The organism is Hymenobacter montanus (assembly GCF_014699115.1).
Taxonomy (GTDB): Bacteria; Bacteroidota; Bacteroidia; order Cytophagales; family Hymenobacteraceae; genus Hymenobacter; species Hymenobacter montanus.
Genome location: NZ_JACXAD010000005.1, coordinates 114,934 through 172,604, shown reverse-complemented (window position 1 = coordinate 172,604; position 57,671 = coordinate 114,934). Strand labels below are relative to the sequence as shown.

The window sequence follows — 57,671 nt, the reverse complement described above, 5'->3', positions numbered from 1 at the left end:
GACGAAGGAGCGCAGGCAAAAGGACCTGGCCCCGCAAAGGAAAGGCCGGGACCGGCAATACCCGGCCACGGCCCGGCTCGGGGAGTGCTTACTTTGCGCTTGATGCCACCCTCACCCTTCGTCTTCTTTCGTTTGGCCCGCCGCGTGGGCCAAATACGCTCCGCCTACCGGCTGCTGCTCGGCATTTTACTGGGCGCCGTGGCGTGGGCGGCGGCTCCGGCGGGGCTCGACGCCATTAGCCGTTGGGTAGCAGCCTGGGACACTTACGCTGCCGTTTCGCTGTTGCTGGTCGGCGCCGCGGTGTTCACGGCCGATGCGAGCAGCATTCGGCGGGTGGCCAACCGCGAAGACTTCAGCCGCGCCCTGGCGTTTGCCTTCGTGCTCGTAGCGGCCCTGGCCAGCCTTTTGGCCGTGGTAGCGCTCTTGGGCACCACCAAGTCGACCGCGCCCGGGCTGCGGGTCCGGCACGTGGGGTTGAGCGTTGCGGCCGTGCTCGAGTCCTGGTTGTTGGTACACACCGTGTTCACGCTGCGCTACGCCCACATCTTCTATGATTCCGACGAGAAAGGCGCCGATACCGGCGGCTTGGGCTTCCCCGGCAACGACCCGGAGCCCGACTACCTGGACTTTGCCTATTTCGCCTTTACCATTGGCATGGCCGCTCAAACCGCCGACGTCACTATTTCGAGTAAGCGGCAGCGCCGCACGGCCCTGTTGCACGCCATCATCTCGTTCGGCTTCAATACCGCCATCGTGGCCCTCAGCATCAGCGCGCTGGCCGGCCTGCTTTGAGTCTGACAATTTAGAACTTAGAACTCAGAACCTAGACCGCAGTAAAAAGCTAGATTCGAGCTACAAAAGGACAATATTCCAGGCTCTAAGTTCTAAGTTTTAGGTTCTGAGTTCTAAGCTCTAAATCAGTCGCTTAAGATATTAACCCGCGGCTTACGGCGAGCTTGATAAGGGCCGCCGTGTTCTTGGCCTGAGTTTTAGCAATGATGTTTTGGCGGTGGGTTTCAATCGTACGCTTGCTGGTGAAGAGCTTATCTGAGATCTCGCCGTTGGTCATGCCTTCGGCAATCAGTTTGAGAACTTCCAGCTCGCGGGCCGTCAGGTCGGAGCCCGTGCTGATGGCCATGCCGTCGGTGGTTATGCTCGGGCCCGTGGGGTGAGACACGGCTTTATAGAGCATGCTGAGGCCGATCTCGGTGCATAAGAATGGGTTGCCCGCCGCTACGGTGCGAATGGCGTAGGTGATTTCGCTGATGGCGGCGTTCTTAAGTACGTAGCCCAGGGCGCCGGCTTCGAGCATGCGGGCCACGTAATTCTCGTGGTCGAGCATGGTGAGCACAAGCACGCGCACTTCGGGAAAACGGCTCCGGAGCTCGGGCATGGTGGCGAAACCATCGAGCACGGGCATCTGCACGTCCATCAGAACAACGTCGGCGGGGGTCGTTTCGAGGATGGCCAACACTTCGGCCCCGTTGCTGGCTTCCCCTACCACATCCAAGTCGGCATCGGCCGAAAGCAGCGCCCGAATACCATCGCGCAAAATAGTGTGGTCGTCAGCAAGTAGGATACGGGTCATAGCAAGAAGAAAGGTTAAGACTGTCGAAACGGAGGATCTACCACAAAGTTTAGTTTGGGTGACCTAAGGGAGCCCAGCTCCGTATTTGTACCAGATTGAAAGTGGCCAAGGCCGTTTTACGAAGGGATTTATACGGCTTTTGGCCGAAAACCTCTGAATGAGCCTAGCTGAGCGTGTATTTTCGGGTTGTTTAAAATCGATGCTTCGGCCTGCTCGCCGCGAAATTGATTATTTTCTTGATTTCGGACTGCTCTTGCCCACTATGATTCGCGTGCTTTTAACCGATGGCCATCCTCCTGCCCGGGCGGCGTTGAGGACTGGGCTCGGGGCTACTACGAGCTTCGAAATAGTGAGCGAAGCCGGCACCAGTGACGAACTACTGGATCAGCTGGCCAGGGCGAGCGCGGCCGTGCTGGTGCTCGACCTAAACCTGCCGGGGCCCGACATTTTTGCCTTGTTGCCGGCACTACGCGAGCAGTATCCCCAGCTGCGCGTGCTGGCCCGGGGCGAACTCACCAACCGGCATTACGTAGCCCGCGCTTTCAACTCGGGCATCCACGGCTACCTGCTGAAGAGCTCCCTGCTCACGGAACTCATTTACGGGTTGAGCACGGTGGCGGCGGGCCGGCCGTTTCTGTGCTCGGCCGTCGGCCTGGCGTTGGCGGGCCGGTTCTACGCCGACAGCCCGGCCGACGGCGATGCCACCCGAACCACGTTGGGGTTAAGCAAGCGCGAGATGGAAGTGCTGAGCCTGGTGGCCGAGGGCCTGACCAACGCCGAAATCGCCCTGAAGCTCTTCACCAGCAAGCGCACCATCGAAACCCACCGCCAAAACATCATGGACAAAACCCGGACTCGCAACACGGCGGCCCTCATTAAGCTGGCCACGTGCCAGGGGCTGCTCCGGGAATAACCAGGCAGTGAGGATGAGACCGAGTGAGGTGTTGGCAGGCTGAGCTAAGAGAACGGTCAGGAAGAACAGGTCGGGCCGCGCGCAGCATCGCGCGGAGCACTGCCCCAGTCGTGAGGGTGAAGCGAGTGGCCACTTCCCCGGTTCGACCCGCCAGGGCTCGGCCCGACCGTTCTCCTCGCTTATCCAGCCATCTCCGCTCCTATTCCGGTCCCGACCCCATCGCTTAGCTGGGCGGCAATAATGAACTCGGCTAGCTCGCGGAAGCAGCCGTGGCCGCCGGGGGCCTGGCAAACAAAATCCGCTTCGGCGCGGGCAAAAGAGGTGGCATCGCCGGGGCAGGCCGCGAAGCCCACCAGGCGCAGAATCCCGATGTCGTTGGTATCGTCGCCGATGAAGGCTACCTCCTCGGCAGTCAGGCCGGTGCGCGCCAGAATAGCCTGTAAGCAGGCCGGCTTGTCCTTGATGCCCAAGTGCAGCTCCTCAATTTGAAGTTTGGCGGCCCGGGTGCGCACCGAAGGAGACACTTCGCCGGTAATAATACCGGTGGCAATCCCGTGTTCGCGCAAGCGCATAACGCCCATGCCGTCGCGGATGTTGAAGCGTTTCATCTCCTCGCCGCGCTCGGAGTAGTATACGCCGCCGTCGGTGAGTACTCCATCGCAATCGGTGAGTACCAGGCGGATGCGGCAGGCCCGCGCGACAAGATTAGCTAATTTCATAAAATCAAGAAAAAGTGAAGAGGGGGAAGATGACAAAAAAAGCCGTCAGGCGTTATTTTAGGCGGAACTGAGGTCCTGAAAGAAAAATAAAAACATTATTGCAATTGAAATTATTCCGGGAAGTGTATCTTAGCATAGAGAACCCTCTACCCTTGTATCTTATGAAGAACTATTTGACCGTATGGGCAATTTTGGCCTGGTCTACTCCGTTCGTCACCCATGCTCAAACCGCTCGGGAGGCCATGCTGGCTGCCGAGACTTCTTTTGCGGAAGCTGCAAAGGAAGGGACGCGAGCAGCTTTTCTCGCCAATTGTGCGCCCACTGCTTTTGTGAGCGACAACGGTGCCCTGGCCGACGCCCACCAAGTGTGGTCGGCCCGCCCCACCCAAGCGAATACCCACATGGCGTGGTATCCGGTGTTGGCTGATGTAGCCCAATCCGGCGACCTGGGCTACACGACCGGCCCGTGGGCGTCGTTCCAAAACAACCGTCCGCAAACGGAGGGTGAGTACGTGACGGTGTGGCGCAAGCAGCCCGATGGCCACTGGAAATACGTGGTGGACATGAGCGTGGAGCGCATTGGCAAGGCCGCGCCCAAAATGCCGGTCGTGCCCCAGCCGCACTTGTCGGCGGCCGTCGCCACGCCTAGCGCGGCGCCCTCCAGCGTGCTGCTCGACCTCGACGGTAAGTTCACCGAAGCCGAGCTGCTGAAGCCCGGCGCTACCTATGAGCAGTACCTCAGCACGGAGGCCCGTCTCTACCGCTCCGGGGTGTCGACGATGCAAGGCGAAACCGCCATCGCCAACATGAAAAACCTGAACGGCCGCTACTTCTTCGCGGCCACGAGCGGTTACCTGGCCGCGGCCGGCGACCTGGGCTACGTGGTCGGCACCATGCGCCGCCCCGCCGAGGGCCGGATTCCCGAGGAGCAAGGCAGCTACCTGCGTATCTGGCGGCGCGAAGCCGTCGCGGGTTGGCGCATCGTCGTGGAGGTGTTGAACTTCACGACCAAGCCAACGCCGATGGCCAACGATGGGGCCGCTACCGTGAGCCAGCCGCTTACCAGGCGCCCGCAGTAGTCGGGGCCACCTCCCTTTTGAGTAAGCAACTAAAAGCCCGTAGCCGGGCGCAATATGGTAGTGCAACTATATGCAAAAGATAGGTGGTAGGGTTACCGCCCGAAGCTAGCCGGTACTGACCGCCCCGCGTCGGGCTGCCAGTTGGTATCAGGCTCGTTAAACAATAGCTAGAGCCGTTCTCCAGTCAGGGCACCGTTTTCTAGGAATTAAAAATTAAAAATGAAGAATTAAAAATCGGCTGGTCCATTTTTTAATTCTTCATTTTTAATTTTTAATTCTTTTCCTAAAGCTGCTCTAAAAGGCTCACTACATTTTAGTAGTGAGCCTTTTTAGTGCTTAAGCATAACCCTGGTGAGAAAAACAGCTACGCGCCGGTGGGGGCCAAGCGCACGACCAGCCCGTCGGTGCGGGGCGTGAGGCGAATCTGGCAGCTTAGGCGGCTGCCTTCGTGCACTACGGGTAGGGTTTCGAGCATGTCCAGCTCGTCGTCGCCCGGCTCGGGCAGGGCGGGGCCGGCGAGCACTTCCACGTGGCAGGTAGCGCAGAGCGCCATGCCCCCGCAGGTAGCCATGATGTCGTAGCCGCTGGCTTTCAGCAGCTCCATCAAACTCAAGCCCATGTCAGTAGGAGCCTCAAGCTCCCGGCGTTGGCCGGGGGCTTCTTCAACATAGACGCGGATATCTTCTTGCATAGCAGTAGTGAGGCGGCCAGGTAAGTAATTAAGAGCCGCTGGCGTAACGGGCAACGAAGGTAGCAGGCTGAAAACGAGCTACCCGTCGCCCCGCTGCTCCAGCGCGTCATTACATCGTCGGCACCCCATTCACCGTCGTGTACTTGAGCACGTACTTTTTGTCGGGGTAAATGTACTTATAGGCCCCCTGGCACATGAGCGCGGCTTCGTGGAAGCCGCAGAGAATGAGCTTGAGCTTGCCGGGATAGGTGTTGATGTCGCCGATGGCGAAAACGCCGGGCAGCGAGGTGCTGTAGTCGACTGTATCAACCACGATGGCGTCGTCGGTCAGGTCGAGGTTCCACTCGCCGATGGGGCCGAGCTTAGGCGTCAGGCCAAAAAGGGGAATGAAGTGGTCGAGCGGCACGGTTTCGGCCGTGCCGTCGTTGCCAGTGATGGTGACTGCCGCCAGCTTGCCGTTGCCGTGCAGGTGGGTGACGTTGGAAGAGAGCACCAGCTTGATTTTGCCGGCTTCGGCCAGGCTCTTCACTTTTTCGGCCGAGTCGGCGGCCCCGCGGAAGGTAGTGCCCCGGTGCACTAGGGTTACGTCGGAGGCCACGTTGGCCAGGAAGTTGGTCCAGTCCAGGGCCGAGTCGCCCCCGCCGGCGATAACGATTTTCTGGCCCCGGAAGTGCTCGGGGTCGCGCACCATGTAATGGACGCCTTTGCCGCCTTCGAACTGCTCGAGATTTTCGACGGCGGGCTTGCGCGGCTCAAAGGAGCCCAGGCCGCCGGCAATGGCCACGGCCTTGCACAGAACTTCGGTGCCGTCGGTGGTATAGAGCTGGAAGGAGCCGTCGTCGAGCTTGGCAAACCGCTCGACCCGCTCGCCGAGCGTGAACGTGGGGTGAAAGGGCTCGATTTGCTTGAGCAGGTTGGTTACCAGGTCGCCGGCCAGGATTTCGGGAAAGCCCGGAATATCGTAAATCGGCTTTTTCGGATAAATCTCCGAGAGCTGGCCGCCGGGCTGGGGCAGGGCGTCGACTACGTGGCAACGGAGCTTGAGCAAGCCCGCTTCAAAAACCGCAAATAAGCCGACCGGGCCGGCCCCGATGATGCAGATATCGGTGGAAATGGTGTTGGGCATAATAACGAAAAGGGCCTGACGGGGCGCCGGGTGAAAACAGACCGCAACCAAAGGAGCCGCCCCGGCAAAGGTACGGCCCGCGGCCGGGGCCGCCAATCGGGCATTGTTCCTTAAACAAGCAAACCAGCCAAATCGTTGGCGCTAGCCAATTAAATGAGGATGGCCCGGCCTTCGAAAAGGTATTTATTCAGCTTCCCACAGCTTGCCAAACGCATGGACCCTTGGGAACGACTCGGCACCCAATGCCTGGCTGTTGCGGCACGTTGCGGGGCTGCCCATGGGCACGGCGGCTACCAGGCTCGTGACGTACTACCTCAATGCCTAGCGACCCGAAATGGGGGAACTTGCCTCCGGGGCTGTGGGCCGGGCCGGATTGGGGCATGAGTGCTCAAAACGAGATGGCCAAGCTGCTGGTAAGGTTGCCGTAGCTGTTGGCAGTGGGGTTGTCGGGCCGCTCAAACACGGGCGCCTGACCGCGCAGGTAGCGGCCTTCCAGCCGGAGCAGTACGTTAGTGGCGGGGGCGTAATCGAGGTTGAGCGAGCCGCCGCCGGCTTTAAAATCCGCCTCGCCGGGGCCGGGGCTGATGGTATTGATGATGACGCCCCGGTCGGCGTAGTAGTATTCGGCGCGGGCCGCGGCCACCCATTTGGCGGCCAGCTGGCAGCGCACGAAAGCCGAGGCCGCGTGCCAGGTGTCGTACCGGCCCTCGTCGGCAGCGGCCTGCTTGCCCACGTCGAAGACGCCCGCCACGCTCCAGTGCCCGGTGAGGGCATAGGTGAGGTAGAAGTTGTGGAAATAGCGCTGCCGCGCGGCGCGGCCACTGGGCTGCTCATTCCCCAAAAACGCGCTGCTGTTGACGAGCAGCTTGGGGCTAGGCTTCCACTGAACCTGGGTGCCCAACGCTTTTTGCTGATTGGTTTCGCGGATGTTCTGCCAGCCGTTCAGCCCCAGGATGGTGAGCGTGAGTTTGGGGCTGGCTTCGTAGCTGAGGCGCACGCCCGTTTCGTAGTAGGGCGAGTTTTCGGCCATGATGGAGCGGGTCAGCGTCCAGTTATCCTCGCTGACGGCCGACTCGAACCCCAGGTGGGAGGTGAAGATGCCCGCATCGAGCCAGGCTTTTTTGAAGGGGCGAAACCCGGCATAAGCCTCGTAGAGGTGCCGAAACGTGGGGGACTCCTTCGTATAGTTGGCTTCAACGTAAGAGCCCGCCTGCAACGCCAGGGTACCACGCACCTGGCCGTTGTCGTAGCGCAGGCCCACCAGGCCCTGATTCACGCTGAACTCGTTTTGGCGGTTATGCGAGTAAAGGAAGCCGGGCCGGGAGTTGGTCTCGACGTGCTTGATGTCGTAGCTGTAGTAGGCATCCAGGTAGCCGTATACCGTGAGCGGCCCGGGAGCAATGGAATCCGCAGCGGGCAATGAAGTGGTGAATTGCGCCTGGGCGGGCAAATGGGCAGTGGCAAGGAGTAAGATCAGTAATCGGTGTTTCATGTAGGGGCGTGTAGCGGCGCGCAAAGTAAACGGGCTTCTAACAGTTGAGTCTATGAGTTAAGAGATCAGTCATCACTAACCGTCTGAGACCAGTCATGCTGAACATAACCTAAACATCTGGCGTGTAGCAGTAACTTCATCTTCGAGGAGAATTAGCATCTTTCTTTGAATAGATATCTCTCACATGCTGTTTAGCATTTGCTAAAGCGTTTATTTATTCGCATCGTTTCTAACGCTGGCACGCTGCTCTAAAAATTATTTTACTTCCCGTCCTTTGCCCGCAGCTATAAGCTTTACTTTCTTTCTTTTTCCTTTAAAGAAAAACTTATGCTCCTTTTTATTCTTAGTTTTAAAGGGTTTCTCGAATAAGTCCTAATTTGTCAAAAGCTTTTCTGTAATTTTTTTGATGGTCTTAAATACGATAGCATCGTAATTGTCAATTACAATTTTGATTCTGGCCTTGTGTATCATCAGCTTCTGCTAACCGAGCAGGATTCGCGGAGCAACACACCGTAACCCTGGTATAAGGAACAATTGATGGCTTCGATGATACCTGTGTCGCCGCGGCCTGTTAGGCAGCGCGGCAGTACGCCCACCTAGGCTGGGAACAGGTCCGTAAAGCACCCAAAATGCTTGTAGTAACGGCGAGGCAAGGCCTGCCACAAGCCTGCCACAAGGCCGGGTGGTGGCTACATCGTGGCGGCCGAGTACCTACCCCACGATGCGCCTGGTCCGCTCGACGGCCAGCCAGACTTTACGCTTTTTTGGCCTATGAATGTCCACATTTGGTCGAGTTCAAGCACCTCCCATTCGCGGTGTTGCGCTTTTTTAGTCGTAGACGCGGCAAGGGCAGGCTTAGTTGCTGCGCTTTTTTTGGCTAGCTTGGCTACCGTCATGCCTGCGACACCTGCCATGCGCACAATGTGTCGTTGCAAATTGCACTCGGCCAGCAACTTTTCTACCTATGAGTAACGAATGACCCGCGCTGTTGCCGCAGGTGTAAAACGGGCCTGGGGGCCACAAGCGGTACACTGGTGCTGTGTTAAAACCATCAACGGTACTACGATTTTCACAGCTATGTAGAGCGTAGATCACCGTCTTTTCTCTTATCCGCTATTTCAATTAGGTAAGGTTTTCATCCACCAAAGCTTGTTTCTAAACTTTATACAGTCTAGGAACGATTTTCCTTTCTTTGCTTTGTTAGGTAGCTCACATACTATTCGGTAATTCTCCGGATTATAGTAAGATACATACCTGTCAATTTGAGGGGAATTAAAATCCTTCAAGGTTTACATCATTGAATAAACGAGGCAGATAATGCTTCAGTCGCGTTTTATTCTTACCGCACTTAAAAACCAGCGCTTCCTGCCAATTGAACATTCCTCTAGTCTGAGTTAATAGTTCTACGTACTCTTTTACACCGATGTTCATTTCTGTCCATCCTGCCTCATGTCCAAACAGAAATAATTTCTCAGCAAATTTCCCGTTTTCAACTTGAAAGCAAGCAATTTCCCCTGCATCAGTAAAAAAGAAATCAAATGGGCGGATTGATTGATAAAAGGCTAAATCTTCCTGATCCGTGTTTTCAAACCATATTACATCCTTCCAACCCTTAGAACGGTTGTAACCCCAAAGAGAATCAGCTAGGCTTTGTATCTTTATGTTGCCAGAAATAAAGGGGTTATCTACGTCTAGATGATCGATAAGTGCGCTATCTTTCAATCGCCATTCAAACGAAGCCTCCTCAACTTCTCCATAAAAATTTATTACTTCAAATGGTGCTTCAATCCCCCATTTTGATAGCAGGATACTTACTACTTCGGCGCCAGGACCATAAATTAATTGAGATCGGGAAACTTCAAGCAAGGCGTTTTCTTCCAATTCTGCTTTGAGTTTTTTAAAGCCGAAAAATAAGGCTGATCACTCATCAAACAATAAGTTTTAGGGTGTTAAATCAATAGCGCATCCATTAGGCATTTCAATTACTTTGCTGGGTATAATGCTTCATCTAGGCTTAGCATGGCTGCCTGGTTGATACGGATACTTTTGCACGAAGCCTTAAGAGCCCGGACAAGTCTCGTCTGCGGCCTCGGCCGGCATGGTACGGGGACCTAGAAAGAAGGCTGCCCGCTGCTGCAAGTTACAAAAGCTGGGGCGAAGGACCTGGGGCAACTTCACATCGCCGAACGTCGCTAGTCTGCCGGCTGTTGCGGGGCACTAGAGCAGCTTGGGAGTCGATGTATCGGGCGGGGCCGCAGGAATCTCACGGGACCCCGGCAGGGTGGCCTCTACCGGGTACCACCCAGCTCGCTTAAGGTGCGCAGCCCCAACAGAGGGAAGCCAAACGACACTGCACAGGAACTCCAAGACGGCTCTAAACACGGAGTGTTTTTTAACTGCTAACCCGCGGGCCGCCATTTGGTGGAGACTAAGTTTATCGCCGATAATGTTAAATGTTAGCAAGTTGCTGATAGGAAAAAGCCTAAAAAACGGCCGGCGGCAACTTCCGCAGCACTCCGGGCGAAACGGCGGCGGGATACCGCAAAAGCATTTGTACTATGGGCGGCACCCGTACGTTAGGAGGATATTAGGTTTCAATACTGGCGGTTGTTGGCGGCATAATGCCTTACTTCGCCTCGAAACCTCGCTTTTCCTGCCTATGCCATTATCTGTTTCCGTGGGGCCGCGCGTGCGGCATCTAATCTATCGTTCGGGGTTAGCTGGGGGAGTGCTGGGAATGTGGCTGTTGGGTGCGTGCGGCCCTGAGCCTACCGAAACCAAATCGGCCCACTCCGCCAAGGGCAGCCAACGTACCGCCCCCGCCACTGCCGCGCCCGAAGCGGCTCCATTGCAAGTCAACATCTTCCTCGAATATTCCGGGGGCATGAAAGGCTTCGTGCCCCGCGGGGGGGCCGATAAGCCGCCCACCGAGTTTCAGCAGCGCATTGGCGCGCTCATCACCGAAACGCAGGTCAGCTCGGCCGTGGCCCAGCGCAAGTACTACCTCTGCGAAAATGCCGCGCCCCGGGCCGTGCCGTTTCAGCAGCTGCGCGACGTAGTGCAGGGTGAGGTCAACCAGGCCGCCCTCGGCACCGAGCTGCCGCAGATGCTCGAAGGCATCCTCAGCCAGCCGCAGGCGACCCAGCAGGTGAGCGTGATTATTTCCGATTTCATCTACGGTCCGGCGCGCAAGTCCGACTTTTCGCAGCTGCCCAACCTGATTCGTACGTCCATCGCGCCCGTGAACCAGCAGCAGCTGGCGGTGGCCGTATTCGGCGAAACCTCGCATTTCTACGGCAGCTACTTCCCGGCCGTAAAAACCCCGGCGCCCAAACGCACGCTGGCGGGCGAGAAGGTGCCGTACTACGTTTGGGTAATCGGCCCGCCCGCGCTGGTGGCGCGCTACGCGGCCGAAGTGTTCAAGAATGCCCCCGCCCAGCAGGCGTTTTTCGGGTTGAAGACCACCGCGCCGGCTTTTGCGCCCCTGCTCCTCAAGCTCACCGACCCCAAGCTGAAGCCCACCGGCAGCGTGTTCGGGGAAGATAATGGCCTCACCCTGAAAGTGTCGGAAGACCCCGCTGACTTTACCGTGGGGCTTAACCTGAAAGAATTGCCGGCCGCGTGGCAAAAGCCGGCATTTCTGGCCCAGCAGCTGCGAGTGCGCCTACCCAACGGCCAGGCCAGCCTGCTGCCCAACTCCGTGCGTGTGCTCACCGAGGACGAGCAGAGCGGGCAGCCGGTGTTAGCACCCTACACCCACGTATTGCGGCTGCGGGTGAGTAAGCTGGCTGGTCCTACCAGCACACTCAGCCTGACCCTACCGGCCCCGGAAACCCCGGAATGGGTAGCAGCCTGGTCCACCACCAACGACAATACACCCGCCCCCCGCACCTTTGGCCTCGACCAAATCCTGGCCGGGGTTCGCCAATCATACCCAACCCCGCTACCACCCGTATTTACAGTTCAGCTTCCCCTCAAAAACGACAAATAGTTGGTGCTTGGAGCCTGGTGCTTGGTTGTTGGTGCTTGGGAAAAATCAGGTTAAACGTTTTCTTTCCAGCTTTCATTTGCCGAGCATCAACGACCGAGCACCAAAAACTGAGCACTAACAACCAAGCACCAGGCACCAGGCACCAAGCTCCAAGCACCAAGCACCAGGCACCAACAACCAAGCACCAAAAAAATGCAGACCTTTTTCACCAGCCTGTACTCAGCGCTGATTTCTATTTTTCAAAGCCAGCGGCCGGCCGATTATGGCTTGTATAAAACTGACTTGTTTTCGCTCGTCGGCTGGAGCACGCTGGGAGTGGCCTTGCTGCTAGTGCTGGCATTCTACTACCTGTTCAACACGGCTTTGCGCACGGGCCTGTTCCGGACCACGCATTGGGTCCTGACGTTGGCGCTGGCGGCCGGCTTGGGCACGCTGCTGGCCCACAGCCTCAGCACAGGCCACGGCGCCGAAGCCAGCAGCTACCTCGGCTATTTCATGGTCGTGAACATGGTGGTGGCCGCGCTGTGGTTCCTGCTGCTCTCGGTGCTGCTGAAGCGGTGGAGCACCTACGCGCGCACCACGCCGTTCGTAGGCCCGTTTTAACTTTCCTGCGCCTACGGGCGGGCCCTGGCTCGCGTGTTGCGCGAAGCCGGTAGGAGAGGAGCCTGAAGATTTTTTCAATAGATATAGAAGATAAAATAAAAACGAAACCGCGCCGCCGTGGCTCCCCTCTCCTGTGGCTTCGTGCCTCAAGCGAACTGGGGCCCGCCCTACCGGGTACGACCCCGCAGGGGTCACGTGAGGCTCACGCCAGAACTTAACATATGTCCAAACTATTCATTTTCGCCGTGGGCGGCACCGGGGCCCGCGTGCTGCGCTCCCTCACCATGTTGCTGGCCTCTGGGGTGCGCATCCCCAACTGCGACCTGGTGGTGCCCGTCCTCATCGACCCCGATACCCAGAACGGCGACCTGACGCGGACCGTGGCCCTGCTCAAGCGCTACGCCCGCATCCACGAGGCCTTGTACAGCGACGGCCTGAAGGAGAAAACCGGATTCTTCAGCCAGCCCATGAACACACTGGCCCACCTCAACACCGCCGGGTCGGAGGAGCTGCGCGACTCGTTCGTGTACGACTTCGGGGGCATCAGCCAGCCCTTTCGGGATTACTTGAGGTACAATGACTTCACGGTCGAAACCCAGGGCTTGGTCGACTTGCTGTTCACGCAGGACAGCCTCGCCGCCAACCTCGACGTGGGCTTCCGGGGCTCGCCCAATGTGGGCTCGGTGGTGCTGAACGCGGTGGTGCAATCCAAGGAGATGCGCTACCTCGCCCAGAGCCTGCAAGACGGCGACCGGGCGTTTTTCATCAGCTCGATATTCGGGGGCACGGGGGCGGCGGGCTTCCCGCTACTGGTGAAAAACCTGCGCGACGCCAATTCGCCCCTGGCCCACCCGGAGGTGCGCCGCCGCCTCAAGGCTGGCGCGCTGGTGATGCTGCCCTATTTCAAATTGCAGGAACCCTCGGCCGATGAAAAGGCGGCAGGTCAGGATTTTATCGACTCTAACACCTTCATTACGAAAACCAAAACGGCCCTTTCGTACTACGCCGACAACCTGCAGGGGCTCGAAGCGCTGTACTACCTCGGCGACCAGCCCGGCCAGCCCCTGGCCAACCACCCCGGCCGGGCCGAGCAGCGCAACCAGGCCCACCTGCTGGAGCTGCTGGGCGCCCTGGCGGTACCCCACTTCATGGAGGTGCCCGACAACCAGCTAGACAGCGGCCAGCCCCTGCACCACGAGTTTGGCCTGAAGGCCGACACCACCGACGTCGACTTCAGCCAGTTGCCCACCGACCTGCGCCAGGAAGCCGCCCGCCCGCTGATTCAACTGCATTACTTCGCTCGCTACTTCCTCAAGTACACGCCCGACGATGCCAAAGCCCCCTACTACGAGGCCGGGGACCTGGCCGCCCAGCTGCGCAATAACCGCGTGCTGCGCGAGCTGACCGACTTCTTCGGCGAGTACAACGAATGGATTCGCGAGCTGGGCGTGAACCAACGCCGCTACACCGCCATCCGGGCCGAGGAAATGGACTTCAACAAAATGGTGGCGGATAAAACCGTGGAAACTGGTATTTTCAGCAAAGGCATCACGCCGGGGTATTTCCGCGACGAGCTCACCAAAGCAGTCGGTAAGGCCACCTTGTCGAACCCGACCGAAAACGAGGCGCTCCGCTGGGTGGTGAAGGCTTTTGAAGAAGCCACGGGGGAGATTTTGGATAAGAAGCTCCAGTATTCTTAAGCGGCGCGGCGGGGAACCTCACCCCCGGCCCCTCTCCACGGGAGAGGGGCCGGGGGTGATAAAAATAAGGCTCAACCGGTAGCCGGGTTCGCACTTCTAATACTTCTAACATTTTAATTTTTTAATTCAATCGTCAGGCTCCCCTCTCCTGAGGAGAGGGGCCGGGGGTGAGGTCCCGGCCGCGCCTCTTTCAATACCAAATTATGGCTAAAATCCTGCGACTACACGATACCGGCTCCAGCACCCACGAGGGGTGGGGCCCCACTGGCAAAATAGGACCCCACGAAGTAGAGCGACTGCGCGACCCCCAGGGCGGGCGGGCCGCCAAGGTGGCGGTGTCCATTCCTTCGCCCTTCGCCCGGATGCACCTGGTCGAAACGGCCCTGCGTTTCGTGGGGCAGGGCGGCATCAGCCAGGACTCGGTTTACCACCAGCTCGTCAGCCATTTCTGGGATGTGTGGGAGCTGGTCTTCAACTATCACCAGCGCAAGCAGGCCACCCAGCGTCTGCAAATCCGAGCCTGGCGCAAGGATGAGGAGCTGGCCCGGCTGCGCGCCAACCCCGCCACCCGGCCGCTGGCCGACGTGCTTAGCCTGTACCTCGACGGCCGCTTCGCCAAGCTCACCGAGCTGCACCTGATTTACTTCCCCGGGGCCAACGGCGTGCCCCAACTCGTGGGCGGCACCTCGCCGCTCACCCTGTTCTTCCCCGCGCCCAACCTGCGCCCGCTGCCCGTGCAACGGCCCCAGGGCGGCGGCTACTACTTCGATAATCAGTACGTGGGGCTGGCCAACCGCGAGGCGGCTTTCCGCGACTTCGTGTACCAAGCGTTCGTGGGCGACCCGGCCCTGTCGGCCCTGGCCCCGCTGGTGCGCGACACCCTCGACCGCGGCCTGCTGCAGAAATGGGCCCTGGATGGTTCGGTCAACCTCAGCAGCTTTCCGGTGCTCACCGATGCGTCGAACAACCAGATTGACGTCGCGGGCGTGCTGCTGCGCGTGCGCTCCGACGAAGGCACGGTGCGCAGCTCCGACCTGTTCATCCGCCCCAGCCGGCCGGGAGTGGGAGGCTCGCTGCCCATTGTGCTGCGGCCCGGCCTCAAGGCCGTGGGCAAGCGCTATTTCAACGATACCCTGTTTGCCGACAGCAGCGCCGTCGTGCCCGCGGCTGATGCCCGCCCGCTCAAGGAGCGCACCCTGCCCGGCCCGGAGCTGCCTTACCCGTACCTGACGGTGAGCGACTTACTGGAAGACACCCTGCTCACGGTGCCCTACGAAGTCGACGAAAGGCTGTTCTACTGCGGCTACCTTAAGATTGCCCCGGGCTTCCGGCCCAGCAACTGGCCGCTGCTGCCGCTGCGCCCGGCGTATTTCGACTACTTCACGCCCCAGGACCTGGCCGAGCACCTGAGTGTGGAGCTGGACCCGGCCTGCGTGCGGGTGAAGCTGCGCGTGCCCGTGAGCGGCGGCGATTTCGTGGACTACGAGCGGGCCTACTACCCAAACCCCCAGGGCAACAACGTGGGCCGCCTGGTCGTGACCAACGTGGCGCTGTCGGTGTTTCCCTTCGTGAAAGTGGTCGACGCGCCGCAGTACAACGACTTCTACAAAGTCATGCTGGTCGATGCCAACAACATCGACCCGAGCATGGTGACGAAGAAGGTAGACCTGCGCTTCTGGGTCGATGGCCGCCCGCTGGCCGAAACGGGCACCGGCCAGTCGGCCACGCGCTACGAGCGCACCCCGAAAACCAGCCAGGACGAAGGCAGCACCTATTACGAGGTGCGCGGCACCCATTTCGATTACCTTGAAGTGCAGAACCCCGCACCGGCCGCGGGCTCGGCGCTGATAATTCCGCGCTGGCCCGAGGTACGGCAGGGCACCAAGGAATACCGCTTTGCCATCGACTTCGGCACCACGAACACCCACGTGGCCATGCAGGACAGCCCCGGCCAGGAGCCCAAGCCCTTCAGCTTCGGCCTGGCCGATACGCCGGTGGCGCTGCTGAAAAAGGCCACCGCCGAGCCCGACCGCAGCGCCTACGAGCGCCTGTACCGGGGCATCGACGACGACCCGGCCAACTTCGTGCAAATCAAGCGCTGGCAGCAGTACCAGGAGCGCGAGTTCGTGCCGCCCATCATCGGGGCCGACAGCTCGCCGTACGCCTTCCCGGCCCGGACGGCCACCTACGAATCGGCCAACTACGCCACCCAGGAGCTGAGCGTGCTGGGCAACATCAACGTGGCTTTTGGCATCATCACCGAAGAGCAACGCCGCCCGAACTACCGCACCAACCTGAAGTGGGACAATACCCTGAACCAGGTCAATAGTAACCGCGTGCGGGCGTTTTTTCAGGAAATGCTGCTGCTCTGCCGCGCCAAAGTTGCCCTGAACGGCGGCCACCTGGCGGCCACTCAAATTACCTGGTTTGCCCCGCTGAGCTTCTCCACCTACCAGCGCAACCTGTACCAGCGCGAGTGGGACCTGCTGTTCCAGCAGGTGTTCCACACCACGAACTCCATGCCGTGCATGGTCGAGTCGACGGCGCCGTACTACTACCTGACCCGGCGCAACATCGTGACGCTGGGCCCGGGCGAAAACGCGGCCTTTATTGACATCGGCGGTGGCACGACCGACGTATTGCTCTACGCCGACCGCAAGCCGGTGCTCAGCACCTCGTTCCGCTTTGCCGGCAACGATTTGTGGGGCGATGGCGGAGCCGAAGTGCGGGGCGCCAAAGACAATGGGCTCGTGCGGTTCGGCGTGGCCGGGGTGCAGAATGCGGTGCTCTCGCCCGCCGCGCGCCGCGCCCGCGAGTACGTGCTGGTGGCGGAGGGGACCGACAATTTCGGCTCCGAGGACGTGGCCAGCTTCCTGTTCAACTACGACCAGCTGCTGGGCTTCAGCGACCGGCTGCTGCGGGCCGAGCACCTGCGGGTGCTGTTCTACCTGCACTTCGGGGCGCTGATTTACCACGTGGCCCAGGTAGTGGTAGCCAACGGCCAGCAGCTGCCGCGCTACCTCTGCTTCACGGGCCGTGGTAGCCTCTACGTGCGGCTGCTGGCGGCCGGCGCCAACCTGCAACCGGTGGAGAAGCTGGCCCGCCTCATCATGGAAAAAGCAACCGGCCAAACCGTACCGGTCGATTTCCGCATTAAGCTGGCCGACGACCCCAAGCAAACCACCGCCAACGGGGGCGTGCTCGCCACCGGCCAGATTCCGCAGGACCCCCCCTTGGTGCGCCCCGTGGGCACCGGCACCGAAATCGACAAGGGCGAACACCACCTCGCCGCCGCCGCCGTGACCGACGAAATCAAGCAGGCCGTGCTGGCGAATGTCCGCGCCTGCCTGAAGCTGCTGCTCGAAGAGCCCGAAATGAAGCGCCTGCAAGCCGACCTGGGCGTGAAAAACGACCCCGGCCTGGTGATGGATGCGCTGGAGCGCCAGCTCGGCGATTCCTTCAACCTGTACCGGCAGCAGTACGCCGACGTGTTGCGCGACGGCGATACCATTCCCGAAACGCTGTTCTTCCTGCCGTTTAAAAACGCCCTGTATGAGCTATCCAAGGTGCTTTATGATGCCCAGCCGGTTAGCTAGCTGGGCGGGGCGCTGGGCACTGCTGCTACTGCTGCTGCTGAATGGCAGCGGCCAGCAGCTCGCGTGCGCCCAGACGGGTGCCGCAACGACCCAGGAAGCACCAATTGGGTCCGCGCCCGGCGCCGTGGCGCCGGGTACCCCGGCTTCCAATTGGTCGTGGGTGCTGGCCATGCTGGGGGGCGTCGCGTTGGGTGTACTGGGAGCCCACTGGTGGGCCCGGTCGTCGCGGCTGGCCCCCGCCCCCCCGGTCGTCGTGCCGCCCGAGCCGCCGCAACAAAAACCGGCCAACGTGGTGCGTAACCCTGCCCCTGCGTCGGCGCCCCGTCCGAGGCCCGGCAGCCAACCGGCTTCGGGCTCGCTGCCGAAACCCTCGCCTAAGCCGGCCGGGACGAGTGGGAAGCCCCGGCCCAAGGGCAATTACCCGAGTGGCCAGTCTACTGACCCGCCTACTGTCATCCCTCAACGTACCACGACGATGAACCCTCCTTCGGCCCCCGCGCCGCCTCCCGCTGCTGACCAGCCCCTGGAAACCGGCCAAACCGTAGAATGGACCGAGTCGGCATCGCCGACGCCTACGATTCAGGAATTGATTGACGCTCCCGCCGACGGAGCCCCCGCGGCCCCGGCCGCTACCGAGACTCCCGACTCCGCCCCGGATGCCGCCCCCACGGGCCCAGTGCATTATTACGCGCCGGCCCCGGACGTGCCTAGCATCGAGCACCGTAAGCTCAGCCCCAACCCGCTGCCGCAGATGCCTCTGCTCATTACCCTGCCGCACGCCGAGGCTACTACCGCGCAGTTCTCGTTCAGCCCGCAGGCCGACCAGTCGCGCATCATTGGCAATGGCGTGCGGGAGCTGAAGGAATTTTTCTCCTTTGAGCTGCCCCCGACCGAGCAGTTTACTACCATTCGGAACCTGACAACCGGCAAGCTGGAAAAACGCGACGACGCCTGGCACGTGGTGGAGAAGGCTACTATTGAGCTGAGCTAACGTCGGTCTAGATAGATCATTCAGGCATTAGCGTTTGTAGCTAATCCAAGGCGTGGAGTAGCCGCGTAGCGGTGGCAGGTTGGTAGAACGTTCAACACTAGCCCGGACAGAGCCGCGTAGCGGTGACAGATGGTGGCAGATAAGATAGTTCAGCGGTTCTGTCACCGCTACGCGGCTCTCCCCCTTCTTTCTTATTTATGCTACCAACCTGCCGCCGCTACGCGGCTGTTACTGCGCAACTGGGGGCAGCTAGTCAGAGCTACCCGTACGGTCCTGCTCATCTGGTGTCCGCTTGATTGCGGACCGATTATGTAATGATAACATGCCAAGGGCAATCTGCTACGACATGCAGGCATCACGGCTCCTTTATTTCGGAAGATTATCATTCCGCGCCCGGCGCTATTATCCGTTTCTGTCTGGTCGTTGCCACCAGCGTAATTTTGGCAATTCTTAAGACGAAGCGGTTATGCTCCTAATTGAAACCCTGTTGATTCTGGCGCTGGTGGGCTGGCAGGCCGTCGTGTTCTGGCGCAACCGCTACCTGGCCCAGCGGGTGGGCACTACGTACCCCGTGGCCGGAGCGGTGGCGGTGCAGCCCATTCCGTTTACGGCCGCCAACCCCGAGAAAGACTTCGCCATTCAGTACGATGCTCTCATCACCCGCGACGCCTCCCCGGAGTTTGGGCAAATCATCGTCGACACCAACGAGTACCTGCTGAACAACCGGGGGGCCGCCGCCGACTTCAGCATTCTGAAGGATATTTCCGAGCGCCACGCCGAGGCCCTGGACGAGGAAATCCAGGCTCAGATTGCCACGCCGCTGTATTTAGGGTTGCTGGGCACCTTTACGGGGGCCATTCTCGGGCTGGTGTCGCTGGTCGGGAACCCGTTTGCCGAAGTCTCGGAGAACCCGCACACCGATGCCTCGTTCAGCAACGGCGACGTGCAGCACTTCCTCGGCGGCGTGCTCATCGCCATGATTGGCAGCTTGTTCGGGCTGGCTTTTACGCTGGCGGGCAACCAGCTGCTCAAGCAAGCCCGGGCCCAGCGCGACCGGAACAAAAACGCCTACTACACCTTCCTGCAAAAAGCCCTGCTGCCCAAGCTCAACTCGGACATGCAGGCCGGCATGAGCAACTTAAAGTCGGTGCTCGACAGCTTCAACGCCGAGTTCTTCAGCCAGATTCAGAACGACTTTTTCAGCAAAATCCACGAGTTTACGCCGCTTATCGCCAGCATTACGGAGAACATAAGCGTGCAAAAGCGGTTCCTGGAGCAGCTGGAGAAAATTGGCTACTCCGAGCTGGCCAATGCCACCGTCAAGGTGTTCGACCGGGTGGACGAGAGCGCCCAGACGTTCGAGAAGTTCCTGGGCTATCAGCAGGCGCTGAATACCACCGTGACGCACAGCACCGAGGCGGCGCAGACCATCGGTTCCCTGCTCAACCGCCTCACCGCCCTGGAGCAGGGCCTGGCCAGTGTGCCGCAGTACCTGCAGCAGCACGATGATGCCCTGCGGCAGCAGGTGGCGTTTTTCAGCCAGCACGGCAAGCTGCTGGCCGACATCGGGGCTCAAATCCGCCAGGGCGTGAGCGAAGGCGTACACCGCATGGACGTGGAGTTGGACGGCCGCCTGCGCGAGCTGCAGCAGGAAGCTACCGAGGCGCACGAGCAGTGGCAGCGGCACTTCCGCGAGCTCAATAGCAACAACGTCTACCAGAAAATCACCGAGTACCTTAACCCTTTTACTCAGCTGCCGGCCCAGCAGCGCGACCTCAACGCGCTTCAGGAGCGGCAGGCGGGCCTGGTTGCCCAGGCCTTGCAGCGCCTGGAAGTACGCATCGCCGCCGACGCGGCCCTGCAACGCTCTTTGCTCGAACAGGTGGAGCGCACCAATACCGTGCTCGAAAAGGTTACCCAGCCCAACTGGTTTCAGCGCGCTATTCTGGGCAAGAAGTGAGGTAGTTCGGGTGGGTAGCCCCAACTTCCAGCGCCCGGCTCGCTTGCTACGCGAAGCCGAAGGCAGGAGAGGGCCTGCCGACTTTAGCGCCCACGTCAGCCAAGGGCTCAACCTGAGCAATTCGTCACACTTATTTCAATCTGTCATATGAAAGAAAGCCGGGACTTTTTCTGGCCCAGCTACGTGGACCTCATGACGGCCTTGTTTCTGACCATGCTGGTGCTGTTTGTGCTCAGCTATAAGCTCTTCAAAGACAAGCAGGGCGACAACGACAAGCTCATCTACGACCTGCGGGTGCAGGTGCAGGAAAAACGCAAGCTCGACGAAATCAAAGCCGCCCTCAAGCGCCTCGAAAGCAATTACTTCGAGTACAACCCCACGTACAAGCGCTACGAGCTGAAGTTCCCGGTTACGTTCGCCCCCAAGAGCGACGTGCTGCCCTACGAGGCCCAGGCGCCGCTCGTGCAAGCCGGCCGCTTTCTCCTCCGCCAGATGCAAACCCTGAGAAATCAGGACAACGTGCAGTACCTCATCGTGGTAGAAGGCCGGGCCGCCAAAGACCTGCGCTACCCGGCCAACGACCCGCACAACCTCGACGGCCCGGCCGTGCGCCAGCTGAGCTACAGCCGCGCCCTGGCCGTGATTCGGCTCTGGGAGCAAGCCGGCCTGCGCTTCCCCAGCAACCTGGAAGTAATAGCGGCCGGCAGCGGCTTCCGCGGAGCCGGCCGCTATACGGGGGCCCAGGAAGCACTGAACAAGCGCTTCATCATCCAGATTCAGCCCAAGATCGGCTCGCTTGGAAAGTAACGAGCCCCGGCCGAAAACCTCACCCCCCAGCCCCCTAAGAGAGGGGGAGCCACGGCACCCAGGCAAGCATAGTCCATAAAAAAAGAGCCTCGCAGCCTTACAGCTGTGGGGCTCTTTTTTACCCGTTAAAATCGTCAGGCTCCCCCTCTCCTGCGGAGAGGGGGCCGGGGGGTGAGGTTAGAACCGGCGATTAACGCAGTTCAAATCCTCAAATGCCTGCTTGAGGCGGGTTACGAAGGTTTCTTCGCCCTTGCGCAGCCACACGCGCGGGTCGTAGTATTTCTTGTTGGGGGAGTCGGGGCCGGTGGGGTTGCCAATCTGGCTTTGCAGGAAGCCTTCGTTCTTCACGTAGTAGTCCTTGATGCCTTCCCAGAGGGCCCACTGCAGGTCGGTGTCGATATTCATCTTGATGGCGCCGTAGCTGATGGCCTCGCGGATTTCCTCCTGGCTCGAGCCCGAGCCGCCGTGAAACACGAAGTCGATGGGCTGGGGCCCGGTACCGAAGTGCTCCTGTACGTACTGCTGCGAGTTGAGCAGGATTTTGGGTTGGAGCTTCACGTTGCCGGGTTTGTACACGCCGTGCACGTTGCCGAAGGCCGCCGCGATGGTGAAGCGCGGGCTCACCTCGCTCAGCTCTTTGTAGGCAAAGGCTACTTCCGAAGGTTGGGTGTAGAGCTTGGAGCTGTCCACGTCGGAGTTGTCGACGCCATCTTCCTCGCCGCCGGTTACGCCGAGCTCAATTTCGAGCGTCATGCCGATCTTGGCCATGCGCTCGAGGTAGCGCTTGCAGATTTCGATGTTCTCCTCGATGGGCTCTTCCGACAGGTCGAGCATGTGCGAGCTGTAGAGCGGCTGGCCGTGCTGCTGGTAGTACTTTTCGCCGGCGTCGAGCAGGCCGTCGATCCAGGGCAGGAGCTTTTTGGCGGCGTGGTCGGTGTGCAGCACCACGGGCACGTCGTAGAGCGCGGCCATCAGGTGCACGTGGTGGGCGCCCGAGATGGCGCCGGCAATGCTGGCCCGCTGGCCGTCGTTGCTCACCGACTTGCCGGCGAAGAACTGCGCCCCGCCGTTGGAGAACTGAATCATAACCGGCGAGTTCACGGCTTTGGCCGTTTCCAGCACGGCGTTCACGGTGTTGGTGCCCGTCACGTTCACGGCCGGGAGCGCGAAGGAGTGGGCCTTGGCGTGTTGAAACAGGGCCTGGACTTCGTCGCCGTGCAGCACGCCGGTCCGCAAGCCAGTAAGGGTTTGGTCAACCATAAAAAAGAAGTAAGCGGCAGTGCCGCGGTGAGAAAAGCCAGCCGAGCCAAGCCACCCGATACGGGCGCCGGAGCAGCAAAGTACGGTCGGCGGCGCCTAACCTGAAAGAACCCGGCCAACGAAGGCTGGCGGAGCCTGACTTAGTCCGCCAGCCAATTCGGCGGGGCATAAAAAAGGCGGCCCGTTCCAACGGGCCGCCGCGAGCTTTGTTCCGTACCTCCCGCAGTCGCGGTAAGACTAGCTTATTTGGCCGTCGTCAATTTGCGCTGGTGGTACACCCCGTAGCGGTTGGCAACCCGAACCTGGTAGGAATACACGCCGGCAGGCAGGCCCAGGCCCCGCAGATTGAGGCGAATGATTTGCTCCCCGCGCTTCAGCTCCTTGCGGACAAGCCCCATCACCTTGCGGCCCAGTGGGTCGAAGACGTCGAGCTGGATGTCGCTGTTAATAGGCAGGATAAAGGAAATGGAGGTTTCTCCCGTGTCGGGCTCCGGGTAGCTCTGGTACAAAGTGAACGAGCCTTTGTGTTCGTGGCACAGGCCCGGCTCCCCCGGCTGGTGGATGGATATATCGGGTGATAAATGACAACTCGTAGTCACCTCCGGGGCAGGGGTCGGCGGTAAGCTGGGCTCAGCGGAATGCATGTCGTTGAAGACGAAAGCGCCTGGTTCAACCCGGCCGGTCGGCCGCAACGGAAAGTTGGCGTAGATGGCGTCGGGGGTGCTCACCGGAAACGAGAATTGAAGGGTGGGACTAGTACTATTTGATCATTATCAATGGGTAGAGCGGAACAACAGGTAGAGTGGAATAATGGGAAGAGCCCAATCCAAACTAGTTGGTTGCATTCCGTTGCAGGTCTTAAAATTGGGAAAACGAGAATAAGGGCAGGCGGCATAGTCGGTGGCTTAAGTTAAAAAGTCGGTGAGCGTCGACGTAGCGCTTATCAACATTTTTCTGGACCACAGCCGGTTGGTCGGCAACTGGTCCGGCTTGTCGGCTATTGACTGGCATCGCGGGCGCCCAGGTACTGCAGTAATGATGCCGGAGAATGAGAAAATTCATACCACCTTAACAACATTCCCGGTATCTTGCAGGACTTATGAACCAATCTCCGCCTGACTTCTTCGACACCGACGGGCGGCCCGACCCGGGCGCCAGCGCCGAGGCCGAGCACAAGCTGAAAGTATGGGCCGTGCTCAACGCCGTGGAACAAGGCCTGATGAACGCCGAAGAAGCCCGCGCCGCCTATGGCATCAGTGCCGATGATATGGAGCACTACCGGGCCAGCTGGCGCGACTTGGAATCGGGTAGTCGCTAGCCCGCCGCCCAGTAGTTTATTCATTTAGCAATAGGGGAGCCGTAGCCCGACAGGGCACCTGGGCCATGACCAAGCGTAGCTTTCCGGGCCGCTGCCAAGGGGCGGAGTGAATAGCTCGTTTCGCTGGCCCTTAGGCCGTATAGAAAAACACGGTTGAGGTTTCCGTAAGCCGGAACGCAGCTTGGCGTTGAACCGTAAAGGGCAACGTCCGCTCCCCGGGGTTAACTTTGACGGCATACCTTCTTTTCTTCATGCAAGCGAATAACCGAGCTGCTACGGCCTTGCCCCAACTGCCCAAGTCCCCAACCGGGATAGAGGGCCTCGACGAGATTACAAAAGGCGGCCTGCCCCTGGGCCGGCCCACCCTGATATGCGGCAGCGCCGGCTGCGGCAAAACCCTGATGGGGGTGGAGTTTCTGGTGCGCGGTGCCCAGCGCTATAGCGAGCCCGGCGTGCTGATGGCCTTCGAGGAGACCGGCGAGGAGCTGGCCGCCAACGTGGCCTCCCTCGGCTTCGACCTGAACGAGCTGCAAACCCGCAAGATGCTGCGCATCGACCACGTCCACGTCGACCGTTCGGAGATTGAGGAGACCGGCGAATACGACCTCGAAGGACTATTCATCCGCCTGGGCCACGCCATCGACTCTATTGGGGCCAAGCGCGTGGTGCTCGACACCATCGAGGCCCTGTTCTCGGGGTTCCCGAACCAGGGCGTGCTGCGCTCCGAAATCCGCCGGCTGTTTCGCTGGCTCAAAGACAAGGGCGTGACCACGGTGATCACGGCCGAGCGCGGCGAGGGCACCCTCACCCGTCAGGGCCTGGAAGAGTACGTGTCAGACTGCGTGATTCTGCTCGACAACCGCGTGATTGACCAGATTACCACCCGGCGGCTGCGCATCGTGAAGTACCGTGGCAGCACCCACGGCACCAATGAGTACCCTTACCTGATCAGCGAAGACGGCATTGCCGTGCTGCCGGTGACCTCGCTGCGGCTCGACCATGAGGTTTCCGACCAGGTGGATTCCACCGGCGTGCCGGCGTTGGACGAGATGTTCGGCCGGGGGGGCTACTTCCGTGGCAGCAGCGTGCTGATAACCGGTACGGCCGGCACCGCCAAAACCACACTGGGGGCCTTTTTCGCCCGGCAGGTGTGCAAAGAGGGCCGGCGCTGCCTGATGTTCGTCTTCGAGGAATCGCCCCAGCAGTTGATTCGCAATATGCGCTCGGTGGGCCTCGACCTGCAGCCACTGATTGCGCAGGGGCTGCTGCACATCGAGGCCTCCCGACCTACTATTAATGGCCTGGAGCGCCACCTGGTCACCATTCACCGGCTGGTGCACGACTTTCAGCCCGCGGCCGTGGTCATCGACCCCATCAGCAACCTGATTTCGGTGGGCAACATCAACGAGGTGCGCAGCATGCTTACCCGGCTGATTGACTTCCTGAAAGTGAACAACATCACGGCCTTGTTTACGGCCCTGATAAATACCCGCACCAACCAGAACGAGATGACCGAAGAAGGGGTGTCGTCGCTGGTAGACACCTGGATCAGCGTGCGCGACCTCGAAGGCATTGGCGAGCGCAACCGGGGCCTGAGCATTTTGAAGTCGCGCGGCATGGCCCACTCCAACCAAGTGCGCGAGTTTCTGGTGACCAGCCAAGGCATTGAGCTGCTCGACGTGGTGGTGGGCCCCACCGGCATCGTAACCGGCGCCAGCCGCCTCACCCAGCAGTTGCAGGAGCACGCCCGGCACCTGGCGGCCCAGCAGGAAACCGAACGCCGCGACCGGGAACTGGAGCGCCGCCGCCGGATGCTCGAAGCCAATATCGCCAACTTGCGCACCGAGTTTGAGTCGGTCGAGGAGGAGCTGCGGCAAATCAACACCGACGAGCAGCATCGCCAGCAGGCCCTGGCGAGTGGTAACCAGCGCATTGCCGCCAACCTGCCGCGACCCAGCCCGCCGCCGGCCGGCGAAATTGATGAGTAGTTCGTATACCCGTGTACCGGCGCCCGCTCGACGGGTCTAGGCCCCGGCGAAATCGATGAGTAGCTCGTATACCCCCGTTGGCGCTGGCATTCGCTGCCCATATCCAATCCATGTTAGAAAATAATGACGACGAAACCTGGGAGTTGCGGCTGTACGTGGCCGGCCAAACGCCCAAGTCGGTCCTGGCGCTGGCCAACCTGAAAAAGCACTGTGAGCAGCACCTCAAGGGCCGCTATAAGCTCGAAGTCATCGACCTGCTGGAAACCCCCCAGTTGGCCGAGGGCGACCAGATTCTGGCCATTCCCACGCTGGTGCGCAAAGTGCCCGAGCCCATCCGCAAAATTATTGGCGACCTCTCCAACGAGGAGCGGGTGCTGGTAGGGTTGGACGTGCGGCCCGTGGCGAGTAAGTAGCCGGGCCATGGAACCACTGATGCCTCCCATCGCCCACCCCGAGCCTGCGAGCCCCGAGTACTTGCTGCACCTGTTCATTACGGGCGCCACGCCCAACTCGACGCGTGCCGTGCGCAACATCAAGGAAATCTGTGAGCAGTACCTGAGCGGCCGCTACGAGCTGCTGATCGTGGACATCTACCAGCAGCCCGAGCTGGCCCAGCAGGAAGACCTCATTGGGGTGCCGACCCTCATTAAGCTGCGCCCCGGGCTGGTGCGCCGGCTGGTGGGCGACCTCTCGGACCGGGAGCGGGTGCTGAAAGCCCTGGGCTTAACTACGCCACCCGTCAGCCCGCCGCGCCATGAATGATGCCCGCTCCGCCGCGGCCCTGGCCCAGGAAAACGAGGAGCTGCGCTACCAGCTCGAAGAAGCCCAGGAGCTGATCAACGCCATCCGGACGGGGGCCGTGGACGCTTTGGCCGTGCAAAGCGCCGACGGTCCGCGCATCTTCACCCTGCAGGGGGCCGACCAGGGTTACCGCACCCTCATTGAGCAAATGAACGAAGGCGCCCTGCTGCTGAGCGAGGACGGTACCGTGCTGTATTGCAACGCCTGCCTGGCCGACCTGCTGGGCCGGGCCCTGGGCGAGGTGATGGGCAGCGCATTCGACGACTTCGTACCCCCGGCCAGCAAGGCCTACTGGGCCCGGCTGGTGCAGCATGGCTGGACCGGTAAAAGCAAAGGCGAGCTGCCCCTGCAAGCCCGGGCGGGCGCGCTGGTGCCGTTTTCGGTGGCCATGAACGTACTGGCTTTCAACGACACGCCGGTCCTGGCCGTGATTGTGACGGATTTGTCGGCCCAGCGCGAAATCACGGCCATCCAGGCGCAGGTGGTGAAGCAGAATGCCTTGCTCGACCGCAAAAACGCCGAGCTCAAGCGCGAAGAAGCGGCCCGGCTGGCCGGCGAGCAAGCCGCCGCCGAAGCCAGCCGTCTGTTGGAAGGCATCTCCCAAATTGCCTGGACCACCAACGCTCGGGGCGAGGCCACTTACCGCAACCGCCGCTGGTACGACTACATTGGCCAGGCACCGGGCCAGGGCTCGCCCGCCAGCCACTCGTGGCGGCACCGCCTGCACCCCGACGACGCCGGCCCGGCCCAGGAGCGCTGGCAGGAAAGCCTGCGCACCGGCCAGCCCTTCGAAGTAGAGTGCCGCCTGCGCAACGCGGCCGGGGACTACCGCTGGATGCTGGGCCGCGCCCTGCCTTCGCGTAATGAGGAGGGCACGGTGATTCAGTGGATTGGCACTTACACCGACATTCACGAGCACAAGCTGGCCCTTGAGCGCATCGACCGGGGCCAGCGCCAGCTACGCGACAACAACGAGCAGCTCACCCGCGTCAACGTCGACCTCGACAATTTCATTTACACCGCCTCGCACGACCTCAAGGCCCCCATCAGCAACATCGAGGGCCTGCTTGATGCGCTGCTGCTCGAACTGCCCCCCGAAGCGGTGCAAAGCGAGCCGGTGCGGCCCATTCTGGACCTGATGCTCGACTCGGTGAACCGGTTCAAGCGCACCATCGAGCAGCTTACCGACGTGTCGAAGCTGCAAAAAGAGCACGGCGTGCCGACCCAGCCCGTCGACCTGGCGGCCGTTATCGAGGATGTCAGGCTTGATCTGGAGCCGCTTATCCAGACGGCCGGCGCGCAACTCGAGGTGGACGTGGCGGCCGTGCCTACCGTCCTGTTCTCCGAGAAAAACCTGCGCAGCGTGGTGTTCAACCTGCTTAGCAATGCCCTGAAGTACCGCTCTCCGGCCCGGGTGCCGCACGTGCGCCTGCGGGCCCGCTCCGAAAGAGAATTTGCCGTGCTTGAAGTGGCCGACAACGGCCTGGGCCTGGATGCGGCCAGCGAGCAGAAGCTGTTCGGCATGTTTCAGCGTTTCCACGACCACGTGGAGGGCTCCGGGATTGGCCTGTACATGGTCAAGAAAATGATTGAAAATGCCGGCGGGCGCATCGTCGTGCGCTCTGAGCTAGGTGTGGGCTCGGTGTTTTACGTTTACTTTGCCCGGTAAGCCCCGCTGGCCCACGTCTTACGGCGGGGCCGCTCCGCTTGCCGAACCTACCATGCAAAAACTTACCTGCGCCCTGCTGGTCGACGATGACCAAACGACCAACTACCTTAACCAGCTGCTGCTCAAGCGGCTGAATATTACCAATAAGGTTTTAGTAGCCCTCAATGGCCAGGAGGCGCTGGAACTGATTCAACTGCATTGCCAGGACGCCAGCGAGGACTGCCCGGCGCTGATTCTGCTGGATGTGAAGATGCCGGTAATGGACGGCTTTGCGTTCCTGGAAGCCTACCAGCAGTTGTCGCTGCCGCACCCGGCGGCTATCATCCTCGTGATGCTGACCACCTCCCTCCACCCCCAGGACGTGGAGCGGGTCGAGAAGCTCAACATTACGGGCTTCCTGAACAAGCCTCTCACTGAAGCCAAGATAAACGAGGTACTTGAAAACTACTTCAACCGCCGGCTGCCGACAAAGTAGCCGCGTATCCGCTTCCGCTGCCCGAATAAACAGCCCTTTACCGGCCCGGACCCTCCCCTCAACAACGGCTGCTGAAAACCACAGCCTGACTTCAAAACCTCCTCCCTATGTCGACGCCCGGAGTACTCAGCCCGCTGGAAAAAGAAAAGCACCTCGCCGCCGCCGCCGCCCTGCGCTGGGTGCGGGATGGTATGCTGATCGGCCTGGGTACCGGCAGTACCGCCGCCTACTTTATCACTGAGCTGGGCGCGGCGGTGCGGGCCGGGCAGCTGCGGGTGCAAGCCACGGCAACTTCACTGGCCAGCGAAACCCTGGCCCGCGAAGCCGGCATCCCGCTGGTTGAGCCCCGGCGCGGCCTGCGCTTCGACCTGACCGTGGACGGGGCCGATGAGATCGACTCGCAACTGCGGCTGGTGAAGGGTGGGGGCGGAGCCCTGCTCCGGGAGAAGGTCATCGCCACGGCCTCCGACTACCTGCTCATCATTGCCGATTCGTCGAAAGCCGTGCCGCAGCTGGGCCGTTTTCCCCTGCCCCTCGAAGTGGTGCCCTTTGCCCTGCCCTGGGTGATGGACGCCACCGCCGCCCTCGGCGGCGCCCCCGTGCTGCGCCGGGACAAGCACAACCCGGCCCAGCTGGCCCATTCCGACCAGGGCAACCTGCTGGTCGACTGTCATTTCGAGCAGCTAACGGAACCGGAGCAGCTGGCCGGGCAACTGCAAGCTATTCCCGGAGTGGTGGACCACGGCCTGTTTTTAGGGCTGGCCCGCGCCGCCCTTGTTGCCCACGGCGAGCAGGTGCTCGTGCTGCGGGCGGGAGCCGACGCCGCACCCGCCGAGGCTTTCGCGGCGCTGCCCTAGCCGGCTGCCATGAGGTGTAAAGGCGCTGCATCTTACCGCGGCCCGCTGAGTGGTGATGGCATGGCGCGGAGGCCCAGAGGTTTTGTCGCTCTGTGGCAACCGGGGGTGAAATGGCCTGCTAAATAATTTTGATAGTAGGGAAAATCAGCCTTAATGGTAACTATTTAATTTTATTTTTACTTAGCAGGTTCTTAACTATGCCTTTCCTTTGTATTGTTCTGCTGAAGCTTGCTGTCTTTCTTGAGAGCCTATTCAAATATAAAAAGTTGTAGCCAGACGAGAGGAACTTGAGGTTATCACTCCTGATAATTTCTACTTGTATCCGGCTACAACCACGTATGAAGGCACGGCTCACGCTAACCTTTTGCTTGCATTTTTACTAAAGGCAGCTGTCGGGCCACTGCTACCTGAGCCTAAAAATTTTGGTGTAAACCGGAGTATATTCTATGAGTCTGCTTACGCCGAATGATTTGTCAAGTTCGTGATGATATTGTTCTCTTAGAAGATTACAGTCTATCGCTTTTTCCAAAAAAGTAATGAAACACTATTTTGTAGTACTTGTATTATGCCTGTTTGGTTGTCAAAAGAATTCTGAACAATATAGTGCTTTGTCTAGTCAAGCACTAGTTTTCAAAAATCAACTATTGCAAGAGCAAATCATGCTGTTTTGTAGAGAGCACAAGCTGAATCCGAAGAGATGTATTATTACTGTCTCTACTCAGAGTTTAGAAAATAGGAATGAGTATGTAATTGCTAGTACGATTAATAACCCTCTTGATTTGACAAATAAGTGTATAGCTTATAGCTCAATAAACGGCTACTTGGTTGTTTTTGGCGTTGATAATGTTGATATATTCGATAACTCTGCGTTAGTAAATAACTTGTTGCATAAAATTAAGGAAATGAATATTGTTCTAAGTGATAAATTTCTACTATATGAGTCAAAAATGTGCATAATTAAAATGAATTTTGAAAATAATAAAATTATAACTAAAGAGTGTACATAATAGCAGCGTTTAATGCCATGATTCTTGCGGCGTCAGAAGGTGAAGTGTTTATTGTGTCTTTAAAAACGAGAACCGACCGAATACCTCTTTTTCTATTTAAATAATTCAGCTCCAGTATCTATGGAAAATGCGAATGAGCTACGCCGCCTTTTAGTGGCTGACAAACGAGAAGATTATGACTTTGCTACTTACATAAAGTCAAACGAGGCAGCAGTAGATTTTGTTATGGACAGGTATCATATGTATGATGTTTATGAAACGCGACTGGGGCTTAGTAAAACCGTTACACATGAACATTATGAAGGGGTCGAAGAGGTCGTTTCCGCGTTAAAAACCACACACTTTGCGAAAGTAAGGCTACTTGAATTTGAATTTTATGAGGAAATTGCCGTTGTATTTACCGATGAATCCGGACGATTTTTACTCGGCTGTATCTTTTTGCCGAGGATGATTGATTAAAGGATAAGATATCAATTTAGTTTAAGGTAGATGCCGAAGATGGAGAATTGATGCTTAATGATGACTACAAAATGTGCCGCTATACATCGTCAGTAGAGGTGTAATGTTACATTATCTCAAAAGAATTAAGCTTTGGATAAACAAATATGAGCAAGCCCTTTTTTGGTCAAGTAGAAAGAAGAATTAAAGCCCTTTTTCCCCAAGTTATTTTTATGCTGCTGTTAACATCGTGCAATGGCCAAGTTAAAGCAAAACGCGCGGCTAACTAATTCATGTCATCCTCTACTCGTTCCGTCTGCCCGTTGCGTATCTGCTGCGCCCTGCCCCGCTCGGGTTGGCGTCAGGCGTCTGCGTGTTTGAGCACGGAGGATGCGCGCTATGAGCTGAATGATCAGTTGGGCAATGCCCAGATGGTGTTCCACCGGCCAACGACGGTCGTGACCACGGCCGGCGCGGTGGAGGTAGCCATTGGCTTGGATGATGCGGCCTGGCAGGCGGACGACCCGCGCCTGGAGCAGACCGGCAGTTTGATTGATGTACAGGAGCAGCGTCAGGCTGCCTAATGGTTACAGAAGATGAGCACTGAAAAATTAGCCTTAAAGGTCAACGAGGATTATATGTTTATCGACTTAGCATACATCGAAGATTTTCCTTTAAAATCTTCGATGTATGCTAATTGCGATTGGCTGAAGATAAGAGAGGAGCTTTTTCCGTACTCTTACAATCCATTTGCTATAGTTAGACCTACAAGTAGTAGTTATAACCTGTCCAAAATTACTTGCATTGGAGGAGGTGAAATCGTGCCTAATGATTTGTCTCAATTTTGCTCCGATTCAGGCTTGATTATGGTTATCCCATTAAATAAAGTTATGCAATTTGCTGGTTCTGTCGATGAAATTAGGTTCATTAACTATTTACAGAATCCACATCTCGAAGATTATGTGCCCAATTTTCTTGGGCAGTATAATGATGAAATAAAATATTTTTTTACATCTGATATAAATGATTTATTTGGAGGAGGTTTCTTTCAGATATATAATATATAACTTGAGGTTTAGTCGATAATTGCCATTTGCTATTATGTCTATAAAAAATGTTGTTAAAACTTTGAAAAAGAAAATTACTTTCCAAGGATTCGTAGATTGGAGTAATCGTAGTAAGAATCAAATAGTCTTTCCCACATAGATAATCTTTTGTAAAATGAAATCAGTCATTCTAACTTGCTTTATTATTTTGCAAGCAGTTTTATGCTTTTCTCAAACGAAAAGCAAGAGCTATAAGATGCCATTTGATAATAAATCAGGTGTTCCGTATTTTAAGGATCCTGAAATAGGTTATTCAGTAGATGGCTTTGAAGTTGATAGTAAGGGTGTGCTATATTTCCTTGCTAACAATTATGATTCTAAAAAAAGTAATTTAGTGGCATTTAAAGGTGGTAGTAGAATATATTCAAAATATTACCCCTTTAATTTGGCAAGACTATCATTATGTGATAAGGGATTATATAGTGCTGATTTTCTAGCCAAAGCTCATTCACTATATAAATTTAATAAAGATAATGGGTTGCTTTTGGCAAGGTTTTCTATAAACAATAAATACAGAGATAATGCATTTATCTTTGCTAATTGTTTTCTCATTGTAGAATCAATTCGATCTGAAGGTGCGGATATTGAATCTACTTATTATAGGTATGATCTCAGTGGAAAATTAGTAAATAAGCCCACTAATGCATATGGTTTAGAGAATTCGCCAAATCTTGATAACCCTGATGATTCAGGAGCAGATTTCTTAGGCTACTACAATGATAGGCAGGTGTATATAAATTATGATTTGGATAATAATCTTTATGATGTCTTTCTCTTTTCCAATGGCGGCGCCAACCGAAACAAATATACTATAGGCCCTATAAAAGGAAAGCCCTTGATGCGTGTAGATGAATTTATTAAACTCAGGAACAATAGTATTTTCTTTCTCACTGAGCTGAAAAATGATGCTTTGCTTACCGAAGTGCCGATAGCAACTTTAGTTACTGGCAATAATTAGCGGCTGATGCATGTCTTGCTGCCGTAGCTCTCTGAAAAAATGAGTAATGAAAATTGCTTTTAGCATAGAAAAAATTAATAGTGGGTTCTTCCCAATGCACCCATACGCCCTTCTGGAGGGTAAGTTAAGTGTGTGCATAAGGGACGCACAGTTCTTTTGTGAAGATGGTATTTGGCTGGTTGAGCTAGGGATGGCTATTCAAAAGTGGCTGACACTAGTTAAAACGAAGGGCCATGTAGACTTTGTTTACTTATCGATAGAGCATGATAGCCCGATATTTACTATTAGTATGGATCAGGACGATATTTGTAGGATATATTCTGAATGGTCCGAAATTCCTGATGGATTGCCAATACAATTGACTGAAGTCATTAAGTGTTTTGAAAAATATTTAACAGTGCTAGATGAGTTTTTAAGAGTTGTTTTAGAATTAAGGTTCGCTAATTTGTATAAAAAATATGCATGATTATATGTGAGTTGCTACTTCTTTTTCTCTCTTCGGTTTGAATGCTCCTCTATTTTGTTTTTGCTTGTTGCCATAGTTGCCAGTTCATTCGGTAAGAAACATACTATCAGCTACGTTAACTCCAACAAGCTTATGTAATGTTGCCACGGATTGCTTTTCAGCATAAGGTATTCTAACTAGCCGCGAACTAATCGCCCTCATGTTTTTATTAAATGCAACCTAAACATTGTTTTAAATAATTTCATAGTCTCATGATGGTAGTCCATAAAGCATTTTTTACGCGTAGTATGCCTCATATTGAGAAGGTGGTAGAAAAGATGCGTGATACTACGGGATTGATGTTGGTTTACGATGATGAAATGAGTTGTATTTCCTGTTTAGAAAATAAAATGAATGTCTGGATAATAGAAGAGCCTATCGGTTGCTATAAATTATTTAAAACTAGTATTGAATTTGATTATTTGTTAGCAAGCACTTTATATGTTCTTATCTCTTTCGGGGGTGAATACGAGTACAAAAACAGCATTCCCTCTTGGGCAGGTAAAAGACTAGTTGATATTCCAGAGCTGCTCTCCTGAAAAGGATAGCTACTCTTTTTAATTCCTTAAAATTCTTTCTATTTATTGCATTGGTTGCTAGTTCATGCAGCAACAAGCCTACTATTGGCTACGTCAACCTCAACAAGCTCATGCAAGGCTACCACGGCCGCTTAGCACGAGGTATTCCAGGCCAAAGCCAAGGAATGGCAGCAGCGTATCGCTTCGCACCGAGTTGCAGGCCCTCGGCTCGGCCCCGGCCACCACGCGGACGGGCAAAGAGCAACTCACTCGCTATCGCGATGCCATCCAATAGCCGGCCCAGCAGGAAAACCAGCGCCTGACTAAGGCCGTGCTCGACTAGGTGAATGCCTCCCTCAAGCAGTACGGCAAAGCCAAGGGCTACACCTTCATTCTCGGCGCCACCGATGCCGGTAACATCCTGTACGCCGCTGAGGGCACCGAACTCAGCGACGGCGTGCTGAATGGCCTGAACGAGCAGTATGACCGCCAACACTCTAGCCCGGCCCACTAAATGTTGCCTGCCTTAGTCGCGTTGGTTCCGGCAGCAGCAGCCCTGTGCCCTGATCGCCTGGAGGAGCGGCCTGCTCGCATCCCTTACTCCCGGCCTACCTCACCCACCCGGCCCACGGCCTCACCCACACACGCGAAGCTGAAGCTAACGGTTGACAGCTGCTGACCTGACGGCGCAACGGTGCGCCTCATCCACGCGCGCGAACGCAATGGGGCCACCATTACTTGCTACGTTGGCCTTTCAAGGGTGCGCAGTGTGCGCGGATGGTAGCTATACTGGGTTGACCAAATATGGCGTAGCTGACGGTTACGATGGATTTAAGGGCCAAATTAGCAAAGCTGAACCCGACCGTTGTCGAGCCAATGGCAATAACTTTGGGCAATGCCCGCAAGCACCAGCGGAAAGATCGGGCTCAGCACCTAAGTAACGTGGCTTCTAAGTGTGAATCCGTCGCCGACGTGCGCCGAGGGGTTCACGCTTAGAAGCCACACGGGCCCGGAGGCCGGGACCGTCTCCAGCGCCACCTTATAACACCCGAGCCCCAGGCGAAAACGCGTTGCCGACGTGTCAGTGAGAGCCAGTGGAGATACCTCTACAGAACTCCGCAACGTGGATTACTCAAGTCATTCCTGCTCCACGTTTGGCAGGAGGGAGGCCGCCGCGCTATCCAGAAACCACTGCAATTCGCCCGCCGGCGCAATTAGTTGGGCCGGGAGCTCGTCTATATCGCGCGGGCCGTGCAGTACGCGTTGCACGGCGGCGGCCTTATCCGCCCCGTATACCAGGAAGGCCCCGGCCCGCGCCTGGTTGAGTAGCGGGGCCGTGAGGGTGATGCGGTAGACCTGTTTCTCTGCCACGAATACCTCACGGGCACCCACGCCCGGGTCGCGCAGCACGGATGTGTGCGGAAACAGCGAGGCCGTGTGGGCGTCGGCGCCGAGCCCCAGCAGTACCAGGTCGAAGCGCGCTTCGTAGGGCGCGAAAAATGCCTCGATGGCGCGCGTGTACGCCCGGGCGGCTTCGGCCGGGGGGAGGGCAGTATCGACGGCAAAGACCTGGGTGTCGGCAAGGTGCAGCGGCGCCAGCAGGGCTGCCCGAGCCATGCCGTAGTTGCTCTCGGGATCGGTGGGCGGCACGTTGCGCTCATCGCCGAAGAAGAAGTACACCTTCGCCCAGTCTACCTGGCTTTGGTAGGCGGGCGAGGCCAGGAGCTCATACAGCTTTTTAGGCGAGCTGCCGCCCGAGAGCGCGACCGAAAACCGGCCGCGGGCCGCAATGGCCGGGCGGGCCTGTCCGACGAAATAGCGGGCGAGGCCGTGCAAAACGTCGTCGGCTGTGGGATAGATGTGCAGCGGCATAGGGCTATTTCTTTCCGTTGAGCGGGAGCGTGACCCAGTGGAAGCCGTCGCGGGCAATCAGCGCTTCCGCCGACTCGGGCCCCCAGGAATCAGCCGAGTAGTTGGGGAAGTTCTGGCTGGGCCGCCCCTGCCAGGAAGTCAGAATAGGCATGATGAGCTCCCAGGCGGCCTCTACCTGGTCGCCGCGCATGAACAGGGTCTGGTCGCCTTGCAGGGTGTCGAGCAGCAGAGTTTCGTAGGCCTCGGGGGCCTCGCTGGGGTAAGTTCCCTGGTAGTCGAACACCATGTCGACGGTGTTGAGCATCATGTCGAGCCCGGGGCGCTTGGCCTGCACCTGCAAGCGAATACTCATCTCAGGCTGAATGCTGATAATTAAGCGGTTTTGTTGCCAGCTTTCCCCCGTTTCGGGCGGGAAGATGGAGTGGGGCGCATCCTTGAACTGAATGGTGATGATGGAGGCCGAGCGGTGCAGGCGCTTGCCGGTGCGCAGGTAGAACGGCACGCCCTGCCAGCGCCAGTTATCAACGAAAAACTTCACGGCGGCGAAGGTTTCGGTGCTGGACGTGGGGTTGGCGTCGGCTTCTTCGCGGTAGCCCGGTACCTGCTGGCCCTCGATCCAGCCCGCGCCATACTGCCCGCGCACGGCCAGCTTACGCACGTCTTCCGGCGCAAACCGGCGCATGGCCCGCAGCACATCCACCTTGCGGTTGCGCACCTCATCGGCCGTGAAGTTGACGGGCGGCTCCATGGCCACCAGGCACAGCAGCTGCAGCAGATGGTTCTGAATCATGTCGCGCAAGGCCCCGGCCCCATCGTAGTAGCCACTGCGGTCGCCCACGCCCAATTGCTCGGTCACCGAAATCTGCACGTGCTCGATGTAGTTGCGGTTCCAGAGCGGCTCGAGCAGCGCGTTGGCGAAGCGGAAAGCCATGATGTTCTGCACCGTCTCCTTGCCCAAGTAATGGTCGATGCGGTAAATCTGCCGCTCCTCAAAAATCTGTCCCAGCAGCTGGTTGAGCGCCCGGGCCGACTCCAGGTCGTGCCCGAAGGGCTTCTCAATAACGATGCGCGTCCGGTCGGGGTCGGCGGTGAGCTTACGTTGGGCCAGGTTCGAGGCGATGATGGGAAAGAAGTCGGGCGCCACCGCCAGGTAGTAGATGACGTTAGCAGGCGTCTGCCACTCCTGCTCGTAGGCCGCGATGCGCTTGCCGAACTCCTCGTACGTAGCCGCGTTCTTCACGTCGGCCACCTGGTACACCACGTGCTGGCGAAATTTCTTCCACTGGTCCTTGTCGGCTTTGCCGTTGCGCGAAAACTGGTCGATGCCCTCCAGCAGCCGGACGCGAAACTCCTCGTCCGACAGCGGCGTGCGGCCCGTGCCGATGATGGCAAACTGCTCGGGCAGCCAGCCGTCCAGAAACAAGTTGTACAGCGCCGGGGCCAGCTTGCGGGCATTCAAATCCCCGGTCCCCCCGAAAATAACAAAGACCGTGGGCTGATTCTTTTTAGTGAAGCTCATGCGGAAGAGTGAAAAGCGGATAGCCGCAACTGTTTAAATCGAAAATCACCGGGCTCATCGGCCGCAGTCAGGCTCGGTGGCGGGGCGGCGAGCGGGTTCTACCGAAATGCCGCGCCGCCACTCGCGAGCCGGCATATTCGTGGCCCGCCCCAGCCAGTGGCCCAACGGCAAACGAAAGGCCTCTTTGCCAGCCAGGTATCCCCGGGTTCCGCCGGCCGCGCTGGTTGCCGGCTACTGGTTAGGGATTACTTCCTGCTTTTGGGTATTCTCCGGCCCCTCGTGGGTGCTCTGCTTGTGGGTCGCGTCCTCGTGCAGGGGCGTCCACTGGGTGTGAAACACGCCCTCGTGCCCGATCAGCTCGTAGGTGTGGGCCCCGAAATAATCGCGCTGCGCCTGAATCAGGTTTGAGGGCAGGCGTGCGCTGCGGAAGGTATCGAAGTAGCTCAGCGAAGCCGCGTAGGCCGGCAGGGCCAGGCCCGCCGCGACGGCGGCGGCCACTACCGTTCGAGCTCCCGGTACAGCCTGGCTTACCAGGCCGCGCACCCGCTCATCGAGCAGCAAGTGCTCTAGCGCGGGGTTCTGCTCGAAGGCGTTGAAAATGTCGTTGAGGAAGCGGGAGCGAATGATGCAGCCGCCGCGCCAGATTTTAGCGATCTCGGCCAGCCGCAACCCGTAAGAATAGTCTTGCGAAGCCTTCGCCAGCAGCTGCATGCCCTGGGCGTAGGTGATAACCATGCTGAAGTAAAAAGCTTGCTCCAGGCTGCTCAGAAAGGCCGCCTGGTCGACGGCCAGGGGCGCCGGGGCCGGCCCGTACAGGGTAGCCAGCTGCTCGCGCAAGGCTTTATACTTCGACAAGTCGCGCATGGCCACCGCCGTGTCGATGGTCGGGACGGGCAGCTCCAGCTCCATGGCTACCTGCGAGGTCCACTTGCCCGTGCCTTTAGAGCGAGCCTCGTCCTTGATGTCGTCCAGCAGCGAATGGTCGGTGTTGGGTGCCCGAAAGGCGAAAATATCCTTGGTGATGTCGAGCAGGAAAGACTGCAGCCGGCCGTTGTTCCACTGGCTGAACACCTGGCCGATGGCGGCGTTGTCGAGCCCCAGGCCCCGCTTGAGTACTTCGTAGGTTTCGGCAATGAGCTGCATCAGGCCGTACTCGATGCCGTTGTGCACCATCTTCACGAAGTGGCCGGCGGCGCCCGGGCCGATGTACGTCACGCAGGGCTCGCCGTCGACCCGGGCCGCGATGGCCTCGAACATGGGCTGAACCACCTGGTAGGCCTGCTGGTCGCCGCCGGGCATCATGCTGGGCCCCAAGCGGGCTCCTTCTTCCCCGCCCGAAATGCCCATGCCGAAGAAGTGGAACCCAGCCGCGGCCAGGGCGGCGGCGCGGCGGTTCGTGTCGGTGAAGTGCGAGTTGCCGCCGTCGATGAGGATGTCGCCGGGAGCCAGCAGGGGCCGCAGCTCCTCGATAACGCCATCAACAATCTTACCGGCGGGCACCAGCATCATGATGGCCCGGGGAGTGTGCAGGCTGCGTACAAAGTCGGCCAGGGCCGCGAAGCCCCGCACGGGCTTGCCGGCGCCTTCCTCAGCCAGCAGCGTGAGCTTGCTGGCGTCTTTGTCGTAACCCGCCCCGGCCACGTCATGGTCGGCCAGGTTCAGCAGCAGGTTGCGGCCCATGGTGCCGAGGCCAATCATGCCAAAGGAAAAAGTAGTGGGCGTAGAACTCATTAAAAAGGGGTTTTCAAAGTGGTTAGGAGTTGCGCGGGCGGCAAGGTAGCCGCGCCCCGCCAGATGAGGATAGGGTAGGGGCGCCTGGTAGGTAGTCGGTCAGAAGTAACATATGCATTCGAACGTCCTGCTCTATCTGGCGTCCGCCTGCCCAAGCAGCGCTACCGCTTCGTTGGGCCGATTAAATTAGTACGGAGGTAGGGCTGCTTGGGCAAGCGGACGCCAGACAGAGCAGCACCGTACGCTTATTTTATGACTGGCTACTTAATAGCCCCCGATCAGCCTTAAAGTATGAGCAGCTTTTTTCATAGCAAGTCTGGGCAGTATCCTGGCGAAAAGTAAAAATAGCCGGTACCTGGAATACGTCAGCTAAACTCAGCGAATCAAATAAAGTTGTGCTCCGGGTACGCATCGGCCGCATTAGCCCCTAAATGCAGGTTGCTGGGCCAAGGAGTTTGAAGCGACCAGCGGCTGAGCCGGGGTCGACGGCTGGGTTAGCGCAAGCAGCGGCTTAGGGGTACAAGCCGGCGCTTGGTACTCTACCTGGCCCGCCGGTGGCAGGCTTGGATCCGGGGCAGGCCTTGAGGGAGCTTAATGTGGTGGGACCGTCGAGAAGTAACACTAGGCCAATGGGCGCGGCCAGCCCCGCCAGCAGGGCCAGCAGGGCTACCAGCAGCATTTCAGGCGATTCCGGCCCGTCGCCCAGCTGGTGGGCCTGATCTACTATGTGCTTGTCGGAAGTGCTGGTGGCCAGCGCAATAGCGGCTTGGTTGCGCTTCTCTTCCAGGAAGGCGTAGATCTGCTCGTTGGAGTCTTCGAGGCCTAGCCAGGAGGCCATCGGCCGCTCGTTTTCGGGCCGTCGGCTCCGTTGGCCGCGTACCCGGGCCAGCTGGGCATTCACGTCGCGCAGGTCTGTTTCGGCCGCCAGATTCATCCTGGTCAGCAACCGCACCAGCGACTGCCTGGTGGCCCGAATAGTTTGGTCGGTCTTTGCCATCCCCGGGTTGATAGTGCGAGCACTCACTCCCAGCTTCAGGCGTCTGGCGTTCAGCTTTCGCAGCTTAAGGATGCGATGGTCCAGCGCCGGGCTCTCAATGCCCAGGTAGCGGGGCGATACCAGCCGGTCGATGCCCGGCCGGTCCTCTAGGTCCTCTAAGTACTGCAACATGTTTTGGCAGTACTCGCGGCGGGCCTGCGCCTGCGCCTGGGCTCCCTCGAGCCTATGCAACAGCTGAATGCCGGACGACCGTGCCCCGGTGTTCATCACCCCCCGGGCCGCCCGGAGCGTGGCGGCGAGCTTGGTGAGCTTATCGTCTAAAAAAGCCACGGCTTTGCGGCCGATGATGTTTTTCTCGCGCAGGTCGGCGGCCATATACACGGCCATCAGCGTATCGAGAAACCGAATGCCTTGGGCTGGAAGGGAGCTCTTGGCGTACAGCTCCACGATAGGCGACCGGTAGCCGAAGGGCCGGGCCGTAAACGACCCGGCATATTTTCGAACGGCGTCGTTTAAGTTGTTAATAATAAAACAGTACTGCGTTTGATTGGGGCCAAATTTCTTGCCGGGCACGGGCGTCAGCACCAGCCGGAGCAGGGGCGTGCGGAGCGTGTCGCCGGCCGCTACGGTTGTATCCACGTGCGCCTCGAGCACCTTGCGCGCCGGTTTGCCGGTGGATATCCAGCTCAGGTAAGCTTTGGCCGCCGAGGCCCGCAGCCGGTACCGGCCCGGGCCAGCCGGCGCCACAAACAGGCGTACCCCCGTCAGCTGCGGTACCGCCGGGCTTAGCTGCACCCGAAAGGGCACGGTGCCGGCCAATTGTTCGCACACCTGCAAGGAGGGCAGGTGCGAGGAGCAGAGTTGGTTAAGCCCCGAGTTTGGTATTGTGAAGTACGACACGGCATACGGCAGCCGGCTCACGGTCTGGCGCAGGACGGCCGCGGAGGTGATGAGCCTAAGGTCGTCCGCCAATTCCATGCTCTTTTTGCGCGCTTGCAGCGGGTCTTCGGTTTTCGGCGAACCCGTGCTCTCATCGTCGAGCAGCATCCTGGCGCGGAAAACGTACACCGGAGCTGTTATCTCTATATGCAAACAGGCCAGCAGCCCCGCGAGCACCAGGCTTCCCACAAACAGGGGCCAGTGTTTGCGTAAGCGGAAGAGTAAGGCCCGCGAATCAATCCCATCCGGCCGCGAGGAGTCTGCTAAAGTCATATCCATATAAATTAAAAAGTTCTATATAAACCGCTAGTATAAGGAAATTATTTCGCTTTTATAAAAGCTCATTAACAATGTAATGGCCGAAATATGCAATAAAACAGGCCTTAGGTTTGCAATATTGCCGTGCTTACCCCGGGCCTGGGGTTGCGCTCAGGATAGGGGGTGTTGGGCGGCAGGCAGTAGCAAGGCAAGCGCGGCAGGTTTGCCAGCATCACTTTGATCCTTTCAATGGCTAGCGCCCTGTTTCGGCAGGCCGTTATTCGCCAAATTCAACCCAGCCCCCGGCCAGCCCCAGGGTCTCCGGCTTGGTGAGCTTAAAACCAACCAGCGTCACCAGCACGTTCATCCCCTGCGCAAAGCCACGGGTTGGGCCGGAGCGTAAAAGCTCTCTGTACGCGGAGACTCGGGGCTGCGACAAGCAGCTTCCCAACAATATTCCAGACAAAGATTAGGAGCAATTGATAGCAGGATATGCGTAAGAACATGAGGAAGGAATATAATTAAGAGGTCAATGCAGGGAATAGAGCAGATCATCTTATTAGTAAAGGACGGATAAGTAGAATATGCCTTATGAACCAAGCGGCTAATGTAATTTGATTCATCCTAAGGGTAATATAATAAATCGTTTATTCGTTCGCATAATAAAGAATAATTGGCTAATTATTCTTGCGGTTCTTTATTCATAGGTGAGATCCCGTCCTTACCCAGGCCCGCTGGGCTCATCGGACTTTGCAAAAACATAGTTAGGCAGCTTGCGCAGGTCTGGCCTGGCTCCGTTCCGGCTCCACCGTCCCCAGTCGCTGGCCAAGAGCGTTGCCGGGTGGCATCATCGGGCTGGTTTAAGCATTGGCGCGGCCACTGCTTAGCACTTAGGCTATCTTACGCCTCTAAAGGTCCCGAACTCCTGCTTCATCCTGTTCGGTACCCATCTACGCTCCTTATTCTATGAGTGAACACCTGCTCGTTTTTGCCCGCCATCCGGTGTTGGGTCAGGTAAAAACCCGCCTCGCTCACGCCGTGGGTCCCGAAGAGGCCTTACGGGTCTACCACGAGCTCCTGGGCCGAACCCGGGCCGCCGCCGAGGGGTTAGCCGTGGCTAAAACCCTGTGGCTGGCCGGTGAGCCAGTTGCCGATGCCGCGTTCGAAGGCTGGCCCGGGTACGAGCAGCGCCCTCAGCCGGCCGGCGACCTGGGCGAACGAATGCACCAGGCGTTCGCGGCGGCGTTCGCGGCGGGGGCCACGGCCGCCGTAATCGTCGGTACCGACTGCCCCGACCTGACCACCGGCCACCTAAGCGCCGCCTTTCACCACCTGGCCCAGCACGACGTGGTGGTCGGCCCGGCCCTCGACGGGGGCTACTACCTGCTGGGCCTGCGAGCTTTGGTGCCCGATTTTTTCGTCGATAAGGCCTGGAGCACGTCGGCGGTGCTGGCGGCCACCCTCGCTGATGCCGACCGCCTGGGCCTGCGCGTTGCGCACCTGCCCACGCTTAGCGACGTCGATACGGTCCATGACTTAACTGCTTGGCAGGGCCGTTTGCGGGAGGTTTCCGCACCTGACGGCCAGCTCACCCGCGTGAACCTGGAAGCGGCGCGGCCGGGGCAATAATTCGAAAGAAACGGTGCGTGAGGTAGTTTCTCGCGGCCGTCCTCTCACCCTGACGCGTGCGGATGATGCGGAAAAAAGCGGTTAAGCCGACCGCGGGGAAGCCACTGGCTTGTTATCACAGGTTGCGGCGAAGCCGCATAGCGGTCGTACCCGGTAGGGCGACGGGTTGGTAGGTGCCGAAGCGATTATATCGATCAAGCCGCGTAGCGGTGACGGCCCAACGAATCTGTCACCGCTACGCGGCTTAATGCCATCACCAGCTGGGTATGCTACCAACCTGTCGCCCTACCGGGTACGACCGCTACGCGGCTAACCCGCAACTTGGGTTCGCTAATATGATAAGGTACCACCTCTTTTTACTCAGGCCGGCCGATCATTCCTGTTGGTCCGTTTAACTTGGGCCTCCTCTTTGTTAAGTACCCATGAGCTCTTATTCTGAAATCCTGAACGCCATAAAACGGCAGTACCCATTCGACCGATGGCGTAAGTATTACACGGATGCCTCGGAGCACGAAAGCTGCGCCGAAGTCCAACAGGCGTTCGATGAGCTCATCGCGCGGCTAATTGAGCTGGGCCCAGAGGCGCCGGAAGCTCAGAAGAAGCAGGCGTTTCAGACCGCCATTGAAGCCACCAACGAGCACGAAGACCTCATCATGACGATTGAGCGGGAAGACTTATGCGAGCTAACCAACACTATTACGGAAGCCTGTGGCCTCAACCCCGATGATTATGGCAGCGGCGAAGGGTTAGCCTCCGAGTGGCGGGAGTGGTGATATTGGCGAAGAAGCGTGGCGTGGCTGAAATATTGTAGCTTCAACTACTTGCTGTTTCTATAAAAGCTACGGAGGTAATTCGGATTCCGGCTCTTACTTTACTTCTGCCCAACGCAATTATACCAGACGCTTTTCTTCAGCGGTACCTTCCCACCTGGCGAATTCAAGCCATCGTGAGCCGCCAACACCTCCCGGTGCCGCGCTCATAGCTTCTACGTCCGCCACGTCCTCGGGCCCGTGGAGGGTGTTTTTGTCGGCTTTACCTTCCTTATCCGTGGCTCCTCGTCCTTCCCGTTTTTCGTTGCTGCGACCCGTGCTGGGCCACGAGTACGCGACCCAGGTAGTTTTCCTGGCTCGCTGGCTGCTGATTTGCGCCCTTGTCAGCGTGCTCGTGGGCTCGGCCTCGGCGTTCTTTCTGTGGGCGCTCGACTGGGTTACCGGCTGGCGCGAGTCGCACCGCTGGGTTATCGGGCTGCTGCCCGTGGGCGGCTTCATTGTGGGGGCCAGCTACCATTACCTGGGCCAAAGCGTGGTGCGGGGCAACAACCTCATTCTGGACGAGATTCACAACCCCCGCCAGCTCATTCCGTTGCGCATGGCCCCGCTGGTGCTCTTCGGCACCCTGACCACGCATCTGTTCGGCGGCTCGGCGGGCCGCGAGGGCACGGCCGTGCAATTGGGCGGAACGCTAGCCGACCAGCTAACGCGCTGGTTGGGCTTGCGCCCGCGCGAGCGTCCAATCCTGCTTATCGTTGGTCTCAGCGCCGGGTTTGCTTCGGTGTTCGGCACCCCCCTGGCCGGGGCCGTGTTCGGGCTGGAAGTGTTTCTGATCGGCAGCATTCGCTACGATGCCATTGGGCCCAGCTTCCTGGCGGCCGTCGGCGCCGACTTGGTAACTCGAGCCTGGGGGGTGGGCCACACCCACTACCCGCCGCTAGCGGCCCCCGCGCTGACGCTGGGCTCCTTGCTGCTCACGCTGGGGTGTGGGGTGCTATTCGGCCTCACGGCCCGGGCCTTCGCCACCCTCACGCACCAGATAACCCGCCTTTTTCAGCGCATTGCCTACCCGCCCCTGCGCCCCGTGCTGGGGGGCGCGCTGGTGGCCCTGGCCGTGCTGGCCCTGGGCACCACCAAGTACATCGGCCTGGGCGTGCCCACCATCGTGGCGGCCTTTCAGGCCCCGCTGCCGCCCCAGGATTTTCTGCTCAAGCTGGTGCTTACGGCCCTCACGTTGGGCTGCGGATTCAAGGGGGGCGAGGTGACGCCGCTGTTTTTTATTGGGGCGGCGTTAGGCTCGGCGCTGGCCCTGGTGCTGCCGCTGCCGGTGGCCTTGCTGGCGGGCCTGGGCTTTGTGGCCGTGTTCGCGGGGGCGGCCAACACGCCCCTGGCCTGTACACTCCTGGGCGTGGAGCTGTTCGGGGGGCAGGCGGGCGTGTATCTGGCGCTGGCCTGCGTGGCGGCCTACCTGTTTTCGGGCCATACCGGCATTTACTCGGCCCAGGTTATCGGCCGCCCCAAGCACCGGCGCTGGGGGCGGGAGGAGGGCCAGCCGTTAGCTGAGGTTGCGGCGCGGCGCAAGCAGCGCAACCGCACGCCATAAATCATTACCTGGGCATCCGCATTAACCGAGCGAACGAGAAATACGGCGTGGCCCGGCTGGACCTGGTATCCGGCCGCCGAAGCTTTTTGCTGCGTAATTATTCCGCCTATACTGCTGCCCGGTAGCGCTTGTAGGCGGCATTCCGTATTTTGCGGCCATGTCCGATTTTCGCCTGCGGGTGTTCCAGGCCGTAGCTCGGCACCTGAGTTTCACTAAAGCAGCCCAGGAGCTGTTCGTTACTCAACCGGCCGTTACCAAGCACGTTCACGAGCTGGAAAAGCGCTATGGCCAGCGCCTGCTGGAGCGGCGGGGCAGCCGGGTGGCCCTCACCGAAGCCGGGCGGCTCCTGCAAGCCCACGCCGAAACGGTGGCCGCCGCCACCCAGCAGCTCGACGAGCAGCTCCAGGCCCTGCGCGACCCTGACGAAGCCGCCGGCCGCCTGCGCCTGGGGGCCAGTACCACCCTCAGCCAGTACGTACTGCCGGGCCTGTTGCCCGCTTTCCAGGCGCGCTACCCCCAGGTGCAGCTTACCCTGCTCAACGCCAACTCCGAGCGCATTGCCGAAGCCCTGCTACGCGGCGAGCTGGACCTGGGCTTCGTGGAAGGCCGCTCGAAAAGCCGCGACCTGCACTACGAGTTGCTGCTGCCCGATGAGCTGGTGGCCGTGCGCCGGGCTAGCCCCGCCGGCCCGCCGCCCGTCCCCCTCCCACTAGCCGAAGCCCTGGCCTGCCCCCTGGTGCTGCGCGAGCGGGGTTCGGGCACCCTGGAGGTGCTGGAATTTGCCTTGCGCGAATTGAAAATCAGCCTCAACAGCCTGCGGGTGGCGTTTTACTTCGACAACACCGAGGCCATTAAAACCTACCTGGAGGCCGCCCCCGAGGCCCTAGGCTTTGTGTCGCGCCGGGCCCTGGCCCGGGAACTGAGCAGCGGGCAGTTGGAAATCGTGCCCATTACGGAGCTGCACCTGACCCGGCAATTCGAGGCCGTGTGGGTGCAGGGGCAGCCGTTGGCCCGGGCGGCCCAACGGTTTTTAGCCTTCAGCCAAAGCCAGTTCAAGCCCCTCCCTTGAGGCGGGAAGCCCATGACAGAAATCGGCAGTTCTGGCACGGGCTCCTACTTTCTGCCGCCGGGGCTTTACTAGCCTGTTATAACCAATGGTTATACAGAATAATATTTTGTAATTACTTCATGCTGAGCCGCACCCGTACATTTGAGCCGGAAATCAATCCGTACGAACCATGGCTCCCCCCATTGCTCCGCCCGGGCCCCGCGGCCCGGCGCCTGGTACGCTGGCTAACTCCACGCCGGGGCCCGGAGTAGCCCAAGGGGCGCGGGAAACGCCCGCTCCGGTATTAGGCCCGGCCGAGACCACCGGCTTTTTTCGGGCCCTGCATACGTCCCGGCAGCTACTGGGGCATGGCTTTGCCCTGCGCCAGATAATCTTCGTTTTGTTCGGCTTGTTCTGCCTTACGCCCTGGGCCTCGCCGCCGCTGGCGCTGGCATTGGGCCTGGTGCTGGCCCAAACCAGTGGCAACCCCTTCCTCAGCCAAACCAAGCGGGCCACGGCCAAGCTGCTCCAGTTTTCGGTGGTCGGCCTGGGCTTTGGTATGAACGCCCACGCGGCGGTGCAAGCGGGCCGGGAGGGCCTGCTGTTTACGGTCGTCTCCATCTGCGGCACGCTGACGCTGGGTTACTTCGCCGGCCGGTGGCTGGGGCTGGGCCGCCACGTGGCGCACCTGATTTCCTGCGGTACCGCTATTTGCGGGGGCAGCGCCATCGCCGCCGTGGGCCCGGTACTACGGGCCCAGGACGGGGAGATGTCGGTAGCCCTGGGCACGGTGTTCGTGTTGAACGTGGTAGCGCTGTTTGCCTTCCCGCCCATCGGCCACGCCCTGGCCCTAACGCAAAACCAGTTCGGCCTGTGGTGCGCCATTGCTATTCATGATACCTCCTCCGTGGTGGGGGCAGCGGCCGCTTACGGCGACCAGGCCCTGCAAGTGGCCACCACCGTCAAGCTCGCCCGCGCCCTGTGGATTATCCCCGTCACCGTTGGCACGGCCTTGCTGTTCAAGCAACCGGGTGTGAAGGCGAAAGTGCCTTACTTCATCCTCGGATTTATCGCGGCTATGCTGGTCAATACCTTCGTGCCCGCCGTTCGACCCCTGGGGCCGATAATAACGCACCTGGCAAAAATAGGCCTGACGCTGACGCTCTTTTTTATCGGGGCGGGGCTTTCAGTCCGGGTGGTTAAATCGGTGGGGGGGCGGCCCTATCTGCTGGGCATTCTGCTCTGGTTGGTCGTTTCTACGGCTTCACTCTACGTCATCCTCCACACCATATAGCAATCACGCAGCCCCCGCCACCGAAGGGGGTATCAAACGGCTGGCGCGGTCAATAATTGGTTACGACTAGCTGCGTAGCCTGGGTGCTGCCGACGCCTTCTTATTCCAGCACCACCCGCTTGCTCGCCGAGCGCCCAAACTTCGTTGGGAAGTACACCAGCTCGGCCTTGGCCGGATTGAGCGTATACACACCCCGGAATCGGGGCTGGAGCGCGACGCGGAACTGATGTCGGCCAATATAGGTAGTCGATGAAGATGCCGGTTTGGTGGCGCAGGTACTCGCGGTGGGTTTCGAGAGAATTGGGCCTAGCGGGCTCGCCGTAAGAACAGCCGGCCGGGATGGGTACTTCCAGCAGCACGTACCGGGCCTCGGCTTTCACGTCTACCGTCACGAGCAGCTGGGCGGGCTGGCCGGCGCGCAGCACCACGCGGGTACCGGTTTGGCCGGCCAGCTCCGTGCGCACGGCGAAGGCCGCCGACACGGGCGCTGGTGTGGGGTTCCAGCGGCTTTGGTAAGCCGTGGCGTAGAGCGGCAGGGGACCTTGCTTGTGCAGGGTGAGCGGCCCGGCCGAGGCGGCCAGCGTGGCCGTGAAGGGAAATTGCGTCACCGTCTGGTTCAGGCTGCCGCTGAGGTTGGCGCGGGCCGCCGTGGCCGGGCCACCTTCGGGGAACAGGTCGGGCCCGATGGTTTCGAGGATGGCGGCGGTTTCGTAGGTGCTGATCCAGTGGCCGCCCTGGCGCAGGTTGAGCAAGCCGGTGCGCAGGCGCGCCAGCTCGGCGTCGTGGCCGCCCACGGCCCGCAGGGCCCGGTAGGCCAGCAGGGTAGTGCCCACCTGGTCGCGCAGCAGGTAGCGGTAGTACAAGGAAGCGTGCAGCGTATCGCCGTAAAACACCCCGCCCAACTGGGCTCGGAGCCGGTAGCGGCGCAGCGTATCGAGCTGGAAGGGCAGGCCGAGCTGCTGGCGCAGTGCCACCAGGGCCAGGTAGCGGTCCAGCGGTTGCCGGCCGGCCTGGAGGCGGTCGAAGCGGGCGACGTAGGTGCGGTAGTCGGCAGGAGCGCCTAGGCGATGCAGCAGGGCCAACAGGCGGATAAGGTCGTCGGGCGAGTGGTAGTAGCCCGGCAAGGGACGGCCCTTCAATGCCGCCACCGTGGCCGGTTCGCTGAGGTGGTCATCCAGCTCCCGCAGCAGGAAAGCCTGCCCCAGGGCCCGGTCAAATTTTACGGTAAAACCAGCCTTTTCTGCGTCCAGCAAGGCTTCTATCACGTGCGTGGTAACCCAGGCGCTCACCGTCGACTTGGGCCAGGTACCCCACAAACCCTCGGGCTGATGCCGGCCCGTCAGCAGTTTGCGAATGAGAAAATTCACCGCCCGCTCGCCCCGGAACGGCAGTTGTTGTACTTTCCGGATGCGCTGCTCCAGCAACAGGGCTTTGAGCTTGGACGCGGCTTGCTCGTTGCAGAGGTAGGCATAGCGCTGCAGGTGGTCGATTTCCGACAAGAGCAGCGGCAACGCGTCGCTTTCCAAATGCACCGTAACTTCCCCCAACGCGGGGTTTACGGGCAACTGCACCGTTGTATCAGCGGCCGTGATGGTGGCGAAGGTGCCCACCCGCTCCCGCGTGCCGGCCGGCAGCACCGGCAGGCTGCGCTGCTCGCCGTCCTGGTAGCCATTGGGTTGGGCCAGGGCGAAGCTGAGCTGCACCGAATCGGGCGTCGCCACAGTGGGGGCGGTGAACGTGAGCGTATCCAGCGCCACGGGGCTGACGCGCCGGTCCTGGCGGCGCAGCACCTGCCCCTGCTGCCGAAACGTGGTGGTGACCTGCGCCGTGTCGAAACCGTAGTTCAGGCTTTTGCCCAGGAGCTGGGTGCGGTCGCCCGCGACCAGGAAGCGGGGCGTGGCCAACTCAGCCCGCAGTTGTTTGAAGGACCGCAGGTGGCCGGTGGCCCGGCCCAGCCGGCCGTGGTCGTCGGAGGCTAGCACGAAGCTGTCCCAGCTGGTTACGTCGTCGGGCAGCACCACGTCGGTGCGGGCCCGGCCGTGGGCATCGGTCACGAGTAGGGGCCGCCACCAGGCGTAGTCGCGGAAGTGGCGGCGCAGGGCCAGGCGCGGGTCGCTCCCCGCGGCTTCGGGCCCGGTACTCTTCTTGGTGGTGACGAGCAGCACCCCATTCGCGCCCAGGGCACCATAGAGTGCCGTGGCCTGGGCTCCTTCCACTACCTTGGTGCTGGCAATAGTAGCGGGATCCAGGTCGGTAAGCAGGCCGTTGAAGGGCAGGCCGTCGAGAATAATTAACGGCTGCGGGTTGCCGTTCAGTGAAGCCGCTCCCCGAATCGTTACCCGTGCACCGGAACCTGGCATGCCGGTAATTTGCACCCCTCCCACCTTGCCTTGCAGGGACCTATTCGTTACCGAAGTAACGGAATAGCGCAGGGATTCACTCGTTATGGTAGAGACAGCGTACCCCAATGCCTGCCTTTTTTTCTCTATACCAAGGCTGGTAACCACCACCTCGCTGAGCTCCTTAACGTCTGTCTTTAGCTTAGCTAAAATGGTATGCTGCGTACCTAATGATACCTCCTGCGCCGCATAGCCAATGTAGCTAAATGTCAGGATGCTGCTTTCTCCAGGTGGCACTTCCAGCGTGAAGCTACCATCAGCATTGGTGGATACGCCCACCTGGGTGCCTTTTAGCAGTACCGTCACCCCGGGCAAGCCTTCCTCGCTGGCGGCATCAATTACTTTCCCGCGTACCCGGCGCCAGTCCACTGGGGAAACGGTAGGGGTTTCAACCCGGATCTCGCGGCGGGCCGGCTCTGACTTGGCTAGCTTACGGCGTATCAGTTGGGTGTAGCGGATCCGCAGGAGCTGATGGATGCGGCGGCTGAGCCGACCGGCCGGCACGTGGTCGGTCAGGCGCAGCTCGTAGTAGGTCTGCCCATTGGGTTGAATGAGGACATCCTCGGCCGGCGCCAGGCAGGAGCTATCGGCCAGCAGCACGGCTACCCGGTAGCGGCCCGGGGCTAAGGCATGAATCAGGCCCGTGCCGGGTGCCAGGCGCTGGAATTTGGGTTGGTCCGGGCGGGTAAGCAGCACGTAGCACGAGGCCGGCAGCGGCTGATAGGTTGGTATGGCTTCCTTCGGGCGGCGCAGCTCCAGGCGGCCCTGACCGGTGGAAGTGGAGCGCGGCACGTCGAGTTCCGCGCGCAAATAGTCGGGAGTAGCGGCTTCAACCCACTGCGGTCTGCGCTTGAAGTCGGCTTCAGTGTAGGCGAAATCCTTCAGAGGCAATAAGTAGTAGCTAGCAGTGCCGTTGAGCGGCCCCAACTCGTCGCCATCCGCGCACCGCATCTTCAGCAGGTTCTGCCCGAACGAATACCGGAACAAGGGCTCGAACAGAAACTTGCGTCGCAGCCCGTAAGCATCGCGCAGCAGCACCGAATCGGGCCGGAACGGGCCCCCGATGAAATTGGCAAAGTGACCGCGCACGAGGGGCCGCAGCACTGGCCCCTGCCGCAGTGTGGCCTCGGTCAGCTGCGCATCATCCAGCAGCACCAGCGAGCGGCGCAGACCTAGCAACTCGGTGGGGGTGAGGTTGGAGGAGCGTTTTTCCACGCTCAGCTCGCGGCAAGGCCGGTTGGGGTCGATGCTGAGGGTGAGCTTGTGCAGCGGACGCAGGTACACGTCGCGCAGCGTGATGAGGCGGGTAGCCGTGCGGATGCTGAGGGTGTGGTGCCCGCTGTCGGCCACTACGGTGTAGGGGTCGTTCTGGTTCACGTCGTGGATGTAAGCGGGCTGGCCGTCCACGTACACCGCGATGGGCGGCTGCACCCGGCCCGAGTCGACCACGAACGGGGCCACCTGCGTGAGCCCGCCCGGGGCCGGCCGGTACTCGTGAAAAAAGCCCTCGTCCGGGTACAGAAAGTGGTAGAAAGTCAGCGAGTCGAGGCCCAGCACGCGGCGCCAGCGGGGCCAGGGCAGCGGCTGGCGCTCGGAGTCCTCGCCAAACTGTTTGGTCAATTGAAAGCGCCGTAGCGAGCGCCGACCTACCACTGGCCGGGCCGTGCGGATCACTGGCAGCTCGGTGGCGTTCGGCTGGCCGAACTTGCCGGTGTAGGCATAGCTGGTCAGGTCGGCGTTGGGGACGGGGCGGCCCTGTTCGTCGGTTACGGCGAAGCGCAGGCTGATTTTCTGGCCGGGATAGGCCACGGCCGGCTGCTCGGTGTTGACGACCAATTGCGGGGCAGGCCGCGCCATGGTGAATTCGGCCGAGCGTAGCTGGTCGCCCCACCAGTAGTGCAGCGAAGCAAACCACGGTCCGCGGCCGGCCTGGGGCACGGCCAGGCGCAAATCGGAGCCGTAGCCGCGGTAGCGCAGCCGGTCGCCCTGGTAAACGAAGTACCAGAAAGCCAGCCGGCGTGGGTTATCCACGGCGAGTACCAGCGAATCGTTGGGCCGGTCGGAGCGTAACGTGAGGTCGGCGTTGTACTCATCAAGGTCAAGAGTGGTTTGGTGGCCTTGCTCGTCGGTCAGGCGGTAGTAATCGGCCAGCGCGGCTACCGGCACCGTGCTCGGCAGCTGCACCGCCCCCCGAAACAGCCAGCCGCTACTCAAGGCGTGGTTCGTCGAAATTTCCAGCTTCGCCGCGTGCGCCCGCGGCTGGCCCAGGTGCCGGTACTCCATGTAGACGGAGTCGCCGCGCAGCTCCAGGCGCAGCTCGCCGGGGTCGCGGCGGAACTCCACGGAGGTACTTTCGGTGCGGCGCTCGTTGTCGGACGTCAGCAGGGTAGCGTGCACGTCGTAGCGGAAGTCCACGTCGGGCAGCACGTTTTGTGGCACGTTGATGCGGGTTTCGCCCAGGGCATCCAGCGCCTGGCTTTTGGTCCAGAGCGTGTCGGGGATGAACACCTGCCGGCGGGGAAGCGCGCCCGGCACCCCGGCCGGGGTGAGGCTCAGCCGCAGCCGGGCGTCGAGCAGGTTAAGGTCATTGGCATCGGTGCCGCGCACGAACACCGCCTGAGGCTGGCCAAGGTGCTGGGTTTTTTCGGCCACGCGCAGGGTGTAGCGGTTGTTTTTTAGCTCGTAGTCTTCGAGCTGAAACTGCCCGCTGGCCCGGGTGCGGTTGTGCCGGTCTTTCAGCCGGAAGCCCACGTAAGTATCTGGCCGCAGGCCCAGCGTATCGGTCAGGGGGAGGGTGTACTCGTAGCTGCCGGGCCGGGTGGGGCGCAGCGTGGCAATGCGCTTGCTGCCCTCGTCATCGTAGGATGTGCCCCCGAGCCACAGGGTGAGGGGCCGACGATAGGGACGGCCGTTTTTCTGACGGAGCACCCGGGCCTTCAAGCGCAGGGTGTCGCCGCTGGGGCGGTAGCGGGGTTGGCTGGTGGCCACGTAGTTAGTCCAACCACCGTCCGTAGTGGTGCTAGTGCTGGTGCTATTGCGGCGGTCCCGACGCTCCTCGCGCACGTCCTCGTTGAAAGCCGAGCGCAGCAGCCCCACCACGCCGGTCGAAACGTTGCTGGCGTGCTTAAGATCGCGCACCAAGCGCCACACTGGCCGGGTAAAGTAGCCCAGCGGGAACCCGTAGAGGACGCGCCCGCCGGCCCGTCGCAGCCAGTTGCCGCCGAAGCGGCGGCGGGGGGCGGCATTCGGGAAGGTCCGGGTCAGGGGGTGGAAGGTGGTCCGGCCAGCCCGCGTGACGGCTACCAGGCCGGCCCGGCCGCCGCCGGCGCGCCGGTAGCTCTGGGTGGCCGCGTCGTAGGGGAGGGGCCGGCCGGCTATGGCCACCTGGGCATCGGGCAGCAGTCGGCCCAGCGAGTCGCGCACCACCAGCGTTAAGTCGACCTGGTTGTCCACCACCAGCACGTCGCGGTCGGTTTCGGCGCGCAGCTCGTACACCAGCTGGGGGCCTTCGGCGTAAGCTTCCAGGTAGTAACCCAGCGGCAGGGTGCGCTGGTCGGGCTTATCGGTGCGAAAGGAATCGACTAGCTGGGTGAAAAACTCCGGCCGCGCCGCCGACATACCGTGCTCGTAGAGGTGGCGGGTTTGGGCTTCGGTAAGCCGAAAAACTTTGGTGAGGTAGCTCCGCTGCCGGGCTTGCGCGAGGCGCGGTTGAGCCTGCAACGGGGCATACAGGAGCGAGAACAGAACGAGGAGTAAGAAAGGACGCATACGCAGGCTCGCACTAGGAGAAGTACATCCCCGATGCCAGCCAGCAGTAGATTACATAACGGATAGGCTTGCGTATGCTATGAGATGGTCTGGGAATACTAGACAGAAGGAGGGCGACGAATACGGCTTCTAATCAACCGGAGCATCCGGTACTAGTGCAGCAGGAGTTCGATTCGCAGCACCCGGCTCACTTGGACAGGCGCAGGTACGCGGTGAGTGGGCCCCGGTGGGGAATGAGGTGGTTGAGCAGCAGATCGGTCCGGATTTATGCGTGGGGTTGCTGGAATTACACTTTTGCCTCAGCTAAGGCCGCACTTCGCGGTGCAGGCAACAAGGCGTGCGGGCTGCCCGGAAAACCCCAGGTCGTAGCCGGCCCATAATAGTGAGTTGTCTCAGCTCACTCCTGACCTACTGCCCCCTCTGCAAGATGATGAGAGCAATCGAATTATACTTCGATAGTGCCGCCGAGGAGGCCGTGCGTCACCTATGGCACCAACTCGCGCAGGCAGGTATCTCGGATAGTATTCGTAGCCTGGGATCGGTTCCTCACCTTTCCCTGGCAGTAGCGGAACCCCTGCCTACCGCCGAGGTGATGGCCCGCTTACAAAAGCTGACCCAGACCACTAAGCCGCCGACTATTGCCTTAACCCACTTAGGGATTTTTGCTAGTGGCGTAGTTTTTTAGGGGGTGACGGCTTCCGCTGCCTTGGTCGAAGTACATCGGCAAGTCACTACCGCTATCCAGCCAATAGCGCAAGGAATAAACCCTTATTACGTCCCGAGGCGTGGGTTCCTTTGCACCTTGGCGATTGGGGTTGCCATGGCTGACCTTGCTCGTCGCACCTGCGTCCTACCCAGGCCTCGATCAGGTCGATAGGATTGGTGGAAGCAGACTCTGTAAACGTGACGGAGTTGGCCAGGTGTAAGTGGGAACATCCTGTTTAGAAAGCCGGGTGGGCCAGACAGGTAGTATTGGTAGCCGCCTTCTAACCAAGATTGTTCCTGTTTGGGCAATCAAGAAACCAAGACGGCTCTACCCAAGAAGCCCAGCCGTGAATGAATCACCTTCAAAGATTTATAGGTAAGACAACCACCAGTAAGTGTGTTGCTGTTTGAAACGCTGGTACCAGCGGCATGGCCAGTACAGGGCTAGCACCACTATCGCCCACACGAGATAGGCCCGCCCCAAGCTGGGAGCGTAGGCGGGCGGCCACGCGCTGGCCGGGACAAAGGCGAAGTTCACCGCCTCGCCAAACGTCAGCGTCGTCCAGACCCAGGCCGAACCGCTAACGAGCGAAAAGTGCAGCAGGTAATAAAAGAACGGTACCTGCCCAAAGGTGCGCAGGGCCTGGCTGAGCCAGCCGTTGGCGGTTTCTACCTGGCTGAGCAGCAGCAGTGCCAATCCGATGGTGAGGCACAAAAAGAGCAGAGAGGGCGGGGATTTGGTTACGTTGATGAAGGACAGGGCGGTGTGCAGCAGGCCCTGCGGCTGCCCGCTCCAGGGAGAAGGGTCGCCGTACCAGTTGGTAGCGCGAAGCACCCCAAACAGCCCTAGTAGCCCCGCGCCGGCCCTGCGTAGCCGCAGCGTCCGCTGGGGCAGGGGCAGCTTAAACCACGGCCCCACCAGGTAGCCAGCCAGCATCACTCCCAGCCACGGCCCGAGCGAATACCCCACTAACAGCGGCGGCAGCCCCGGCACCGGCAGCACAAACGGCCCGTTGTGTAACAGCGCCCACCCGGCATTAGCGGCCGTGACCGGCTGAATAGCAGGCAATAAATTATGCCCGGCCAGGATGACAACCGCCAACCCTACCAGCAGCCCGCGGGGCAGCCAGCGTAGGCCGGCCAGCAGCAGCATACTCGCTCCAATAACCCAGATAACCAGGAGCAGTATCATGCTATAGCTCCAGCTCAGGATAAAGGTGAAAAGCGCTACTTCCAGCAGCACCAGCCACGTCCCGCGCGTGAGCAAGAAGCGGCTGACAGCCGCCCGGCTTTGCTGCTTTTGCTCGTAGAGGTAGATGCTGCTGCCCGATAAAAACACGAAGGCGGGGGCGCAGAAATGCGTTACCCAGCGCGTGAGAAATAGCAGCGCCGAGGCGTGGGCCACGTCTTCGGGCCGCACGAGCGTGGGGCTCCAAAACTCGCGGATATGGTCGAGGGCCATTATCACCATCGCCAGGCCCCGCACAACATCAATGGCCTGGACGCGGGGCGTAGCTGCCCGGGTAAGAGCTAATGGAGGAGCAGGGCTGAGGAGCATCAACAAGGTAGGACTGTAGGGGATACGTAATGGCAGACGTTGCCCCGGCAAAATACAAAATAAGTAGGGATGAGCCCGGCCGCCTTACTCAGCCTTCGCCTCGGGCTATATTTTTTGCTTGCGGGGGAGGTGAATGGCTAACCGCCAGATCTCTAAAATTTCGCATAATCCCGCCCGTTTGCCCCTGCTTGCCTCAAATAGCCGGAGGCTGCGGTTGCCCATCGGTTGTCAGGGCCTGAATCTCACGGTATATCGCCCCGGTTTCCGGCACTGGCAAACCCAGAGATTTTCCGTACGTGAGGATGGCACCGGCAAACAGGTCCAGCTCGGTGCGGGGCTTGCCCGCGTGTACGTCCAGCTGCAGGGAAGTGGGTGTATGGTACGGGAAGGTCGCGGCTTTTTGGAAAGTACGCTCGATGATGTCCGCCGGCAGCGCAATGCCTTTGGCGCGGGCAATGGCCTCGATTTCCTGCATCAGGTGCCGGGCCCGGGCGTGCAAGGCAGGTGCTTCGAGAATCTGGCCGATGGATTGGTTGTAGCGGGCCGACACCAGGCCGAAACTGGCAATGAAGAAAAACTTGGTCCAGATGGCGGGAAAGGCATCGGCCTGGTACTCCAAAGCAATGCCCGCGTCGGTCAGGTAGCGCAACCGCGGGCGGGGGTCGAATGAAGGATGCCGGGGGGCTGGGCCGACGACAATGTTGCCCGGATTGCCCCGGTGCTCCACGACCCCTTTTTCCTTGAGGTGGGAAGCCACGTACACGCAGGCCGGCAAGACAATCGTGTGCGGCAGCTGACGGCAGAGGCGCTCGTAGATGTCCACCCCGTTCATCAGGGGCAACACCACCGTGCCGGCGGGCAGCACCGGGTGCAACTGGCGGCAGAGGTCCGCCAGGTCGTACTCCTTGACGCATAGCAGCACCAAGTCGGCCTGACCCAGGTCGGCCACGGTTTCCAGCACCCGCGCCGGATAGGCCACGGAATCCGAATGCTCGGGCGAGAGCAGCGTCAGCCCGTGCGTGCGAACGGCGGCGTGAGTGGCCCCTCGGGCGACGAACGTAACCCGGACCGCGGCCGAGCCGGCATAGTGCTGCGCCAGTTTGAAGCCAAAATAGCCGCCGACGCCCCCTAGTCCAACGACGGCGAGCTCGGTTGTTTTACCCGGAGAATGCATAGAAAATTGCCTGGAAATTGAAAACAAGAAAACCCCTTGGGAAAGCGGGGAGGCCCGAGCCGGTGCTCTCAACCGGGCTGGGGCCGTAATTCTCTCTCCCCGCTGCTACTAAGATAGGCTAACACCTAACCGGATACTTAGCCTGCGGTAGCCCCGGCAGCCGGGCAAAACATCTAGAGCGGTTCTCCAGTCCGTGCGTTTTTTAGGAATTAAAAATTAAAAATGAAGAATTAAAAATCGGCTGGTCAAAC

47 protein-coding genes are annotated in these 57,671 nt (G+C 59.6%); 32 read left to right on the top strand and 15 right to left on the bottom strand.

The annotated features are described in order from the left end of the window. Positions 1–102 precede the first annotated feature (102 nt). Positions 103–792, top strand: a complete 690-nt coding sequence (locus IC235_RS06180) for a DUF1345 domain-containing protein (protein ID WP_191004292.1) — start codon at positions 103–105, stop codon at positions 790–792. A 133-nt stretch (positions 793–925) separates the two neighbouring features. On the opposite strand, the gene IC235_RS06175 is transcribed toward IC235_RS06180, so the two are convergent. Next, the gene (locus IC235_RS06175) at positions 926–1,588 is read right to left on the bottom strand and encodes a response regulator (protein WP_191004291.1); all 663 of its coding nucleotides are present in this window, start codon (positions 1,586–1,588) and stop codon (positions 926–928) included. Positions 1,589–1,850: 262 nt separating this feature from the next. Here IC235_RS06175 and IC235_RS06170 point away from each other — a divergent pair, with 262 nt between their 5' ends. Beyond that, a complete protein-coding gene (locus tag IC235_RS06170; RefSeq protein ID WP_223847103.1) occupies positions 1,851–2,501 on the top strand; it encodes a LuxR C-terminal-related transcriptional regulator in 651 nt (216 codons plus the stop codon). 179 nt (positions 2,502–2,680) lie between these two features. On the opposite strand, the gene IC235_RS06165 is transcribed toward IC235_RS06170, so the two are convergent. After that, positions 2,681–3,220 (bottom strand): KdsC family phosphatase, encoded by a 540-nt coding sequence (locus tag IC235_RS06165; RefSeq protein WP_191004289.1) that lies wholly within the window; start codon positions 3,218–3,220, stop codon positions 2,681–2,683. Between the two features lie 161 nt (positions 3,221–3,381). Here IC235_RS06165 and IC235_RS06160 point away from each other — a divergent pair, with 161 nt between their 5' ends. Then, a complete protein-coding gene (locus IC235_RS06160) occupies positions 3,382–4,299 on the top strand; it encodes a nuclear transport factor 2 family protein (RefSeq protein ID WP_191004288.1) in 918 nt (305 codons plus the stop codon). A 364-nt stretch (positions 4,300–4,663) separates the two neighbouring features. Here IC235_RS06160 and IC235_RS06155 read toward each other — a convergent pair whose 3' ends face one another. Together IC235_RS06155 and IC235_RS06150 are read right to left on the bottom strand one after the other, a co-directional pair. Continuing rightward, complete coding sequence (locus IC235_RS06155) at positions 4,664–4,990, bottom strand: 2Fe-2S iron-sulfur cluster-binding protein (RefSeq protein ID WP_191004287.1); 327 nt, start codon at positions 4,988–4,990, stop codon at positions 4,664–4,666. A gap of 109 nt (positions 4,991–5,099) precedes the next feature. After that, positions 5,100–6,116 carry an NAD(P)/FAD-dependent oxidoreductase gene (locus IC235_RS06150; protein ID WP_191004286.1) on the bottom strand — a complete coding sequence of 339 codons (1,017 nt, stop codon included), beginning with the start codon at positions 6,114–6,116 and terminating at the stop codon, positions 5,100–5,102. 202 nt (positions 6,117–6,318) lie between these two features. Here IC235_RS06150 and IC235_RS22450 point away from each other — a divergent pair, with 202 nt between their 5' ends. After that, positions 6,319–6,441: a hypothetical protein gene (locus IC235_RS22450; RefSeq protein ID WP_262892813.1), complete on the top strand. Its 123-nt coding sequence runs from the start codon at positions 6,319–6,321 to the stop codon at positions 6,439–6,441. A 63-nt stretch (positions 6,442–6,504) separates the two neighbouring features. On the opposite strand, the gene IC235_RS06145 is transcribed toward IC235_RS22450, so the two are convergent. Both IC235_RS06145 and IC235_RS06140 read right to left on the bottom strand, forming a co-directional pair. Then, a complete protein-coding gene (locus tag IC235_RS06145) occupies positions 6,505–7,608 on the bottom strand; it encodes an outer membrane beta-barrel protein (RefSeq protein WP_191004285.1) in 1,104 nt (367 codons plus the stop codon). A gap of 1,272 nt (positions 7,609–8,880) precedes the next feature. Then, complete coding sequence (locus IC235_RS06140) at positions 8,881–9,489, bottom strand: hypothetical protein (RefSeq protein WP_191004284.1); 609 nt, start codon at positions 9,487–9,489, stop codon at positions 8,881–8,883. A gap of 778 nt (positions 9,490–10,267) precedes the next feature. On the opposite strand from IC235_RS06140, the gene IC235_RS06135 reads away from it, so the two are divergent. The 7 genes from IC235_RS06135 to IC235_RS06105 all read left to right on the top strand — a co-directional run bounded on the left by IC235_RS06135 (position 10,268) and on the right by IC235_RS06105 (position 21,256). Further along, positions 10,268–11,599 (top strand): hypothetical protein, encoded by a 1,332-nt coding sequence (locus IC235_RS06135; RefSeq protein WP_191004283.1) that lies wholly within the window; start codon positions 10,268–10,270, stop codon positions 11,597–11,599. A gap of 192 nt (positions 11,600–11,791) precedes the next feature. Continuing rightward, entirely contained in the window at positions 11,792–12,202 is a 411-nt protein-coding gene (locus IC235_RS06130) for a hypothetical protein (RefSeq protein ID WP_191004282.1), read from the top strand. A gap of 221 nt (positions 12,203–12,423) precedes the next feature. Continuing rightward, positions 12,424–13,902 carry a hypothetical protein gene (locus IC235_RS06125; protein WP_191004281.1) on the top strand — a complete coding sequence of 493 codons (1,479 nt, stop codon included), beginning with the start codon at positions 12,424–12,426 and terminating at the stop codon, positions 13,900–13,902. Positions 13,903–14,105: 203 nt separating this feature from the next. Next, positions 14,106–17,498 carry an acetate and sugar kinases/Hsc70/actin family protein gene (locus tag IC235_RS06120; protein ID WP_191004280.1) on the top strand — a complete coding sequence of 1,131 codons (3,393 nt, stop codon included), beginning with the start codon at positions 14,106–14,108 and terminating at the stop codon, positions 17,496–17,498. Continuing rightward, a complete protein-coding gene (locus IC235_RS06115; protein ID WP_191004279.1) occupies positions 17,476–18,489 on the top strand; it encodes a hypothetical protein in 1,014 nt (337 codons plus the stop codon). The genes IC235_RS06120 and IC235_RS06115 overlap by 23 nt, the downstream gene beginning before the upstream one ends. A 466-nt stretch (positions 18,490–18,955) precedes the next feature. Continuing rightward, positions 18,956–20,449 (top strand): hypothetical protein, encoded by a 1,494-nt coding sequence (locus IC235_RS06110; protein ID WP_191004278.1) that lies wholly within the window; start codon positions 18,956–18,958, stop codon positions 20,447–20,449. A gap of 147 nt (positions 20,450–20,596) precedes the next feature. Beyond that, a complete protein-coding gene (locus IC235_RS06105) occupies positions 20,597–21,256 on the top strand; it encodes an OmpA family protein (protein WP_191004277.1) in 660 nt (219 codons plus the stop codon). A 177-nt stretch (positions 21,257–21,433) separates the two neighbouring features. On the opposite strand, the gene fbaA is transcribed toward IC235_RS06105, so the two are convergent. Then, positions 21,434–22,516 (bottom strand): class II fructose-bisphosphate aldolase, encoded by a 1,083-nt coding sequence (gene fbaA / locus IC235_RS06100; protein WP_191004276.1) that lies wholly within the window; start codon positions 22,514–22,516, stop codon positions 21,434–21,436. A 242-nt stretch (positions 22,517–22,758) separates the two neighbouring features. Continuing rightward, positions 22,759–23,244, bottom strand: coding sequence for a T9SS type A sorting domain-containing protein (locus tag IC235_RS06095; RefSeq protein ID WP_191004275.1), 486 nt, complete (start codon positions 23,242–23,244; stop codon positions 22,759–22,761). Between the two features lie 371 nt (positions 23,245–23,615). On the opposite strand from IC235_RS06095, the gene IC235_RS06090 reads away from it, so the two are divergent. The 15 genes from IC235_RS06090 to IC235_RS06020 all read left to right on the top strand — a co-directional run bounded on the left by IC235_RS06090 (position 23,616) and on the right by IC235_RS06020 (position 34,670). Beyond that, positions 23,616–23,834 carry a hypothetical protein gene (locus tag IC235_RS06090; RefSeq protein WP_191004274.1) on the top strand — a complete coding sequence of 73 codons (219 nt, stop codon included), beginning with the start codon at positions 23,616–23,618 and terminating at the stop codon, positions 23,832–23,834. Between the two features lie 251 nt (positions 23,835–24,085). Further along, positions 24,086–25,822 (top strand): circadian clock protein KaiC, encoded by a 1,737-nt coding sequence (gene kaiC / locus IC235_RS06085; protein ID WP_191004273.1) that lies wholly within the window; start codon positions 24,086–24,088, stop codon positions 25,820–25,822. A 110-nt stretch (positions 25,823–25,932) separates the two neighbouring features. Beyond that, the gene (kaiB, locus tag IC235_RS06080) at positions 25,933–26,235 is read left to right on the top strand and encodes a circadian clock protein KaiB (RefSeq protein WP_191004272.1); all 303 of its coding nucleotides are present in this window, start codon (positions 25,933–25,935) and stop codon (positions 26,233–26,235) included. 19 nt (positions 26,236–26,254) lie between these two features. Then, entirely contained in the window at positions 26,255–26,584 is a 330-nt protein-coding gene (locus IC235_RS06075) for a circadian clock KaiB family protein (protein ID WP_191004271.1), read from the top strand. Continuing rightward, the gene (locus IC235_RS06070) at positions 26,577–28,292 is read left to right on the top strand and encodes an ATP-binding protein (RefSeq protein ID WP_191004270.1); all 1,716 of its coding nucleotides are present in this window, start codon (positions 26,577–26,579) and stop codon (positions 28,290–28,292) included. Before IC235_RS06075 ends, IC235_RS06070 begins: the two co-directional genes overlap by 8 nt. Before the next feature lie 52 nt (positions 28,293–28,344). Beyond that, positions 28,345–28,767: a response regulator gene (locus IC235_RS06065; RefSeq protein ID WP_191004269.1), complete on the top strand. Its 423-nt coding sequence runs from the start codon at positions 28,345–28,347 to the stop codon at positions 28,765–28,767. A 107-nt stretch (positions 28,768–28,874) separates the two neighbouring features. Then, positions 28,875–29,624 carry a ribose-5-phosphate isomerase RpiA gene (gene rpiA / locus IC235_RS06060; RefSeq protein WP_191004268.1) on the top strand — a complete coding sequence of 250 codons (750 nt, stop codon included), beginning with the start codon at positions 28,875–28,877 and terminating at the stop codon, positions 29,622–29,624. Positions 29,625–30,160: 536 nt separating this feature from the next. Then, positions 30,161–30,631, top strand: a complete 471-nt coding sequence (locus tag IC235_RS06055) for a hypothetical protein (protein WP_191004267.1) — start codon at positions 30,161–30,163, stop codon at positions 30,629–30,631. 120 nt (positions 30,632–30,751) lie between these two features. Continuing rightward, on the top strand, positions 30,752–31,090 hold the full coding sequence (locus tag IC235_RS06050) for a hypothetical protein (RefSeq protein ID WP_191004266.1): 339 nt from the start codon (positions 30,752–30,754) through the stop codon (positions 31,088–31,090). 272 nt (positions 31,091–31,362) lie between these two features. Next, positions 31,363–31,653 (top strand): hypothetical protein, encoded by a 291-nt coding sequence (locus IC235_RS06045; RefSeq protein WP_191004265.1) that lies wholly within the window; start codon positions 31,363–31,365, stop codon positions 31,651–31,653. A 12-nt stretch (positions 31,654–31,665) separates the two neighbouring features. Next, positions 31,666–32,136 (top strand): hypothetical protein, encoded by a 471-nt coding sequence (locus tag IC235_RS06040; protein WP_191004264.1) that lies wholly within the window; start codon positions 31,666–31,668, stop codon positions 32,134–32,136. Positions 32,137–32,290: 154 nt separating this feature from the next. Continuing rightward, entirely contained in the window at positions 32,291–33,133 is an 843-nt protein-coding gene (locus IC235_RS06035) for a hypothetical protein (protein ID WP_191004263.1), read from the top strand. Positions 33,134–33,179: 46 nt separating this feature from the next. Then, entirely contained in the window at positions 33,180–33,599 is a 420-nt protein-coding gene (locus IC235_RS06030; protein WP_191004262.1) for a DUF7878 domain-containing protein, read from the top strand. A 251-nt stretch (positions 33,600–33,850) separates the two neighbouring features. Beyond that, positions 33,851–34,177 carry a hypothetical protein gene (locus IC235_RS06025; RefSeq protein WP_191004261.1) on the top strand — a complete coding sequence of 109 codons (327 nt, stop codon included), beginning with the start codon at positions 33,851–33,853 and terminating at the stop codon, positions 34,175–34,177. Positions 34,178–34,499: 322 nt separating this feature from the next. After that, positions 34,500–34,670, top strand: a complete 171-nt coding sequence (locus IC235_RS06020; RefSeq protein ID WP_191004260.1) for an OmpH family outer membrane protein — start codon at positions 34,500–34,502, stop codon at positions 34,668–34,670. 623 nt (positions 34,671–35,293) lie between these two features. Here the strand turns inward: IC235_RS06020 and pgl are convergent. From pgl to IC235_RS06000, 4 genes are all read right to left on the bottom strand, one after another. Further along, a complete protein-coding gene (pgl, locus tag IC235_RS06015) occupies positions 35,294–36,028 on the bottom strand; it encodes a 6-phosphogluconolactonase (protein ID WP_191004259.1) in 735 nt (244 codons plus the stop codon). Between the two features lie 4 nt (positions 36,029–36,032). Beyond that, positions 36,033–37,547 carry a glucose-6-phosphate dehydrogenase gene (zwf, locus tag IC235_RS06010; protein ID WP_191004258.1) on the bottom strand — a complete coding sequence of 505 codons (1,515 nt, stop codon included), beginning with the start codon at positions 37,545–37,547 and terminating at the stop codon, positions 36,033–36,035. 231 nt (positions 37,548–37,778) lie between these two features. Beyond that, entirely contained in the window at positions 37,779–39,278 is a 1,500-nt protein-coding gene (gndA, locus tag IC235_RS06005) for an NADP-dependent phosphogluconate dehydrogenase (RefSeq protein WP_191004257.1), read from the bottom strand. Between the two features lie 511 nt (positions 39,279–39,789). Beyond that, positions 39,790–41,487 carry a GNVR domain-containing protein gene (locus tag IC235_RS06000; protein WP_191004256.1) on the bottom strand — a complete coding sequence of 566 codons (1,698 nt, stop codon included), beginning with the start codon at positions 41,485–41,487 and terminating at the stop codon, positions 39,790–39,792. A gap of 951 nt (positions 41,488–42,438) precedes the next feature. Here IC235_RS06000 and IC235_RS05995 point away from each other — a divergent pair. The 5 genes from IC235_RS05995 to IC235_RS05975 all read left to right on the top strand — a co-directional run bounded on the left by IC235_RS05995 (position 42,439) and on the right by IC235_RS05975 (position 47,816). Next, the gene (locus IC235_RS05995; RefSeq protein WP_191004255.1) at positions 42,439–43,101 is read left to right on the top strand and encodes a TIGR04282 family arsenosugar biosynthesis glycosyltransferase; all 663 of its coding nucleotides are present in this window, start codon (positions 42,439–42,441) and stop codon (positions 43,099–43,101) included. A 422-nt stretch (positions 43,102–43,523) separates the two neighbouring features. Then, complete coding sequence (locus IC235_RS05990) at positions 43,524–43,874, top strand: hypothetical protein (protein WP_191004254.1); 351 nt, start codon at positions 43,524–43,526, stop codon at positions 43,872–43,874. A 274-nt stretch (positions 43,875–44,148) separates the two neighbouring features. Next, positions 44,149–45,474: a chloride channel protein gene (locus IC235_RS05985; RefSeq protein ID WP_317173537.1), complete on the top strand. Its 1,326-nt coding sequence runs from the start codon at positions 44,149–44,151 to the stop codon at positions 45,472–45,474. 157 nt (positions 45,475–45,631) lie between these two features. After that, positions 45,632–46,543 (top strand): LysR substrate-binding domain-containing protein, encoded by a 912-nt coding sequence (locus IC235_RS05980; protein ID WP_191004253.1) that lies wholly within the window; start codon positions 45,632–45,634, stop codon positions 46,541–46,543. 169 nt (positions 46,544–46,712) lie between these two features. Next, entirely contained in the window at positions 46,713–47,816 is a 1,104-nt protein-coding gene (locus IC235_RS05975) for a YeiH family protein (protein ID WP_191004252.1), read from the top strand. 32 nt (positions 47,817–47,848) lie between these two features. Here IC235_RS05975 and IC235_RS05970 read toward each other — a convergent pair whose 3' ends face one another. Then, the gene (locus IC235_RS05970; RefSeq protein ID WP_191004251.1) at positions 47,849–53,983 is read right to left on the bottom strand and encodes a carboxypeptidase-like regulatory domain-containing protein; all 6,135 of its coding nucleotides are present in this window, start codon (positions 53,981–53,983) and stop codon (positions 47,849–47,851) included. Between the two features lie 427 nt (positions 53,984–54,410). Between IC235_RS05970 and IC235_RS05965 the strand changes: the two genes are divergently transcribed. Further along, positions 54,411–54,668: a hypothetical protein gene (locus tag IC235_RS05965; protein ID WP_191004250.1), complete on the top strand. Its 258-nt coding sequence runs from the start codon at positions 54,411–54,413 to the stop codon at positions 54,666–54,668. Between the two features lie 390 nt (positions 54,669–55,058). Here IC235_RS05965 and IC235_RS05960 read toward each other — a convergent pair whose 3' ends face one another. Together IC235_RS05960 and IC235_RS05955 are read right to left on the bottom strand one after the other, a co-directional pair. Next, positions 55,059–56,246: a DUF1624 domain-containing protein gene (locus IC235_RS05960; protein ID WP_223847114.1), complete on the bottom strand. Its 1,188-nt coding sequence runs from the start codon at positions 56,244–56,246 to the stop codon at positions 55,059–55,061. A gap of 193 nt (positions 56,247–56,439) precedes the next feature. Beyond that, positions 56,440–57,420 carry a ketopantoate reductase family protein gene (locus IC235_RS05955; RefSeq protein ID WP_191004248.1) on the bottom strand — a complete coding sequence of 327 codons (981 nt, stop codon included), beginning with the start codon at positions 57,418–57,420 and terminating at the stop codon, positions 56,440–56,442. Positions 57,421–57,671: the final 251 nt, after the last annotated feature.

Coding starts and splice junctions, on each gene's coding strand:
- IC235_RS06180 (WP_191004292.1), top strand. CDS start 103: ATGCCACCCTCACCCTTCGTCTTCTTTCGTTTGGCCCGCCGCGTGGGC.
- IC235_RS06175 (WP_191004291.1), bottom strand. CDS start 1,588: ATGACCCGTATCCTACTTGCTGACGACCACACTATTTTGCGCGATGGT.
- IC235_RS06170 (WP_223847103.1), top strand. CDS start 1,851: ATGATTCGCGTGCTTTTAACCGATGGCCATCCTCCTGCCCGGGCGGCG.
- IC235_RS06165 (WP_191004289.1), bottom strand. CDS start 3,220: ATGAAATTAGCTAATCTTGTCGCGCGGGCCTGCCGCATCCGCCTGGTA.
- IC235_RS06160 (WP_191004288.1), top strand. CDS start 3,382: ATGAAGAACTATTTGACCGTATGGGCAATTTTGGCCTGGTCTACTCCG.
- IC235_RS06155 (WP_191004287.1), bottom strand. CDS start 4,990: ATGCAAGAAGATATCCGCGTCTATGTTGAAGAAGCCCCCGGCCAACGC.
- IC235_RS06150 (WP_191004286.1), bottom strand. CDS start 6,116: ATGCCCAACACCATTTCCACCGATATCTGCATCATCGGGGCCGGCCCG.
- IC235_RS06145 (WP_191004285.1), bottom strand. CDS start 7,608: ATGAAACACCGATTACTGATCTTACTCCTTGCCACTGCCCATTTGCCC.
- IC235_RS06135 (WP_191004283.1), top strand. CDS start 10,268: ATGCCATTATCTGTTTCCGTGGGGCCGCGCGTGCGGCATCTAATCTAT.
- IC235_RS06130 (WP_191004282.1), top strand. CDS start 11,792: ATGCAGACCTTTTTCACCAGCCTGTACTCAGCGCTGATTTCTATTTTT.
- IC235_RS06125 (WP_191004281.1), top strand. CDS start 12,424: ATGTCCAAACTATTCATTTTCGCCGTGGGCGGCACCGGGGCCCGCGTG.
- IC235_RS06120 (WP_191004280.1), top strand. CDS start 14,106: ATGGCTAAAATCCTGCGACTACACGATACCGGCTCCAGCACCCACGAG.
- IC235_RS06115 (WP_191004279.1), top strand. CDS start 17,476: ATGATGCCCAGCCGGTTAGCTAGCTGGGCGGGGCGCTGGGCACTGCTG.
- IC235_RS06110 (WP_191004278.1), top strand. CDS start 18,956: ATGCTCCTAATTGAAACCCTGTTGATTCTGGCGCTGGTGGGCTGGCAG.
- IC235_RS06105 (WP_191004277.1), top strand. CDS start 20,597: ATGAAAGAAAGCCGGGACTTTTTCTGGCCCAGCTACGTGGACCTCATG.
- fbaA (WP_191004276.1), bottom strand. CDS start 22,516: ATGGTTGACCAAACCCTTACTGGCTTGCGGACCGGCGTGCTGCACGGC.
- IC235_RS06090 (WP_191004274.1), top strand. CDS start 23,616: ATGAACCAATCTCCGCCTGACTTCTTCGACACCGACGGGCGGCCCGAC.
- kaiC (WP_191004273.1), top strand. CDS start 24,086: ATGCAAGCGAATAACCGAGCTGCTACGGCCTTGCCCCAACTGCCCAAG.
- kaiB (WP_191004272.1), top strand. CDS start 25,933: ATGTTAGAAAATAATGACGACGAAACCTGGGAGTTGCGGCTGTACGTG.
- IC235_RS06075 (WP_191004271.1), top strand. CDS start 26,255: ATGCCTCCCATCGCCCACCCCGAGCCTGCGAGCCCCGAGTACTTGCTG.
- IC235_RS06070 (WP_191004270.1), top strand. CDS start 26,577: ATGAATGATGCCCGCTCCGCCGCGGCCCTGGCCCAGGAAAACGAGGAG.
- IC235_RS06065 (WP_191004269.1), top strand. CDS start 28,345: ATGCAAAAACTTACCTGCGCCCTGCTGGTCGACGATGACCAAACGACC.
- rpiA (WP_191004268.1), top strand. CDS start 28,875: ATGTCGACGCCCGGAGTACTCAGCCCGCTGGAAAAAGAAAAGCACCTC.
- IC235_RS06055 (WP_191004267.1), top strand. CDS start 30,161: ATGAAACACTATTTTGTAGTACTTGTATTATGCCTGTTTGGTTGTCAA.
- IC235_RS06050 (WP_191004266.1), top strand. CDS start 30,752: ATGGAAAATGCGAATGAGCTACGCCGCCTTTTAGTGGCTGACAAACGA.
- IC235_RS06045 (WP_191004265.1), top strand. CDS start 31,363: ATGTCATCCTCTACTCGTTCCGTCTGCCCGTTGCGTATCTGCTGCGCC.
- IC235_RS06040 (WP_191004264.1), top strand. CDS start 31,666: ATGAGCACTGAAAAATTAGCCTTAAAGGTCAACGAGGATTATATGTTT.
- IC235_RS06035 (WP_191004263.1), top strand. CDS start 32,291: ATGAAATCAGTCATTCTAACTTGCTTTATTATTTTGCAAGCAGTTTTA.
- IC235_RS06030 (WP_191004262.1), top strand. CDS start 33,180: ATGAAAATTGCTTTTAGCATAGAAAAAATTAATAGTGGGTTCTTCCCA.
- IC235_RS06025 (WP_191004261.1), top strand. CDS start 33,851: ATGATGGTAGTCCATAAAGCATTTTTTACGCGTAGTATGCCTCATATT.
- pgl (WP_191004259.1), bottom strand. CDS start 36,028: ATGCCGCTGCACATCTATCCCACAGCCGACGACGTTTTGCACGGCCTC.
- zwf (WP_191004258.1), bottom strand. CDS start 37,547: ATGAGCTTCACTAAAAAGAATCAGCCCACGGTCTTTGTTATTTTCGGG.
- gndA (WP_191004257.1), bottom strand. CDS start 39,278: ATGAGTTCTACGCCCACTACTTTTTCCTTTGGCATGATTGGCCTCGGC.
- IC235_RS06000 (WP_191004256.1), bottom strand. CDS start 41,487: ATGACTTTAGCAGACTCCTCGCGGCCGGATGGGATTGATTCGCGGGCC.
- IC235_RS05995 (WP_191004255.1), top strand. CDS start 42,439: ATGAGTGAACACCTGCTCGTTTTTGCCCGCCATCCGGTGTTGGGTCAG.
- IC235_RS05990 (WP_191004254.1), top strand. CDS start 43,524: ATGAGCTCTTATTCTGAAATCCTGAACGCCATAAAACGGCAGTACCCA.
- IC235_RS05980 (WP_191004253.1), top strand. CDS start 45,632: ATGTCCGATTTTCGCCTGCGGGTGTTCCAGGCCGTAGCTCGGCACCTG.
- IC235_RS05975 (WP_191004252.1), top strand. CDS start 46,713: ATGGCTCCCCCCATTGCTCCGCCCGGGCCCCGCGGCCCGGCGCCTGGT.
- IC235_RS05970 (WP_191004251.1), bottom strand. CDS start 53,983: ATGCGTCCTTTCTTACTCCTCGTTCTGTTCTCGCTCCTGTATGCCCCG.
- IC235_RS05965 (WP_191004250.1), top strand. CDS start 54,411: ATGATGAGAGCAATCGAATTATACTTCGATAGTGCCGCCGAGGAGGCC.
- IC235_RS05960 (WP_223847114.1), bottom strand. CDS start 56,246: ATGCTCCTCAGCCCTGCTCCTCCATTAGCTCTTACCCGGGCAGCTACG.
- IC235_RS05955 (WP_191004248.1), bottom strand. CDS start 57,420: ATGCATTCTCCGGGTAAAACAACCGAGCTCGCCGTCGTTGGACTAGGG.